This is a genomic window from Kiloniellales bacterium (assembly GCA_030066685.1).
Classification (GTDB): domain Bacteria; phylum Pseudomonadota; class Alphaproteobacteria; order Kiloniellales; family JAKSBE01; genus JAKSBE01.
In genome coordinates this window covers 1-55,950 of sequence record JASJBF010000007.1, presented here as the reverse complement: position 1 = coordinate 55,950, position 55,950 = coordinate 1, and the positions used below count along the sequence as shown (strand labels likewise).

Genomic DNA, 55,950 nt, shown 5'->3' with positions numbered 1-55,950 from the left:
ATGCCCCGGCCGCCGGGGATCGCTACGCCTTTCAGAAAGCGGAGATCGACGCATGCGAAAGCCAGACCTTCTCCCTGCTCCGGCACTGCGGTCTGGAGATCGAGCAGGATCCGGGCAAGACACAGGTGGTGACGCCGAGCGACTTTCACCGGCTCTTCCCGGGGACCGGCGGCGCGCTCTACGGCCGGGCGTCGCACGGCTGGCGGGCGGCGCTTCAGCGGCCGGGCTGCCGGACGGCGATCCCCGGGCTTTACCTGGCCGGCGGCAGCGTTCATCCGGGGCCGGGGGTGCCGATGGCGACCCTCTCCGGCCTTATGGCGGCGGAGAGCTTGGCCGCGGACCGCGCTTCGACGCGGCGGTTCCATCCGGTGGCTATGTCTGGTGGTACCTAGACGCCTTCAGCGACGACGGCCGCTACGGCCTGACCATCATCCTCTTTATCGGCAGCGTATTCTCGCCCTACTACGCGCTGGCGCGGCGGCGGGGCGGCGGCGATCCGCGCGACCACGTCGCGGTCAATGTCGCGCTCTACGGCCGCTCCCACCGGCGCTGGGCCATGACCGAGCGCGCGCGGCCCGCCCTGGAAACGGCGCCCGACGCCCTGGCCATCGGGCCGAGCCTCGCCCGCTGGGAGAACGACGGCCTGATCATCGACCTGGACGAGGTCGCCGTCCCGCTGCCGCGGCGCATCAAGGGGCGGGTCCGCCTCTCCCCCAAGAACGTCACCGAGCGCTGCTTCGAGCTCGATCCGGCGCGTCGCCACCGCTGGTGGCCGATCGCGCCCATGGCGCGGGTGGACGTGGCCCTGGAACAGCCGGGCCTTAGCTGGACGGGCGACGGCTACCTGGACAGCAACGAGGGCGGCGAGCCCCTGGAGGCGGGCTTCTCCCGCTGGAGCTGGTCGCGCGCGCATCTTTCCGACGGCAGCGCGGCGCTGCTCTACGATCCGGTTTTCAGGGACGGCCGCGAAGGCCCGCTCGCGCTTCGCGTCGACCGCAGCGGCAAGATCGAAGACTTCGAGGTGCCGCCGCGCGTCAGGCTGCCCGGCACCCTCTGGGGCCTGGGACGCGAGACCCGCGCCGATCCAAGCGGGGGCGCCGAGGTGATCAAGACTCTGGAGGACACGCCTTTCTATTCCCGGTCGATGCTGTCGCTGGACCTGATCGAGCCGGCGGTCCTCGCCATGCACGAGGGCCTGTCGCTGGACCGCTTCGACAAGCGGCTGGTGCAGATGATGTTACCCTTCCGGATGCCGCGGCGCGGCGGCTGACTTAGCGCACTTCCCGATCAGACGCGTTCGCGTCTAGTCGGGAGTAGTGCGCTCATGCGTTGGAATTAGAGCATTACACCCGGCCAGATGGATCGCGAAGCGATTCCATCTGATCGGATAATGCCCTGACCCCCGCCTTGGCGGCAGTCGGACTTCAGACGGCACCTTCGTGCCCGCGGGCCGGCGCGTTCAGGCGCCAGATCGCATGGTTCAAGCGCCAGGCGAAGCTGACCCAGAGCAGGTAAGGCAGCAGCAGCCCCGCGGCCAGGGCCGAGACCGGATAGAAGACCAGCATGGTCAGCAGGATCGAGATCCAGAGGGCGCTCATGTCGGCCAGGGCGAGGCCCGGCTGGCGAAGCCCGAAGAAGCAGTAGGACCAGAGGGCGTTGAAGACCAGCTGGACCCCGTAGATCAGCATGGCGATCAGAACCTGATCCGCCGGCGCGCTGCGCCAGACGATCCAGCCCGACAGCGCGATCATCGCGTAGAGAACCATCCAGACCGGCCCGAAGAGCCAGTTTGGCGGCCGCCAGCTCGGCTTGCGCAGGTCGCTGTACCAAGGGCCGGCCCGAAAGATCGCGCCGCTCGAGGCGGCGAGCAGACTGGCTAGGACGAAGACGACGAGGGAGAGATCCGGGGCGGCCATGGCTCAGGCGGTGCTGCCGCTGGCATCGCCCAGGTAGTCGCGCTCGCGCAGCCTTTGAAAGAGGTCGATGACCCACTCGGTGCGCGACTCGATCTCCGGGTCCTGCGAGCTTCCACGATAGGCGGCCTGCTCGGTCACCGCATCGACGAGGAATCGCGTTGCCGCAAGTCCGGGCGCGCTCGAGCGCTCGCTGATCAGGGTCGATTCGGCGACGGCATAAAGCAGGACGGCAAACTTCCGGCGCGGTGACACGACCGCGCGCGCCGTGACGGAGTCGTAGCCTCGGGCCACGACGGCGTTGCCAATCTCGGCATAGAGGCGGCGCGCCGCGTTGATGGCGGGACGGCAAGAGAGGGGCAGATCGGCGATCCCGACCAGCGAGCGCCGATACAGCGTGTCCGCGTGCTCCAGGAGCAGCCTGATGACGGAACCCAGCTCGGGGCTCATGACCGGCTCGGCGAGGAAGCGCGCCGGGTCGATACCGGCCTCCAGGAGCCAGTTGCGGGGCAGGTAGAGGCGGCCGGCGCGGGCGTCCTCCCCGACGTCCCGCGCGATGTTGGTCAGCTGCATCGCAACGCCCAGATCGCAGGCCCGGGCCAGGGTGCCGGGCGCCCGGCGGCCCATGAGGCAGGTCATGATGGCGCCGACCGCGCTGGCGACCCGCGCCGCGTAGGCGTGAAGCTCCTCGATGCCGTCGTAGCTTCGGCCCTGGTCGTCCCACTCCAGCCCCTCGAGCAGGGCGTCGAACAGGGTGCGCGGCAGGTCATAGAAGGCAACGACATCCGCCAGCGCGCGGTCCGAGGCCTGGTTCCAAGGCCGGCCATCGTAGATGGCGTCCAGGCGCCGCTTCAGCCGGGCGATCGGCGCCGCGCCGCCGACCCGCAGGTCGACGTCGTCATCGGCCAGCCGGCAGAAGCCATAGATCGCGTAGGCGGGGTCGCGCAGGTCCGCGGGCAGCAGAAGGGAGGCCGCGAAGAAGCTTCGCGAGCCCTGCCGGATCAGCTTCCGGCAGGTGCGCCGGTCCTCCAGGTTGGCATAGCGCCACTCAGACCAGCTCAGCCGCATGGGGCACCACCTTGTCCAAGACACGTGCGGAAGCGATCACGCCCGGGATCCCGGCGCCCGGATGCGTGCTGGCGCCGACCATGTAGAGGCCGGCGATTTCCTCGCTGCTGTTGTGCGGCCGGAACCAGGCGCTCTGCCAGAGCAGCGGTTCCGGGCCGAATCCGGCGCCGAGGTAGGAGTTGTAGCGCGACTCGAAGTCCTTCGGGGTCATGACCCGGGAGGAGACGACCGAGTCGCGCAGCCCCGGCATGACCGTCTCTTCCAGGCGCTCCGCGATCGCCTGCCGGTAGGCTTCAGCGCCGGCTTCCCAGTCGAAGTCGGCCTCCAGGTGCGGGACCGGCGAGAGGGCGTAGAAGGTGTCGCAGCCCGGCGGCGCCAGGGCCGGGTCCGTCGCGGTCGGCCGGTGCAGGTAGATGCTGAAGTCCTCGGCCACGATCTTTCGCTTGAAGATGTCCCGCAGCAGGCCCCGGTAGCGGGGCCCGAGGACCATGCTGTGGTGCTTGATCGCGGGGAAGCGCCGGTTGGTGCCGAAGTACCAGACGAAGAGGCCCATCGAATAGTGGGTCCGCCGGACCTTGCGCGGTGTCCAGCGCCGGCGGCCCTTGGCCGGCAGGAGCTTGTTGTAGGTCCAGGCGGCGTCGGCGTTGGAGACCACGACGTCGGCGTCGATGCGCGTGCCGTCGGTCAGCTCTACACCCTTCGCCCGTCCGTCCGCCACGAGGATCCGCCGGACCTCGGCGTTGCAGCGCAGGCTGTTGCCCTGGTTGCGGATCAGGCCGACCAGCCCTTTGACCACCTCGCCGGTCCCACCCATCGCGAAGTGCACGCCCCAGGCCCGCTCCATGTGATTGATCAGACAGTACATCGCCGTCACGGCGTAGGGGTTGCCGCCGATCAGCAGCGGATGAAGGCTGATCGCGATGCGGAGCCGGGGATCGCGGATATAGCGCGAGACCAGGCCGTAGACCGTGCGGTATCCGCCGAGCTGGAGGATCTTGGGCACCGCCTTCAGCATGGTGCCGAAGGAATGGAAGGGCACGTCGGCAAGCACGTCGAAGCCGTAGTCGTAGATCTTCTTGCTCCGGTGCATGAAGCGCTCGAAGCGCGGCACGTCGTCCGGCGAGAACTTGCGGATCTGCGCGCGCATCGCCTCGGGATCGCCGCTGTAGGTGAAGACCGACCCGTCGTCGAAGCGGATGTCGTAGAAGGGCGAAAGCGACTTGAGCTCGATGTCGTCGTGGAGGTTCCGGCCGCAGAGCGCCCAGAGCTCCTCGAGCAGCCAGGGCGCGGTGATGATCGTGGGGCCCGAGTCGAAGGTGAAGCCGTCCTGCCGGAACACGTAGGCGCGCCCGCCGGGGGCGTCGAGCTTCTCGAGGACCGTGACCCGGTAGCCCCGCGCCCCGAGCCGGACCGCGGCCGCGAGTCCGCCGAAGCCGCTGCCGATCACCACGGCATGCGCGCGGCGAGGGTCACCGGTTTCGGAAGGTCGCGGTCGGTCCAGATGCGTCAACATGTTTTGACATTAAAGCCTGTAAAGCAAATTTTCGCAACGCCGCTTTACAGACGGACCCGAGTCAGTCGTCGGACAGGAGGTCGAGGGCCCTGGCCGCGTCGAGGATCGTTCCGGCGACCGTCTCCGGCGCTTCCTCGTGGGCGAGGTGCCCGAGCCCGGGCAGCCGCCGAACCTCGGCCTTGGGGACCATACGGCCGACCTTCTCCGCGGTCGCGGGGGGGATCGCGAGGTCGGACTCGCCGACGATCAACAGAAGCTCGGGCGCGAGCCGGCGCAGGTCCCGGTTGAGGGGCTCCAGGTTCCAGTTGGCCATCATCCCGAGCGCGCCGGCGACGTGCGACGGGCTGCGCAGCAGCCGCTGATAAAGTGCGATCCCCGCTTCGTCCAGGTCCGAGCCGGTCTGCCGGATCAAGCGTGCGACGCGCCCGCGGTCGGCGAGGGTTGCGAAGACGCGCGGTGTCAGGGGGTTCAAGAACAGCGCCCGCGCCATCAAGGGGAAGAGGACTCCGGAGGCGCCGCGGAAGGGGAGCCAGGCCCCGTTGATGCTGACGACAAGCTTGGGCGTAATCTTGCCGTCCAGGCACATGCGGGCGGCAATGGGCGCGCCCGCGGAATGGCCGACCACCACGACCGGGTCGAGCTCGAGGCTGCGCAGCAGGCCGGCCAGGGACTCGGCCATGCCGTTCAGCGAAAGCCGGAAGCTGGCCGGCCGGTCCGTGAATCCGTGGCCCGGGAGGTCCGGGGCGATGACCGTGAAGTCTTCCGCCAGGATGGGACTCAGGTCGCGCCAGGAATGGGTGGAGGCCCCGGTGCCGTGGATCAACAGCGCTTGCGGCCCGCGCCCTTCGCGCTGGACGTGCCACTTCAGTCCGGCCGCCGAGACGAAGTCGCTCTGCGCGCGATTGGGCCAGTCGGCGCCGTCCCGCTCCCAGGCCAGCCTGCTGCGCCCGAGCATTGCCTTCAGCGGCTCGGGTCTGCGTGGGCCTGGACCGCGTTGCACAGCGCCGCCGCGTCGGCCTGGGGCAGCGCCATGTAGGTGGCGCGCATCGCCTCGGCGAGCTGGCGGCCGATCGGACGCGGTCGTGGCGAGATGTCCACCAGGAGGCTTGCGAGCCCGCTCGCGGCCAGAGCACGGGCGGCGGTGCGCGCGTCGCCTTCGGCAGCGTCGCGATCCGCCGACCCGTCCCGCGCGATGTTGCCGCGGCCGTCGGTGAGGAACACGGCCACCGGCGACTGCCCCTTGCGCCGCAGCCCGTCGGCCAGGGTTGCGGCCGCGTCGATGGCCGCCGCCAAAGGCGTGCCGCCGCCGGCCGGAAAGCCGGCCAGGCAGCGCTTGACCCGGGCCAGCGAGCGGGTCGGCGGCAGCAGCAGCTCGACGCCGCGGCCCTTGAAGGTCAGAAGGGCGACGCTGTCCCGGCGGATGTAGCAATCCGCGAGGAGCAGCTCCACCGCGCCCTTGGCCTCGGCCAGACGGTGCAGCGCGGCAGAGCCGGAGGCGTCGACGACGAAGATGGTCGTGGTCTCCGGATGATGCTTGTAGCAGGTGATCCGGAAGTCCTCCCGGCGGATCAGGACGCGCGGCGCCATGGCCGGCGGCCGGTCGGCCTGCTCGCGCCGGCGGATCGCCTGCCAGGGCGCCGCCGCCCGCAGGGTCTCGAGCACGTTCAGGCGCTGGCCCAGCTTCGGCGTCCCGCGGCGCGCGCCCACGGGGCGGCCGCGCGTCGTCGTCGCGCGGAGCGGTCCTGCGCGTCCGCTGCCCGACTCCCGGCTGCGCCGGTCCTTGCCGGCCATGAGCTGCGCCAGCAGGTCGCGTGGAATGGCGGCCTTGCTCGCCGCCAGCACGACGTCCTCCAGGGCCTCCGGATTTCGGCCCTCCGCGTCCCGCTCCGGCGACCTTGGGTCCTCCCCGTTGCACTGGTCCCGCGACGCCTCGGGCTCCTGAGCTTCCGCGGGCGGCTCCCCGGCCGGAAGCTGCGTGGCGCGCGGCGCCAGGACCAGGCGCGCCGCCAGGGCCGTGTCGTCCTCGCCGACACGGTCGCGTGCGAAGAGGGCGGCCGAGGCGCGCGCGGCGGTCAGCGCAAAGCGGGGCGCGCGCGCCGAGGCGATACCCAGGGCCAGGCTTGCGGCGCAGAGCGCTTCGACGGCGTCATCACGGGCCTCCACGGCGGGCAGCCGCCGTTGCGCGGCGGCGACGTCGTCGGGCGTGATGGTGTGCAATCCGGGCGGCGGGTCCTCGCCGCCGCCGCGTGGTTCCAGGTGCAGGTGGAAGGCGAGCCGGTCCAGAAGGCAGGACGGCGGCGCTTCGTCCTCGGCGAGGCCCTCGTCGAGCAGGATGACGCCGAAGGCGCTCGGATGCCGCGCGGCAAGCCCGTCGCGCTCCAAGACGATGGCCCGCGCATCCATCACGGCCGCGAGCTTTCCCGCCAAGGCGGCAGGGGTCCGCTCGGCCATGGGAATCGTCAGGACCCCGCCGTCGCAGTCGGCGAGCAGGCCCCGCTGACCCATCGGGCGTCCGCTCCGCAGGGTCGCGGCAAGGTCCAACCCGCCGAGCAGACGGTCGTCGCTGATGTGCAGGGGCAACCGCGGTCGGGGCACGTCCTGCGGCAGCAGGCCATGGAACCGAGCCAGCCAGGCCTCGCGCTGCTCGCCGGGGCGGGACCGCAGGGACACGCCGCCCAGCGCCAGCGGCGCCGTTGCTGCCAGGGCCGCGGCCAGGATCGCGTCGGCGGGCAGGGAGTTCGGCTGCCGTCGGGTCTTCATCGCGACCCAAAAACCTCCTCGATCGCGCGCTCGACCCGGACACTGGAGCCGGCATCGTCGAGCGGGTCGCGGCGCAGCCGGTGCCTGAGGGCGAGGGGGGCGACCTGTTGCAGATGACGGCGGGCGACGGGCTTCCGGCCCTCCAGGGCCGCAGCGGCGCGCGCGGCGCGGATCAGCGTCAGTTCGCCGCGCAGCCCGTCGGTCCCCAGGGCGAGGCAAAGCTCGGCACCCTGCTCGTAGACCGCGTCCGGGACCTCGACCTCGCCGAGCCGCTTGCGCGCCGCGCCGATCCGCCGACGCAGTTTGTCGTCCTCCGCCTGCCACCGGGTGCCGAAGGCCTCCGGATCGCGTTCGAAGGAGTCCCGGCGCCGCACCACCTCGACCCGCGTGGCGACGTCGCCGGGGGTCTGGACGTCGACCGAGAGGCCGAAGCGGTCCAGGAGTTGCGGGCGCAGCTCGCCTTCTTCGGGATTGCCGCTGCCAATCAGCACGAAGCGGGCCGGATGCCGTACGCTCAAGCCCTCGCGCTCGACCAGGTTCTCGCCCGAGGCGGCGACGTCGAGCAGCAGGTCGACCAAGTGGTCCTCCAGCAGGTTGACCTCGTCGATGTAGAGGAAGCCGCGGTTGGCCCGGGCGAGCAGGCCCGGCTCAAAGGCCTTCTCTCCGACGGTCAGGGCGCGTTCGAGGTCCAGCGCCCCGACCACCCGGTCTTCGGTGGCCCCGAGCGGCAGGTCGATCACCGGCACCGGCACCAGATGGCTCTTGGGCGCGGCTTTTCCCGTCTTGTCATCGCAGTGGTCGCAGAGCCCCGCGGTGGTCTCGGGCGCGCAGCCATAGGGACAACCGACGATCGCCCGCATCTTCGGCAGCAGGGCGGCGAGGCCGCGGATCGCGGTTGACTTGCCGGTTCCGCGGTCGCCGAAGATCAGAACCCCGCCGATCGAAGGATCGACCGCGACGATCAAGAGGGCGAGCTTGATCTGGTTCTGGCCGACGATAGCGGAAAAGGGAAAGGCTCTTTGCACGCACTCTGTCCTAAGGCTGGCGAAGTCTAGCAGGACAGCCGGTTCTGCCGAGGCCCGGCATCACCGAGACCCGCGGCGCCGTCTGCAGTGCCTTGCGGCCGATCCCGTTCATCGCAGCGAAGACCACCCTTCCGGTGCAAGCAATATGGCGTGACAGCGGCGCCAGTGTCGAGTTTAATTGACAGCCAAAGTGTATAGCGCTTTTTCCGAGCGGTAGGAACATGAAAGCGGTGTCTCTCTCCTTCTTCCGCTTCGAAGGGTCCGGGAACAAGCTGTGGGCCTTCTCCCAGATGCTCTTCGCCCGCCGACCCCTGCGCGCGATCCCGGGCATCGGCTTCCACAAGCTGCTGGGCAGCGGGACGCGCGAGGGCTTTCACCCTTTTCCCAATTTCTCGGTCTACGCGATCCTGGCCACCTGGCCGTCGTTGGCGGAAGGCCAGGCCCGCGTGGCGGAGAGCGCAGTCTATCGACGCTATCGCGCCCACGCGGCCGAAGACTGGACGGTTTTCCTCGGGGCGACCCAATGCCGCGGCCAATGGGACCGCGCGGCGCCCTTCACCCTTTCGTCCGAGCCCGGCCTTTCGGAGGATAGCGCGATCGCCGTGCTGACGCGCGCCTCGGTCAAGCCGCAGCACGCCTTGGCCTTCTGGCGGCGTGTGCCGAACATCAGCGCGGCCATCCGCGCGCAGCCGCAGCTGCTCTTCAAGATCGGCCTGGGCGAAGTCCCCTGGCTGCATCAGGTCACCTTCTCCATCTGGTCGGACCGCCGCGCCATGGAAGCTTTCGCCTACCGTGGCTTTCACGCAGAGGCGATCGCCCGCGTCCGGGAGGGCGGCTGGTTCAGCGAGGAGCTCTTCGCGCGCTTCCGCGTGCTGCATGCGGCGGGCCGCTGGGAGGGGGGCCAGCCGCTTTCGACCGCCTCCGTGGTCGCCTGCGCAGACGAGGCTGGCGTCAATGCCGCTTGACCGGACGACGGCCGGGCCGGAAGGGCTCTATCGGCCGCCGGCGCCGGTCCCGACCACGCCGGTCCGGGCCCTGCTGAAGGGCATCCTCAGCAGCCAGCGCGACCTGCTCAGCCTGATGCCGGACGAGGCCTACCGGGTTTTGCTGACCGAGGTCGGGCGGACCCGCCGCAAGATCGTCCTGGTCAACGATCCGACCCTGGTGCGCCAGATTCTGACCGGAGAGGCCGAGAGCTTTCCCAAAAACGACCTCATGGTGGGCGCCCTGCAGCCCCTGGTCGGGGACAGCATCTTCGTGTCGAGCGGCGAGACCTGGCGGCGCCAACGGCGGATGATCGAGGCGGCCTTCTCCCACATGCAGGTGAGCCGGGCCTTTAGAGGGATGGCGGCGGCCGTCGCCGACTTCGAGCGCCGCCTGGACACCCTGGCCGAGTGCCGCGAAGCCGTCTCCCTGGAGACGGCGATGAGCCACCTAACGGCGGACATCATCTACCGGACCATCTTTTCGGTGTCCCTGGAAAGCCAAGCGGCGCGTGAGATCTTCAAGGCGTTCGCGCGGTTTCAGGACTCGGTCGCCAACGTTCAGATCCTGCGGCTCTGGCTCGGCCGGCCCTGGGCGGCCGTCAAGCAGCCTCGTTCGGTGGTTCAGGCCTCGATGCTGATCCGCCGGCATTTAGGCAGCTTGATCGATGCGCGGCTCGACACCGCGGACCGGCCGCTCAACGATATCGCCGGCGAGGTCATCGCGGCGCGGGATCCGGAGACCGGCGAGGGATTTTCGCGCGAAGAGCTGATCGACCAGATCGGCGTCTTCTTTCTGGCCGGACACGAGACCACGGCTGGGGCGCTGGCCTGGGCCTTCTTCATCCTGTCGCAGAGGCCCGAGGCCGCCGCACGGATCCGGGCCGAGGTCGAGTCGGTCTGCGCGCAGGGTCCGATCGGCTTCGAGGCGACCAAGAGGCTCACCTTCGTGCGCAACGTCTTTCGCGAAACCTTGCGGCTCTATCCGCCGCTCGCCTTCATCCCGCGGGTCGCGCTCGAGCCGGGGCGAATCGGCGCCCTCGCGGTGCCGCGCGGCGCCATGATCATGATCTCGCCCTGGATCATGCATCGCCACAGGGCGCTGTGGCGGAATCCGGAGCATTTCGATCCCGACCGCTTCCTGCCGGAGCGGGAGCAGGAGTGGACCCAGAGCGCCTATCTGCCCTTCGGGGCAGGTCGCCGGCTTTGCGTCGGCGCTGCCTTTGCGACGGTGGAAAGCACCCTGATCCTCGCCCGCCTGATCCGACGATACGAGGTCGAGGCCGTGGATCCGCGGTCAGTGCGGCCGGTCACCCGGCTGACGACGCGCTCGGCGCAGGGAATTCGGGTGCGCTTCCGGCGGCGCTGATGCGGCTCACTCGATCAGGCCGGGCGGAAGGCCGCGCCGCCTGGGCTGGCCTCTCGCCGGGCGGCGCGCAGCTTCAGGAGGAACTGGGCCGCGTTGATCACGTAGGCCGCGTAAGCCGCGAGCGCGAGCAGCATTTGCCCCTGGGCGTCGAGAATCTGGGTTGCCAGAACGATCAAGTAGGCCGTGTGTAGAGCGATCACCAGCATGCTGACCACGTCTTCCCAGAAAAACGCGGGCGCGAAGAGATACTGGCCGAAAACGGCACGCTCCCAGATCGCTCCGGTGATCATGATCGTGTAGAGCGCAACTGTCTTGACGACGATAGAAGCGGTCGCGGCCTCGAAGCCGAGACCCGTTGCCAGGAATCGGAGCACGAGGACGAGGCTGATCAGGAAGATGCCGAACTGGAGCGGCGCCAGAACCCCTTGAACCAGAGTCCAGGGCGACTGGTCCCGCCGGCGTCTCTGTTCGGGCGTATAGAGGATATGGTCGCGCCGCCGGGACAAGGGCTCGCGCCGAAGCGTGCTGCTTCCGGCAAGCGTCGACCAGGGGCAAACGTCGAAGCGCGCGATGCATCTGTCGACGGTTCCGCTGAGGTCTGGGATAAGGATCATGGAAACTATCCCTCCGTTCAGGTTCTGCCCGGCACCGCTGTCTTCGGGCCTCTTCGCCCCGAGGCTCGACGGAGCCCGATGTCGGCCCCTTTCTCTTGAAGCGGGGAAGGAGGCCGTCCGGTCGTTTAGAGTCTATTCGGACCCCCTCCGATTGTCAATCCAATCATACATTATCTTCGACCAACAATATTGACACTATCTAGCTTACTTGACACATTGATGACGGTGTCCTATTCAACGAACATGTCCGACGTGGTTAATGGGTTATCGGGCATTTCGGCCTCGCAACGAGGCTGCCTGCCCTGGCCGTGTACCGCTTCAAAGGGCTGGGCGATCTCGTGAAGCGCATTCTCAGGAAGGAAGAATGCAGGCCATGGTTGCGATAGGGGAATGGGGAAAGGACAACACAAGAAGAACAAAAAATAGTATCTGAGGGAGGCTCAGATGGCAGGCCTACGGCAATTACTAAATGCCGATGAGTACTTGCAGGAATATGATCTTTTTGGGTCTTGTGTAGACGAAGAAGAAGAGAGTAGCCCCCGAGAAAAAGAGTCGTCGTCAGGATCCGGTTTGGCCGCGCTCGCGACCACAATCGAGACAGAAATCGTTCCTCGGCTGATGTTGGCCCATCGGGCTGATTTGAAGCGCATCGAGCCTGCGCGTCGGGAAGCCGCCGAGCCAAGCCGCGACGACGTTCTCGAATTCGCCTCGATCATTATCAAGAACGACACCGCTAGCGCGCGGGGATTCATCGACGACCTGCGTGGACGCGGCGTGTCGCTCGAGTCGATTTTCCTGGGCCTGATGGCGCCCGCCGCGCGCCACCTTGGTGATCTCTGGGTGGACGACCGCTGCGACTTCATGACGGTCACTCTTGGGTTGTCGCGTATGCAGCAGCTTCTGCGCGGCTTGAGCCCGGCGACGGAAAGTGGGCGTGTCGCGGTCGATCAGGACAAGCGGGCCCTCCTGGTCACTTTTCCCGGCGAGCAGCACACCTTCGGGATGTACATGGTCGCGGAGTTCTTCCGCCGCGACGGTTGGGATGTCTGGGGCGGGGTGCCGGACGGCGATGAGGCGATCTTCGAGCTCTTGGTTGATGATTGGTTCGATGTGATTGGGGTGTCGGTGAGCCTCGGATCCAGCCTCCTGCGATTGGAAGGACTGATCCGGCGGATTCGAGAGTGTTCCCGCAACCAGCAGATCGCTGTTCTACTTGGCGGACGCGCAGTGGTTGAGCGGCCGGGGTCGGCGCAGGACTACGGCGCGGATGCGATTGCGAGTGATGGACGGAAGGCCGTTTCGCGAGCACAGGAGATGCTCTGGAGTTCCAACAGGCGCCTTTGCTGAGACTGGTGCTGTCTGGGCGTGGGAGACCGTTGGCAACCCCGGCAGGCGCTGATATGTAAGTCAGCGACAACGCCGGAATGTGACAGCAGCGATGGACGATTTAGTTTCCGATAGCGAGCTCAGCCGATTCAGGTCTCCGGAGGTTCCGTTCGGGCAGCTCGACGCGGGCACCATGGCAGCCGTCGTCGCCGCGGCCACCGATATCGCCCTGGTCATTGGGGCCGACGGGGTGATCCGCGACCTGGCCTGCGGCAATACCAGTCTGCTGTCGCATGGGGTCGACGACTGGTCTGGCCAAATGTGGCTTGATACGGTCACGGTGGAAAGCCGGCCCAAGGTCGAGGCTCTGCTCGGCGATGCGGTGCAGGGCGAGCCGCCGCGCTGGCGCCAAGTCAACCACCCGGTCGCGGACGGGCCGGACCTGCCGATCAGCTATCTCGCCGTGCCGGTCGGAAAGGATGGCCTAGTGCTGGCCTTGGGTCGGGAACTGCGGAGCTTTGCCGCCCTGCAGCAGCAACTCGTACACGCACAACAAGGCTTGGAGCGCGACTACATGCGTTTACGACACACCGAAACACGCTACCGGGTGCTGTTCCAGATGGCATCCGAAGCGATCCTGATCGTCGATGCTTCGACCCGCAAGGTCGTCGATGCCAACCCGGCGGCGATCCAGCTCCTTGGCGCGACGGCCGGTCAGCTCATCGGGCAGAAGTTCCCCGAGGACATCGACGGCCAGGATCGCGAGCTGATCGTGGCGCTCTTTTCAGGGGTTCGAAAATCAAGCCAGGCGGCCAGCGAGAGCGCCAAGATCCGATTGAACGACCTGCAGCTTCGGGTCTCGGCCTCGTTGTTCCGCCAGGGCAACAACGCGCATTTCCTGGTCCGGCTCTCCGCCCTGCAGGACGCCGACCAGGGTGCCGCCGCGGTCCCGAAGGCCCGCTCCCGGCTCCTCGACGTCATCGAGACCATGCCCGACGGTTTCGTCGCCACCGACGACCAGGGACGAATCCTCGCGGCCAACTCGGCCTTCCTCGATCTGGCGCAGCTGGCGACCGAAGAGCAGGCCCTGGGTCAGTCGATCGGCCGCTGGCTGGGCCGATCGGACATCGACCTGGGCGTCCTGACGTCGAACCTGCGCGAGCACGGTGTGGTCCGGCTCTTCGGGACCACGATCCAGGGCGACTTGGGATCCAAGGAAGAGGTCGAGGTCTCCGGCGTCTCGGTGATGAACGACGACGAGCCCTGCTACGGCTTCGCGATCCGCGGCGTCGGCAGCCGCCGCTTCAAGGAGGAGCCGACCAGCCGCGGCCTGCCGAAGTCGGTGGAGCAGCTGACCGAGTTGGTCGGACATGTTTCGCTGAAGGACCTGGTCCGCGAGACCACGGATATGATCGAACGCATGTCGATCGAGGCGGCCCTGGAACTGACCGGCGACAACCGCGCCTCGGCGGCCGAGCTCCTGGGCCTCAGCCGGCAGAGCCTCTATGCGAAGCTGCACCGCTATGGGCTTGGTGACCTGCAGTCCGAACACGGCGGCGAGCGCCAGAACTAGCGCGTTAGCCTACCATTTCCAGCCAGACGCCACGGCATTTGATCGGGACGCGCGGCTCGACACGCCGCGACCGGCGCGGCATGACTGCACCCCAGAGTTGCGAGCGGGGCCGGCGGGCCCTGCGGCAGTCTCCAAAAAGGAGTGAGCGGCCAGAGGTTCCTGGTCTACAGCGCTCCTTGGTATGAGCCTACGCTTGGCCGTGGTGCCGTTTCCGCCCCGACGGGCCCGGCCGACTGTTAAATAGAATTGACGATATTATGTGTCAATTCTATCATACAGTATGACGCGACCGGCCCTGACATCCGTCGTCCAGCTTCTCAAGCCAATCACTTGGTTCGCGCCCATGTGGGCCTACGCTTGCGGCGTCATCTCGGCCGGCCTGCCAACGGAGGGCCGCTGGAGCCTGCTGGTGGCCGGTGTCCTGCTTGCCGGGCCCCTGGTCTGCGGCACCAGCCAGGCCGTCAACGACTGGTTCGACCGCCACGTCGACGCGATCAACGAGCCGGAGCGTCCGATCCCCTCGGGGCGGGTGCCGGGGCGCTGGGGCCTCTTTATCGCGATCGGCTGGACTCTCCTGTCTTTGACTGTCGCGACCGCCCTCGGTCCCTGGGGCTTCGCCGCGGCGGTGGTCGGCCTGGCCCTGGCCTGGGCCTACAGCGCGCCGCCCTTTCGGCTCAAGCGGAACGGCTGGCTCGGCAACACGGCGGTCGCGGTCTGCTACGAGGGACTCCCCTGGTTCACCGGGGCCGCCGTCATGGCCGCCGCGCTGCCCGATTGGCGGGTCCTGGTCCTGGCCGGCCTCTACAGCTTCGGCGCCCACGGGATCATGACCTTGAACGACTTCAAGTCGGTCGACGGCGACCGGCGCACCGGGGTCCATTCCCTGCCGGTCCAGCTCGGGGTCGAAAGGGCGGCCCGCCTGGCCTGCTGGTTCATGGCCGCGCCGCAGGTCGCGGTGGTCCTGCTGCTCTTCGCTTGGGGCCACGCCCTCCATGCCGCCGGCGTGGCCGGGCTGCTGCTTGCACAGATCTTCCTCATGGAACGGCTCCTGAAGGCGCCGAAGCAACGGGCGCCCTGGTACAACGCCACCGGCACCACCCTCTATGTCCTGGGCATGCTGGTCAGCGCCCTGGCCCTGCTGGGAGCGAAGGGATGACCCACGCGGCGCTCTCCTGGGCCGGGATCCTGCGCCTTGGCCTGGTGCAGAGCGCCCTCGGCGCGATCGTCGTTCTGACCACCTCGACCATGAACCGGGTCATGGTGGTGGAGCTCGCACTGCCGGCCATGCTGCCGGGTGCGCTGGTCGCCTTCCACTACGCCGTGCAGGTGCTCCGGCCACGCTGGGGCTACGGCTCCGATGTCGGTGGCCGGCGTACGCCCTGGATCATCGGCGGGATGGCGGTCCTGGCGCTGGGCGGCGGCCTGGCGGCGGTCGCGACCGCCTTGATGGGCACGCGGCCGGCGGCGGGCATCGCCCTCGCCGTCATCGCCTTTGCCCTGATCGGCGGCGGGGTCGGGGCGGCCGGGACGTCCCTGCTGGTGCTTCTGGCCAAGCTGGTCGCGCCCGGCCGGCGCGCGGCCGCGGCGACCCTCGTCTGGCTGATGATGATCGCCGGCATGATGGTCACGGCGACCGCCGCGGGGATGCTCCTCGATCCCTTCTCCCTAAGCCGCCTGGTCGCGGTCACGGGCCTGGTCGCAGGTCTGGCCTTTTGCCTGACCCTGGTTTCGGTCAGGGGAATCGAAGGCGCGGCCGCATCATCGAGCCGACATACGCCCGCGCCGCGGCTCGCGGCCAAGCCGAGCTTTCGCGAGGCCCTGGCGCAGGTCTGGTCGGAGCCTCAGGCGCGGCGCTTCACGATCTTCATCTTCGTCTCGATGCTGGCCTACAGCGCCCAGGACCTGATCCTCGAGCCCTTTGCCGGCGCGGTCTTCGGCATGACCCCGGGCGAATCGACCCGGCTCGCCGGAGTCCAGCACGGCGGCGTGCTGCTCGGCATGATCCTGGTCGCGGTCGCGGGCACCACCTACGGCCGGCGACGGCCCGGGTCTCTGCGCATCTGGGCCGTCGTCGGCTGCCTGGCCTCGGCCGCCGCGCTGACGGTGATCGCGGCGGGTGGCTTCGCCGGCCCCGGCTTCCCGCTCGTCCTGGCCGTCTTCGCGCTCGGTGTCGCCAACGGTGCCTTCGCGGTGGCCGCGATCGCCTCGATGATGGGCCTGGTCGGCACCGGCCGGGAATCCCGCGAGGGGACCCGCATGGGACTTTGGGGCGCCGCACAGGCCCTCGCCTTCGGCCTCGGCGGCTTCGCCGGGACCCTGGCCATCGATGTGACGCGCGCGCTCTTGGAGTCGCCGCCTCTGGCCTACGCGGTCGTGTTCGGCGCGGAGGCCCTTCTGTTTGTCGTGGCGGCCTTCCTGGCCGCAGGCGTGAGCCTGCCGAAGGCCAAGAACCTGGATGCCCCGGCGCCGCTCTTGGCCCAGGGCTGAGCCGCGCAGGCCGGCGTAAGAAAGGAGCGGTTGGAAAATGCGGACCTTCGATGCGGTTGTTGTCGGCGGCGGCCCTGCGGGGGCGACGGCCGCCACGGATCTCGCGCGGGCCGGCCATGAGGTGCTCCTGCTCGACCGCGCTGGGCGCATCAAGCCCTGCGGCGGCGCCATACCGCCGCGCCTGATCCGCGACTTCGACATCCCGGACTCCCTGCTGGTCGCCCGGGCGCGCTCGGCCCGGATGATCTCGCCAAGGGACCGGCGGGTCGACATGCCGATCGACGGCGGCTTCGTCGGCATGGTCGATCGCGAGGTCTTCGACGAGTACCTGCGCGAGCGGGCCGCCAAGGCCGGCGCCGAGCGCTGTGCGGGAACCTTCGACACCATCGAGCGGAACGAGGCCTTGGGGACCGTCGTCGCCTTCCGGCCGGGCCCGGGGCGCGGGAAGGGTGACCTGGTGCGGGTCCGCGCCCGCGTCGTGATCGGCGCCGACGGCGCCCGGTCGGCGGTGGCGCGGCAATCGGTGCCGGGCGCCGAGCGGATGCCCTGCGTCTTCGCCTATCACGAGGTCATCCGCTCGCCTTCGGCCGGGACCGCCGACTTCGACGGCCGGCGCTGCGATGTCTACTACCAGGGCCAATTGTCTCCGGACTTCTATGCCTGGGTGTTCCCGCACGGCGAGACCACCAGCGTCGGCGTCGGCTCGGCCAACAAAGGCTTCTCGCTCCGCGGCGCCGTGGGCGACCTGCGTGCGGCCTCTGGCCTCGACGGCAGCGAGACCCTTCGCCGGGAAGGCGCGCCGATCCCGCTGCGACCGCTCAAGCGATGGGACAACGGCCGTGATGTGATCCTGGCCGGCGACGCCGCCGGGGTCGTCGCGCCGGCGTCGGGCGAGGGCATCTACTATGCCATGGCCGGCGGGCGCCTCGCCGCCGAGGCAGTGGAGGAATTCCTCGCCTGCGGCGACGTCCGCGCGCTCGCCAAGGCACGCAAGCGCTTCATGAAATCGCACGGCCGGGTGTTCTGGATCCTTGGGATGATGCAGAAGGTCTGGTACGCCAACGACCGGCGCCGGGAACGCTTCGTCAGCATCTGCCGCGATCCGGACGTCCAGCGGCTGACCTGGGAGGCCTACATGAACAAGGAGCTGGTGCGCGCCAAGCCGATCGCACACGTGCGTATTTTCTTCAAGGATCTCGCACACCTCTGCGGCCTCGTCACGCCTTGATGGCCGGCACTGGAAGGTCGCCCCCAGCTCAAATGCCGTCCCACGCCTTGAGCCCGAGCTTCTCGGGGGAAGGACTTGGAGGTGCTTTCAGCGTCGCCTGGAGCAGCCTGCGTTCAATCGAACGCAGATGAGCTGCTCTATCTATATGAAGTAGATCAAACTGCGCTCAATTGATTCCAATTGAGCGCAGTTTGATTAGGGGATTATCCGATCAGATGGAATCGCTTCGCGATCCACCTGGCCGGATGTAATGCCCTAACTTCAGAGCGATAGCGCACTACTCCCGGCCAGACGCGAACGCGTCTGATCGGGAAGTGCGCTAGATGGATCGGCCGGGGCGAGTCTCGGCGCGCAGAGGTCGGCCTCTTCCGGGCAGGCGCCAGCCCGCGCGCGACCGGAACCTCTTCGTCGTAGTGGAAGCCGTCCATGGGCAGGACCGCGCAGCTGCCCGGGGCCTCCCGGTTCAGCTCTTCTTCGGCCTTCGCCGCCAGGCTCGACTTCCCAGACGCCGACGGCCCGGCGATGGCGGCGATGTGCGAAGGTCGGCCGGAAGCCTAGCCAGGAGGCCTTGCAAGTGTCGGATGAAGGCGCCTGGCGTCAGCTCGAGCCGGCTCATCCCCTGCGGCCTCCCGCTGCCGTCCCGCTGCACGCCATTACAGAAGCCCGAACTGACCGGCCATGCTGCGCAGGACGGGCAGGCCCTCCCACATAACCTGGCCGGCGCTGTCGGCGACCGGGCGCCATGGTACGGCGGCTGGCTCCCGGGCCTGCGCTCCGTTTCGCCCGCGCGCCGGATCCGCTTTGACGACGCGTTCTCGTCTCTGGCCCTTTCATAGCCTCGAGGGCGAAAGCGCCGACGACTTGGAGCCAGGTCCATGCCCAATTCCCCTGCCAGCAGAAAGATCTCCCCCGGCAGGAACCCGGGCTTGGCTTCCCCCCTCGCTGCGTGCAAGCCGAAGCTCCGGAAATGGCTGCCGGTCCTTTCGTGGCGTCCAGGAGCCGCGGCGTCTGAGCGCAATCGCTCCGCCGCCCCAACATCTCCGCTTCGGGTGACGGAGCGGGGCGACGGCATCACGATCGCCTGCCGGTGCGGCTGCTTCTTCTTTTCCTTTCGGAGCATTGCCGTCGCCCGCCGTGGACGGTTCCGCTGCCTGATCTGCGACACCGAGAGGCCGATCGCCGATCTGATTCACGCCGACGGGAGGCCCCGCGCGAGGGGGCCCGGAACCGCCGGCCACGACGTCCCGGGTTGATCGCGCAGAAAAGCCGAGTTCGCCCGGGGATGGATCTCGGCCCGCTGGCGTATCACCGAGGACGCGGAAGGCCTGGGAGGGGCCTTTCCACCGGAAGGCGGGCCCCTTGGCCTGGGCTTCCAACGGAGCAGGAGAGGGGCGCGAAAAGTCGGTTTCCGGCGGATCCGCAGGACCAGGCCAAGACGGTGACGTCGCGCCCGACATCAGGGAGGTCACGCTATGCGAAGAGCGCCACGATTGGCGGTAGCGGCGCTGTCGTTCTTTTCCGCCTCGGTCCTGGCCCTTCCGTCCTTCGGCGTTGAGGCTCCGAACCTCATCGTCGTCGGCGAGGACGCGGACCAGGACTCGCTCCCGCGCCACAGCCGGGTCGTCAAGGCGGTCCTGGAGCAACTCGGGCAGCAACTCCACGACGCCGGCTTCGCGGTCTACGACGAGACCGCGGTGACCCTCGGCGACTTCGCGCAAGGGCGAAGCCGGCGCACGGATGCCGAGGTCATCGACATCGCCCGCGCCGTGCAGGCGCCGCCCATGGATGTGGCGGCGATTTTCACGGTCTACGCTCGGGCCGAGCGGCTCACCTACACGACGAAGATCACCGCCCGGATCGCCGGACGCTTGGTCGATGTCCGCAGCGGACGCCGCCTCGGCGGCGCCGAGGTCAAGTCGGCGGAGGCCCTGCGGGCGCCTGCGGACTGCGACGAGGCCTGCGTCTTCGAGGTCGTCGGCCGCGACGCCCGCCGGCTGTCTCGCGACCTGGGCGTTCTGCTCGCGGATCAGCTGGCCCCGAGCCTCGGTCGCGCAAGCGCGGAGGACGGGAATGGAGGCGGGGGAGCCGAGGGCTTTTCGACGGCCTACAGCCTGGTCTTCGACGGATTCTCGCCGGCGGAGGTCTCGGAGATCGAGGAGTATCTGGTCGTCTTCTCGGGCTATCGGCATCTCCGGCCGGTCCAGAGCAGCCGCCAGGTTCACAGCTACTGGTACGAGACCCGGAGCCCGAAGAGCCGCCTGAACCGGAACCTTGGCAAGATGCTGCTGCACCTGGGCATCGAGGGCGACGTCCTCTTCGCAGGCAACAGCTTCACGATCGCAAAGCGGTCGAAACGGGAGAACGCCGGAGGCTCATGGGATGGTTGGTGAGAGAAAGGTCGGGCTCCAGAGCCTAGGCGGGTGCTTCAAGCTGGGCCTTGGATTGCTATTGCTCCTGGGCCTCGGCCCCTGGCCGAGCCGGGACGCGGCGGCCGAGCCGTCCTCTGGCGGGGACCGGAAGATCTTCGAGGCCTTCGCGGCCGAGCTTCTCGAGCAGATCGACGAGGCCGACGGTGTGGTTGCGGAAGGACGGGGGACGGGGATCGCAATCTGGCCCTTTTCGGACAAGACCGCCCCCCTCCCGGCCGAAGTCGCCAACGAATACAACGCCAGGCTTCTCGCCGCTCTGGTCCGGCGGTCGGGCAACCGCCATCGCTTCGTCGCGCGCGAGACGCTCGGCGCCCTGGTCGACGAGGTGCGCGAGATCCACGGCGACGAGGACGAATTGGATGCCGCCCTCTCGGCGCTGCTGAGGACCGCGCAGGCCCAGATCCTCATCGTCGGAAAGCTGCGCCTCGCGGGCGACGCTTCGGCGGTCGCCTCCTATCGCGCGGTCAGGGTCGAGGACGGCACCATTGTCGCCGCGACCGCGCCCCGGAGGGTCTCCCTGCCGCCGGTCTCCCATTTCGCCTCCACGACGGAAGCGGGGCCGACCAAGCCGAGGCCGTCGCCGGGGGCAGGGGCACCCCTGCCGGACCCACGGGTGATCGAAGGCCTGCAGCGGGACCTGCGGTCTCTCGGTTACGACCCGGGCCCGATCGACGGCCGCTTGGGGCCGCGGACGCTGGCTGCGATCCGCGCGTATCAGGCCGAGACCGGGATCGGCGTCGACGGCCGGGTCACTGCGGACCTGGTTGACGGCCTGCGGCGCAGCGCGGAGGCAAAAGTCGTGACGCCCCCGCCGGCCGTCGAGACGCCGGTCCTCGGGCGAAGGGTGGTGGGCTACGACCCCCGCCGGCCCTATTGCCGCGAGTATCAGCGGGCGGTGTGGATCGGCGGGAGAAAGTCCGAGGTCTACGGCACGGCCTGCCTCCAGCCGGACGGCTCCTGGCAGATCGTCGACTAGATCAAACTGCGCTCAATATGGCTCGATTGAGCGCCGATAACTCGATCTAATTCATACAGATAGAGCAGCTCATTTGCGCTCGGATGAACGCAGGCTGCCCCAGGCACGGCTCCCCGACAGCCCTCAGGACCAGGATCGGCCGCTCGGCGCGGCCGATTCCGGCCTTGGCCCTTCCATAGATCCGCTATGCGACGAACGGCACTGCTGTAGGGAGGCGGATCGGTCTCGACATGGATGACGGCTCACAAGGCAACGCGATGACCGAGATCGCCCTGGCGCTGGCCATGGGCTTCTTTAGTCTACTGGTCCTGGCGATGGTCTCCATGGGTGCCGGCGAGTTCGCCAGCGACTCCAAGCTCACCATCGTTCTCGCTCCCTCGAGCTCGCAGGACAGCGGCCAGGGCGCGACCGCCCTCGACCCGGACAGCCTCGTGGTCGTCTATCACCGCGGTCGCTTCTTCGATGCCGGCCTTGCGCCGCTCGACCCCGGGTCGATCGACGGCGGCAAACGCGTGATCCTCGCCTTTGCGCCGAACGTTCCCGTGTCCGAGGCGATGGAGGCCCGCAGTCGGATCTCGGCCGGAGACCTCCTGGTCTCGACGCTCGACGCGGACTGGCAGGCGGCCCTGGCGCGGGCCGAAGGCAGCGAAGGAGCGGCCCCATGACCGCTGTCAGGTCGGCAGTCGCCTGGGGGCTTGCCGCCGCGATCGGCTTGGCCGGGCTGGGTGACCCCGCGGCGGCCGCAACCCGCGCGGAGGTCAAGCGGATCGTTGTCGAGGAAGCACTGCGGGCCGGGTTCCCGCCCTCCCTGGCCATGGCCGTGGCCAAGGCCGAGTCCGATTTTCGCGACGATGCGCAAGACTCCGAGGGTGCGCGGGGGGTCATGCAGGTCCCGCCGGGAATCGCCGAGAAGGACTACGGCGTGGACCCCGAGCGGCTCTGGGAGCCCCGGCTCAACGTCCAACTCGGCATCGACCGCCTGCAAAACCTTATCCGACGCTACGACGGCCGCTGGGAAGCCGCGCTGTCCCACTACGGCGGCGGCTCCGGCGGGGACAACCCCGGGACATCCGCCTTCGTGAACGAGGTGCTGCGACTGCAGCGCCAGTACCGAGCCGAGGCGCGGTCCTGGGCGGGCGAGCTGAGGGCCGGCAACGGGCGGCTGGCCTCGATCGTGGCGCCCTATCGCCGTGAAGGCAAGGCTTGGACGGCTTCGAGCGCCGTCTCTCCACGGCGCGAAGAGCCGGGGACGATGGACGACTTCGAGAAGGCGATCGAGGTGCGCCGCCGGGCTGCGCGGCAGCATCTCGACGATTTCGCGCCGCTGGTGCGGCGGAACGACAGTTGAGCGCAGGGGAGCGAGATCTCATGCCTGGAACCGTGATCAGCCGAAGGAAGGCCCTCGAACTTTCGATGCTCGTCCTCGCCCTGGGCGGCTGCTCGGGCCCTGCGCTCGGCCACAAGCCCGCCGACCGGGCCGAAGAAAAGCGTCGGGTCAGGACCCTGGTGGTGCGGGAGGCCCGCAGCCTGGGCGTGTCGGTCTCGCTCGCCCTGGCCGTGGCGCACGCCGAATCGAACTTCAATCCGCGGGCGCGGAGCCCCAAGGGCGCCCGGGGCGTCATGCAGATCATGCCGAGAACGGCGATGGGCGAGTACGGCATCCGGGCCGAGCAGCTCTGGGACCCGCGGATCAACGTGCGCCTTGGGCTGCATTTCCTGAAACGCCTGCTGAAACGCTATCGGGGACGAACCGACCTGGCGCTCTCGTACTACAACGGAGGCTCCGCGGTCGGTGACCTGCCGAACGCAAGGGTCATCCCCGCGACCTCTCGCTACGTGGCACGGGTGCTGCGGCTGCAGGAGCTCTACAGCGCGCAGTTGGCGAAGGAGACGATCTGATATGTCCTCGGTGGGGGCTGAGGGGATGCTGCTGGAGGCGGGCAAGAGCCCGGAGCTCGACGCCGCCTTCCGGATCGTCGCCGAAGCCGAGTGCGCGGGTGCCGCCAAGTTCTCGCCAGGGGTCAGCCGCAAGCTGGCGCGGATCATCGTCTGCCGCTGCTATGCGCCCGCCGTGCTGGAGCTTTGCCATCTGGTGGGCGTCGCCAAGGCCTGCAGCACGCGGCGGAGTTCCTACGAAGGCCTGTTCTGGGACAGCGGCCCGGCACGCGCCGCGGGTTTCCGGGGCTTCATCGGCGCGCGTCTGCGCAACGGCGGCGAGGGGCAGCCGCGGATCTCGGCCAGCGACAGCGGTGTCGAGATCGTCTATGCCGACGGCAGCTTTGGCGTCGCCTTTGCCCGCATGCCGCTGCTCTCCGCCCTGATGGAGTTCCTGGTCACGGTGCTCGGCTACCGGGCGCTCGACGACGCCTTGCAGGTCATGCTGGAGCAGGGCCCGACGGCGGCCGCCGTTTCCGACACCGCAAAGCACCTGTCCCGCGCCCTCTACGGCTTCCTGAACGCGCACCTGCCCAGCGCCCAGACCCAGCGCAACTTCAATCGACTGACCGACTACCTGGTCCGCCGCCACGACGGCGACTTCGACGAGACGGCCATCGACGACGAGGCGATCCTGGGCTTCTGGCTGGCGGAATCGGCTGCCGAGACGCCGGATTTCCGGACCTTCCTGTCCGTGTTCCGGAGCTTCGTACGCCTGCGCCAGGCCTTGATCCTGGCCCGCGACCGGCAGGCGCTTGCGCATCCGCGGGCGATCGGCCCGGACCGGGAAGCCGGGGAGATCGATCCCGCGGAGCTGCAGATCGCGGTCGAAGCCCTTGCCGAAACCGAGGACTGCCTGACGCGGCTGCGCGAGACGGCGGCCCGGCGGATCAAGTTCCTTACCAAGACCGAGGCCGCCGAGCTGGAAGGGCTGGTCGAGCATGGCTCGGTCAGTCGCACCCTGGCGCTGTCCCTGCTGCGCAGCGAGGTCTTCGGCGCGGTCCAGACCCGGATCTCCCAGGCCCTGCGGCGCCGGACCCCGGTCGAGGCCCTTCGGGGAGTCATCGATGGCTCGCCGGCGATGGACTACGAAAGCCGGCGAGTCCGCCTGGCCGAGCTTCGCCGCCATGTCGAGCGCGTTCTGCTCGCCACCGTTCACGTCCTGCTGCGCGCGCGCCGCTGGGAGGCCCTGACGATCGCGGTCGCCTTGCGGCCCGACATCGACCTGCGTCCCTTCCGTGGCCGCTTGCTCTGCGCGGGTGAGCACCGAAACGTCGTGGCGCTGACCGTCGGCAAGCCCTGGGAAAGGCTGCTCCCGGGTTTGGAAGATCCTTCGATCGCCGGACCGGCGATGGCGTCCCTGATGCAGGACGCCAGGCAGGCCTTCAAGAGCCTCGCCAGGCAGGGCTTCCGGGAAGACGAGGCCCGCGACCCCGAGGTCGTGGAAGGCTTCGTCGCTGCGATCGAGCCGCTGCTCGAGCTCGAGCGCGAACTCTCCGCCTTCGGCGATCACCTCTCCAGGGTGAGGCTTCCCCAGACCGACTGGCAAAGCCAGTTCGAGGCGGACCGGCAGACCTTCCGCAGTCAGTTTCTCATCATCTACGGTGTCCGAAATGACCAACACCTGGAGACGCTTCACGCGAGACCAACAAGACGCGGCGCGACAGGCCTTCGAAGCGCTCTCGGCGCTTGACGGCCTGCTGGCCGGCGCCGAAGGGCGGGATGCCGGGGAGCGCTCCGCCGGCTTCTCGGATCTCTACGCCTACGTGACCGATCCCCGGCGCCCCATGAGCGAAGCGCTGGAGCGGGCCTTGTCGGCGCGCCCGGGCCTGGCGCGTGACATGGAGCGGCTGCTGCGCAAACGCGCGCGCCATCACGCGCCGCGGCTCGCCGCGGCCAGCAGCGGCCTCGAGTCGAGCCGCCGCGGGGCCGGTTTCACGATCAGCCTGCGCCCGTCCCGCGCCGAGCCCGCGCAGGTCTACGTGGTCATCGACGTTCTCGACCTCACCTCAGGGCCGCCGCGCACCCTCTTCGTCTCCCAGCCGGACGACCGCCTGGTCAAACATGCGCTGCCCGACGCCGATGGCGGGACCATTCAGCTTCTGGCCGACGCCGAGTCGGACCTGGTCCGGGCGCTGAGCCATCCCGAAAGCGAGGTCTTTCTGTCGTGACCAAGGTCAGAGTCTACATCGCGACGACCGAGGGCCCCGCCGAGGTCCAGCGCATCACCGCCGAGGACCCGAACGTCAAGTCGGTGATCTGCCTCGACTGCAAGGCCGTTGCGCTGCCGATCAGCCCGGGATACGACGCCTTCGTCCGCAAGCCCACCGGCCTACTGGAGGCGGCCTTCGGGCACCCGGCCTACCGCCTCGACCTCTCGCTGCCGATCTCGGCGGGGCTGAGCTGGCAACTCGGCGTCCTCGTCGCGCATGCGCTCTTCGCGGCCGGGCGGCTCGCTGAGAGGAACCAGAGCGCAGACCGGGTGATCTGGCTGACCGGCGAGGTTGACCGGGATCGTGAGGTGCTCGCCGTCTCCCATATCGGCGAGAAGCTCCGGAGCTCCTCGGCGCTGTTCCGCGACCTCGAGGACTCGGGCACGCCGGTGACGCTCTTCCTGCCCGGGGACAATGGAAAAGACCTGGAGCCATCGGCCGCCGGCCGGGATCCCGACGTCCTGCCCGTCGGCTCGGCGGACGAGGTGCTGCGGCATCTCGGCTTGCCGCCGCTCCGCGGCGCCGGCGGGCGCGCCGCCTCGCTGGCGGCGTCCCGCGATACCGGGGAGGAACGGGCTCTCGCCTGGTCGCTGGTCGGCTTCGGCCTGGCGAGCGCGCTCCTGATGGCCGCCGGCTGGGGCAGCCAGGTCCTGGCGCCGGCCGACGCCGGGATGCGGCAGGACCGGAGCCTGCCGAGCCGGGCGGGTCTATCGCTCGCCGCGGTGGAGCTGCGCGCGCTCGAGGGGGACAGCTGCGCCGCCGTGACCTTCGGCGCGGCCGACCCGCAGATCGTCGAGACCGCGCTCTCGCCCGGCGAGCGCGTCGGGACCCGTGCCGGCGCGCGGCTCTGCCGGCTCCAGTACAAGATCACAAACGGGGCGGCACCGGCCCGGGTCTGGGTCCTCGGGGCGCGGGCCGGCAAGACGGCGCCGCGCCTGCACACCCGGACCCTGACCCGGGCCCACGAACTCGAGGGGGCGGAGAGCCTGTCGATCGACGTCCGACTGCCGCGCCACCTGGAGACCGAGCTCTTCCATCGCCTCGCGGTGATCACCAGTCTCGAGGCGGAGGAGCGCGCCGCCGAGCGGCTCGAGAACATCTCGGGGGCGCTCGGCCCGTCGCGCAGCGTGGAAGAGTGGGAAGCCCTTCTGCGGGACCTGAGGCAATCCGGGCTGAAGGTCATCGACGCGACCCACGTCCTTTCGCCCTGAAGCGGCATTTCGGGTCACCTCGGCCGCGCCGATCCGCGACCGGAAAAAATCTCCCAGGCCCTTCCATAGCCCTTGCAGGCAAACACAAGAAGGGACCGGGCGATGAAGCGCCATCTCCGACATCAGACCGTTCTTCGAGGCCTGCGCGCGCCGATCTTGGCGGCGGCGACCCTGGCCGTTCTGGGCGCCTGCAGCATGACCCCGTCGCTGCCGGATTTCGACAGCATCACCTTCCGCGAGGACCGCTACCAGGACATCTCGGCGATGCGGGGCTTTCAGTCCTGCCGCGACGAGGCTCTCGACCTCGACGGCCAGGCCCGCACCAGCGGCGACTCCGCGCGCTACCTGGCCAGCGCCCGCCTTCTCGAGCGCTGCGGCGCCGACCTCGGGGCGGAGGCGTCGACGGTCTCGGCCGACGAACGCATGCGGGCCGTCGCCCTGACGGTCCAGAACTATCTCAAGGGCGGCGATGCCGGCGCGGCACGCAGGAACCTGGAGCGCTTCAAGCAGGCCTTCCCCGACAAGGACCTCTACTACCCCGACGGCTCGTCCTTCCGGGAGACCATGGAAGTACTCCTCGGCCAGAGGGATCCCACCGACTTCGGCCAGTACGCGACGCTCAACGTGAGCTCGACGCTCAAGGACGAGATGCGCCGCGTCGAGTACTGGAAGCACAACTGACGCTCCCCCCGAAGCGAGGACGCAAGCGATGACCCGAATGCTCCCGAAGACCCGCGGCAGATCGACCCTGCTTCACCTCACCGTGACGGTCGTGCTGACCCTGGCGCTGCTGGCGGGGCTGTCCCAGTCCCTGGCGAGCACGGAGCCGGACGCGGCCGTCTGGAACCCCGTGGCCAGCGAGCGGCTCATCAAGCTGCCCGGGTCCTACCTCAAGAAGGCCGTCGACAACGACTTCGCAGGCTCGCGGCTGGCCGCGTCCCTGCGGGACACGGAAAACCTAATGGACCTGAAGGCCCAGACCCTGACCGACCTGCAGCTCGCGATCGAGGCCGCTGAGGGCGACCTCAAGACCGAATTGAGCCACCAGTTCCTCGCCGAGAAGCGGGACTACCTCGAGCTCGTCGGCCGGCATCAGGACCTGCGGCGCCAGCAGGCGACGACCAAAATGCGCCTCTTCGAAAGGTTGCTCGGCAAGCTCAGCCGGGAAGAGGCGGCGATGACGCCGGAGCGGCAGGCGCTGGTCGAGACCCAGGAGCAGGCCCAGCGCCGGCTGCAGCGCTCGATCTCCAAGGTCGATCTCAAGCTCTTCAGCACCCCGATGACGGGGCAGAGCAAATACGCCCGCGAGCACGCCAAGAACGTGGTCGCGATCGAACGCCTCCTGGCCGCGATCAAGACCCACCCCATGAGCGCCGATTCCCAGCTCAACGGGCGGCCGGTGACGAAGCAGGAGTACCTTCGCCAGCTCGTCGGTGAGACCCAGTCCGAGATCGCCATCATCGATCAGGAGGAGACCATCCTCGGCTACATGGCCAAGCTGGTGTCCCTTGACGCGCTGGCGCTGTCCGACCTCTTGACCGGTGGCGGCGAGACGGAGCCCGAGGGTGAAGCCGAGGCCGTCGGCATCACCGCGGCGGTCGAGTTCTTCGTGCCCTGATTGCCCTTTGGAAAGGAAGGAAAGATGACTCTCCGACCTATATCGTTCGCGATTGTCCTGCTCGGCCTGATGTCGTCCACCGGCGTGGCCCAGGCCGGAACGGTCGAGAACTTGGAACGCGAGCGGGCCCTGGCCCTCAAGACCTCGCTCTCGCCGGACATGAGCCCCTCGGAACGGGAAAACAGCATGGAGGTTTCCCGGGCCCGCTTGGTCGACCTGGAACGCATGGTGATGCGGGACGATAGCCTCAAGGGCCGGAACACGCCGGCGGTGCGGACCGCCTTTCAGAACTACGACCTGACCTTCCTGGTCCATGCCTCGATCGAGAAGAACCGGACCCTGATCGACCATTGGCTGGAGCAGGTCGGAGTCACCACCAACTCGCTGATGAGCGCCCGGGTCGGGAGGCGGTGACGTGCGCCGGGCGACAGGGCTGATCGACACCGCCTCCCAGACCGCGAGCTTCATGCTCGGCGGGCTGGTGATCGCCGCGGCGCTGGTCGTGATGGCGACCTCGACCAGCCTCGACGACATCACGAGCTGGGCCTGGGATGTGCTCGGCCTGACCTTCGCCGGAGTCCTGGCCAGCCTGGTCTTCGCGGCCCTGTTCTGCTGGGTCAAGGTCTGCCAGGCCAAGCGGGCCGGCACCGCACTTCAGCCCTGGCTCACCGCCGGGGTCCAGTCGGCGAACGGCATCGCCACCCTGGCGCTGACCTATACCCTGCTCGGCATCAGCCTCGGCATCGGCAGCCTGGCCGGTCAGGAGCTCACGCCTGAGACCATCCAGGTCGTGATCAGAGGTCTGACCGAGAACTTCAGCATGGCCTTCATGACCACCGTCGTCGGCCTGCCGACCTCGGCCTTCCTGCGCAGCCTGCTGCTGATCGCGGGCACGCGGAGCGAGCCGACCTCGGCCGGTCGCGAAGCCGAAGCATCGCGTCGTGAGGAGATCGCATCATGAAATTCCTGCTCTTCAACGCCGCCGTGATCGCCGCCCTGATCTACCTCTTCGGGGCGGATCGGAGCGATCTGGACGCCGCCTCCGGCCATCTCCGCGCCTCGGCCGAGCGACTCGGGGAGGTCGCGCGGGACAAGGTCGACGCGGCATTGGACGGGCCGCCCGGGACTCCTTCCCTCGATGGTGATCCGGCTCACGGCTATGCCGACGACCCCGGCACCCCGCCCGCGGAGGTTCGGGCGCCGGAACCTTTGCTTGAAGACACGGCTCAAGAGACGATGGCTGCAGCGAAGGCCGAAAGCGCCGAGCCGGCGCCCGAGGCGAGGCTTCCGGCCTCGACCGCGGAAAAGGCCGGTACCGCATCCGCAGAGTCCCCCGAAGAATTCCCGGAGAAGGCGACGACGGACTCCCTGCCGGCGCTCCGCGACCCCGCCGTCGCGAAGCGTCGTGCGGAGGTCCTCGGCGGTGTCGCCCCGGCCGAGGGGACGGCTTCCGTCGCCCTGGCCGAGGGCGAGCGGCTGATGAGCCCGGAACAGCGGGTCCGCGAGCTGCACGCCCTGGCCGAGGAGATGGAGCTGCTCTTCGTCGACAAGATGGCACGCTAGGACATGAAGAAGCGCCATCTTGCGACCAAGGCCTCGAACAGCCTCTCCGCTGGCCTGCTCGTCATTGCGATCTTGGCGGCCGCCGCCAACCATCGCCAGTCAGAGCTGAAACCTGAGCACCGGGAGCCCCCGGTGCCGCAGCCCGCCGCAGAGCCCGAGGGCTCAAAGGACCGGCCGATCGCGGTACCGAGCGTCGTCTTGCCGCCGCCGCCGGACTTGGCGGTCGCCCCGGAAAGCGGAGAAGCGGCCGCGCCACGGCCGGAGGCAGCGCGGGCCAGCGAGCCGCAAGCCAGGCCGCAACGGCTCGTCAAGGCCCTCGAGGCCGAAGCGCGCAAGGCGACCGCCGCCGCCGCGAAAAAGGAGGTCACGGCGCTTCGGCCCCGGCCGAGAGCCGAGGCGCAGGAGGTCCCGCTGCCGAGCTCTCCGCCGTCGGAGGCTGCGGCGCCACCTCGAGAAGAAGCGGTCAGCCAGGAGCCGGTCGAGGTCTTCGAACGGCAGCCGCGCGAGGACCTCGCCGTGGTGGCGCCGGGCGAGGTCGCCGTGACCGACGGGCGCCGGCTGCTGCGTCTGCTGGAACACGGCTCGGGGCCCTTGGTCGAGCTGGCCTGGCCCGCCCAGCGCTCGGAGCGCGCCCGGCTCTATCGGCGGCTGAGCGCCTGCTACGGGATGCAGGTGGCGCTCCTCGACCGGGACGACCGGATCTTCCTCGCCCGGGGCGAAGCGGGCACGCCCTGGGACATCAACCGCGATCGCTACAGCGGCTTCATCCGGCGGCCCTCCGGCAGTCTTTCCGACGAGGAGCGGGCCGCCGCAGCCCGGATCCGCAGCCACCACAGTGGGCTTTCCCAGGCCCATCCGGTACGGCTCTTCCCGCGCCAGGTCGACGCGTTGCTGCTCGGCGGACTGCGGCAGCTGGTCGGCGAAGGCTATGGCGGCCTTCGGTCGATTCGCGCGCGCTACCGCCTGGCCGGCCGGCGACTCTTCCTCGAGGAGATCTCCGCGGACGGCCGGCGGCTGGCCGGCCGGGTCGATCTCTCCCGGGCCGCCGACTCGGCCTGCCGATAAGCTCGAGGCTTCGGCGACCCAGGCCGCCTGCCCGCACCGGCAGGATCCGGTGCTTCCGAGCGGCGACGTCCGCTGCGGCGTCCTTGCCGCCGTCGACCACGCCGACGAAGAGCAGGCGCCGACGATCGGCCAGGCTCAGACCAGCCTTACCCCCTCAGCCAAATTGCGCTAAGTATAGGAAAAAGGGGGGCTGAATGGCTTTCGAGACCATTGCAAGACTCGGCAACGAGGTTCCAAAGGCAGGGGCGCTCCTTGGCGGGACGCTTGTCGGGCTGGTGCTCGGCCTGTCCGGATGCACGAGCCTCCCCAAGAACACCGGCATGCCGTTGCAGTTCGAGTCCGCCCAACGGCCAGACGAAGCGAGTAAGTTCCCAAACTGGCCCTACCCGCCGGACGTCATAGAGACTCGACTATTGGAGACGCTCAAGTCTGGCGACTTCAAGGTCGTAGCCGATGAGCGCACTGCCTACGGCACCTCGGGCGCGCGTTCGGTCGAGATCGGTTTCGCCGATGACTCGGGCGCCACGATCGACATCAGCTTCAAATGGAAGGAGATGCCGCGCGGAACCCTGGATGAGTACAACGACAGCCCGCGCCGGCAGTTCGCAGCCTACGAGCTGCAGAAGCTCTTCCTGGATCCGGAAGACTACGTGGTGCCGACGAGTCTGGCCTACTGTGCCCCACTTTCGACGTACCGGCGCGATACCGTTGTGCCGAAGCGACCGACCTTGCCGGGCTCGGTCTGCGTTCTGGGCTTTCTCAATATCTGGCTCAAGGACGTGACGGTCAGCGACGACTACTACGACGAGGCGCGCTTCGTGTCGGACCCGACCTACGCCTACTACCTGGCCAACTTCAACCTCTTCACCTACCTCAGCGATTTCGCCGACGCCAAAGAGAGCAACTTCCTGATTTCGAAGGAGCCGGACCGGCGCCAGATCTTCTCCGTCGACAACGACATCACCTTCAACTCCTTCATCAGCAATCCCTTCCTGCACGATTGGAAAAGGATCTTTGTGCCGGCCCTGCGCCGGGACTCGATCGAGCGCCTGCGCAGCCTGCGCCGGGAGGATCTCGATCGCCTCGGCGTCCTCCTTCAGCTGGAAAAGGACAGGCGCGGCGTCTTCGTCTCGGTGACGCCCGGCGAGAACCTTTCCCCGAACGACGCCGTGCGGATCACCGGCGGGGTGGTTCAGCTCGGCCTGGCCCGGTTCGAGATCGACGCCGTCTGGCGGCGCATGCAGGATCTGCTCGCGCGGGTCGATGCCGGCGAGATCGCGCTCTTCTAGCGTCGGTCAGCTCCAATGACCACGAACAACCCCTTCAAGGCAATTTTCACCGTCAAGCGCTCGGAGCTGCCCTTTGCGCTCCTGATGTTCACCTATTTCTTTCTGGTCATCACCAGCTTCTGGATCCTCAAGCCGATCAAGAAGTCGCTCTTCATTGAGTTTTACGACGAAGGCGGCTTCGATCTGCTGGGCTTGCTGCTGACGGCATCTCAGGCTGAGTTGCTCGCCAAGCAGTTGAACATGATCGTAGCCTTTGTGGCTGTTGTGGTGTTCTCCTGGCTGGCCAACAGCTACCGCAGGCAGCAGCTCACCTTCATCTTCACCGGCTTCATCCTGGCGAGCTACGTCGCCTACACGTTGGTGATCAATGAGCCGGGCGATCTCACGGTCTGGAGCTTCTACCTCTTCGGCGATCTCTTCTCGACCCTGATGGTGGCGACGTTCTTCGCATTTCTGAACGACAGCGTGACGCCCGATGCCGCCAAGCGCCTCTACGGCCTGGTCGGGCTCGGCGGGGTGACCGGCGGGGTTGTCGGGTCAATGGTCGTGGCGCGCTTCATCGGCAGCGTTGACAACGTGGGCTGGCTCTGGATCACATTCGGCGTCGGCCTGGCAATCCTGCTGGTGGCCTTTGCCGCCGGCCGATTGGTGGCGCGCTTGGAGGCGACCGAGCTTCGGCCGGAGCCGGAACCGCACCCAACGGCCGCGAACCCCGGACTGAACAAGGGCGGCAACCCGGCGCTTGAGGGCGCCAAGCTGGTCTTCCGCTCTCCCTATCTTCTCGCAATTGTCGCGATCGTCGGGATCTATGAAATCGTCTCGACCATCCTCGACTTCCAATTCACCAGCACCGTCGCGCACTACCTGCAAGGCCCGGCGATCGGTGCCCAGTTCGCGACCGTCTTCGCAATCACCAACAGCGTCGCATTTCTGGTCCAGCTTTTTCTGACCAGCCTGATTATGACTCGTCTCGGCGTGGGGATCGCGCTGCTGGTCCTGCCGATTGCCATCCTGGGCGGCTCGGCCGGCTTCATGGTCATTCCGATTCTCTGGATGGGCAGCTTGCTGAACACCGCCGACAACGGCTTCAGCTACTCGATTAACCAATCGGCCAAGGAATCCCTCTACGTTCCGACGACCAAGGACGAGAAATACAAGGCCAAGGCCTTCATCGACATGTTCCTCCAGCGCTTCGCCAAGGCTCTCGCGGTTTGGATCAGCCTGGGCGTCACCGCGGTCTTTACGGACTTCGAAACGATCCGCTGGCTGAGCGCCATCACCGTGCCGTTGATCCTGGTCTGGATCTTCGCCGCACGCTATGCCGGCCGCCGCTTTGCCGAGATGACCCAGCCGGCCGGCAGGTCCTAATCGACCCAGTGGAGGACGTCGCGAATGACGCTCCAGCGCGGCCCTCTCGCCTCGGAACCGCGGCCCAGGATCCAGTGGTCGAAGAGCTCTTGAACCGTACCATTCGTCTGCTGCAGCTCGATCCAGTGGTTGAGCAAGCGCTCGAAACGCGGGTCCGGCCCGGCGAAGGGAAAGGCCGCCGGCAGTCTCTGAGGTCGAGGAAACGGATTGACCACCGCGTAGAATGGCTGGATCAGAGTCCAGGCCGAGCCTCCCTCCGCGCTGGTCAAGAGCGCGTCCAGATCCCTCCTCTGACCTTCGAAGAACTCGGTCTCGGACTCCAGCTCGACGACTTTGGCTTTCGGGAAGCGCTCGAGGATCTGATGGGCGAAGACGTTGCCCGCCCCGACGCCGAGAGTGAAGGCGCCGCGACTTCGAATGGTCTCGAGGTCCGAGAAATCTGCCTTGACACGCTCGGGCACGACGAGCGCCAGCGTGTACTCCATGACGGGTTTACTCAGGGAATGCTTGAGCGATTGCCGCGTGGTCGCCGGGAGTGCAGAGGTGGCGAGGTCGAAGTGGTCCGCCGCCAGTTGCTCGGCAAGGGTCGAGGCGGAAAAGGGCACGAAGTCGATGCGGACTTCGAGATCGCTGGCCAGGCGATGCGCCATGTCGATGTCGAGCCCCACGAGATCGCCCTTGGAATTGTAGAAGGCGAAGGGAAGGTCGCCCGCATTGACGCCTATGCGAATGACGCCCTGCTCGCGGATTCGATCGATCCTCGATTGACCCGGCAGGAGAGGAACAGGGTTGGGCGCCGCGGTTTCCAGAATCCGGGCCTGCGCCATCGGCTGCATGAGATGCATGCTCAAGACGACCTCAGCCTTGCTGTCGGTGCCATCCGGGCCGCTGGTCAGGATTGCGCGCGTCCCGAAGATCATGGAACTGCTGATGACGGCCGTGAGGATCATCAGCGCGAAAAGCTTCGTTTTCCTGACTCGGATCAGACCGGTGATCGCGCAGGTGGTCAGGGTCGTGAAGGCCAGGAGGTGCATGGCGCCGACCAGGTCGCTCAGACCGCCGGCGAAAACGCTGGACAGCAGGAAGAGCTGGAAGATGTCCGCCGGCAGTTCCTGCATGTGAAGGAGAAAGGGAATCGTCGTCACGACCTTGCCGAATGAAAGGACCAAGCCCGTGCCGATGATGGCGGGATAGTCCGCCAGGACCATGGGGCTGCCATAGAACCAGGCGGCAAAGGGAATGAAAACGAGCGTCAGCACCTTGCCGAGATGCGGGAAGGGGTAGGCGAGGGGAATCACGAATTCCGGGCGCATCTCGGGTTCAACGCCTTCCTTGCGGTACTTCTCGATCAGCTCGCGCACGCCCTCCGCCAGCATCGGGATGATCACGAAAAGGCTCTGGACCACGAAGACGGTGACCAGTGCATTCTTCGAGACGCCCAGGATGTCCCTGTAGGTGAAGGGCGTGAAGGCGGCGATCAGCATCGGCAGGACCACGAAGGTCAGAAGGACGGCACTGAAGCCGAAGGTCAGCAGATAGGCCTGAAGGCGGCCGACCTCCTCAAAGCTCAAGGTTCCCGCGGCTGTGGCCGCGATCGCGAAGATCCCGATCGGGCTCAGGGCGACGACGAAGCCGTTGACCCGGATCAAGGTCGCGAGGATGACATCGAAGTGCTCGAGCAAAGCCTCCTTGCTCCTGACCGTGATCAGCGCGATGCCGAACAGCAGGCAGAAGATCACCACCGCCGGGGCGATGTTGTTCGCCAGGGAATGGAAGGGATTGCTCGGGACGAAGAGCCGGATGAAGTCGACCGCCTCCGGCTGTTCGATCAGATGGGTGCTGAAGAAGGCGCCCGTCACTCGGGACGGCAGCGAAAAGGATATGAAGAAGACCGTGAGCGCGCCGATGGCCCAGAGGGCGGCCAGCACGGAGATCGAAACCAGGGCCAAGCGCTTGCCCTGGGTCGCCGAAAGGCGCCCGATGCTGGCGATCAGCGAGAAGACGATATAGGGCAGGACCGTCATCTGCAGCAGGCCCACGTAGACCTCGCCGACGTTCCTCAGCGCTCCGGCATAGTCGCCGAGGAAAAGCCCGCAAAGCACCCCGCCGAGCAGTGCGATCAGGATCATCTGGAATCGACTCGGCCTGCGTCCCGGCCGGGACTCCGTCGCGCTGCCCGCGCCCTGATCGGCCCTGTCGGTCACGGTGACACTTGCCCGTGGTTCCCCGGTTCACGCCGCTTCGCCGGCCAGGTGCGCTGGGATCTCTGCTGCGCCATCGCCCGAGTCGGCAACTCATTGCCGCTAACAGATGGCCTGAATTCGAGCGCGATCGTCAAGCCGCACACCGCAACGGCGCTCTCGGGATGGCCCCGGCAGCTTGACTTTCGTCATGGCCCGGCAGGGCGCTTTCTGGCCCGCTCGGAGCCGAAGGATCTCGGCAGCCCCGGAGACGGCCGGATTGCTGCCGGTCCGCCCGGACCAGAGACGCGAGCCTTCGGCGAAGATGCAGAGCGATGTCGGGCGCTATGACGGTGCAGTCCTCTTTGCCGAGGGCTTCCGTCCCTTCTTCCTGGCGGCGGCGCTGCATGCCGTCCTGGCGCTGCCGCTGTGGCTGCTGATCTTCTCGGGCCGTGTCGATCTAGGCCTGACGATTGCCCCGTCGCACTGGCACGCGCACGAGATGCTCTTCGGCTATCTCGCCGCGGTCCTGGCGGGCTTTCTGCTGACCGCCGTGCCCAACTGGACCGGCCGCCTGCCGATCTCCGGGCGGCCTTTGGCCGGCCTCTTCGCGCTGTGGCTGCTCGGCCGCCTGGCGCAGGCGCCCGGCCTCGCCCTCGGGCCGGTCGCGCCGCTGCTCGACGTTCTCTTCCTCGTCGTTCTGGCGGCGGTGGTCTGGCGCGAGATCTGGGCCGGGCGCAACCTGCGCAACCTGCCGATTTGCCTGCTGGTGACCTGTTTCGCCGCCGCGAACATTGGCTTCCACCTCCTCGCCGCGGAAGGCGACCCGGCGGGTTTCCTGCGCGGCGGGGTCGGGATCGCCGCCCTGCTCATCGCCCTGGTCGGCGGCCGCGTGGTCCCGAGCTTCACCCGCAACTGGCTGGCGAAGCGCGGCGAGGCGAAGCTGCCGCGGCCCTTCGGCCGCTTCGACCAGGCCAGCCTGGCGGTGACCGCGCTCGCCCTGCTGGCCTGGGTTCCGGACCCCGAGGGACGGCCCGCCGGCCTGCTCCTGATCGCAGCGGGCCTGCTCCAACTGCTGCGGCTGTTGCGCTGGCGCGGTTGGCGCAGCCTGGCCGAGCCGCTGGTGCTGGTCCTCCACCTCGGCTTCGCCTGGCTGCCGGTGGGGCTGGCCCTGCTGGGCCTGGCCGCGCTTCGCCCCGAGGCGGTCTCTGGGAGCGCCGGCCTTCACGCCCTGACCGCCGGCGCCGTCGGCCTCATGACCCTGGCGATCATGACCCGCGCCACGCTCGGCCACACCGGCCGGCCGCTGACCGCCGGCCCGGGGACCCAGGTGATCTACGCCCTGGTCCTGATCGCCGCGGTCCTGCGCGTCGCGGCGCCCTGGCTGCCGCTCGACCAGACGGCGGTGGTGATTTCCTCGGGCCTGCTCTGGTCCGGCGGCTTCCTGGGCTTCGTGCTGGTCTACGGGCCGATGCTGCTACGTCGTCGCCGGCCGGGGGCCGCCGAGGACGCTTGATTGAAGTCAAGGCCCGCCGGCCCGGACCGACGTAGCCCTGTCGCAAGGACGGGTCACCCTTGGAGGCCGAGGCCAATGAGATTCAAGCGGGTTCTCTTCGTCACGTTGCTGATCGGCGCCGTTCTCCTGGGCGAATGGCTGTGGCTGACGGCGGGTCGGGACCGGTCCGCCCCCGAGGTCGCCTCCGTCGCCCCGGCCCAGGCGGTGATTCCGGGCGGCGGCTTTTCGCTCATTGACCATCAGGGCCAGCCCAGCAGCGAGACGGCTTTCCCCGGCAAACACCTCGTGCTGGTCTTCGGCTACACCTTCTGTCCCGACGTCTGCCCGACCACCTTGGCGTCGCTGGCCTCGGCCCTCGACCTCCTGGGGGAGCGGGCGGCGGCGCTGCAGCCGCTCTTCGTGACCATCGATCCCGAGCGCGACACGCCCGAAGTCCTTGCCGACTACGTCGCGGCCTTCCATCCCCGGCTCGTCGGATTGACCGGCAGTCCCGAGCAGATCCGCAAGGTGGCGCGGGACTACCGGGTCTACTACGCCAAGGTGGGCACGGACGAGGCGGACTACCTGGTCGATCACAGCGCCTACATCTACCTGATCGGTCCCGATGGCCGGACCTTGACCTATCTGAAGCACGACGAGAGCCCGGAGATCCTGGCGGCCAAGCTCGGCGGCTTCCTCGACCCGCAGACCTCGGATGGTGGCGAAACCGTTTCGGCGGCGGAGAACGCCGGGGGCTGATCGAGGCCCGCGGAGATGGAGCTGCTCGCCCTCGCTGCCGTCGCGGTGGTGCTCTACTTCTTCTCCGACTGGACGCTGCGGCGCCTGGAGACCATGGCGGGGCGGCGCTTCGAGCAGCGCAGCGTGGTCTTCTTCGCCATCCTGCTGGTGTCCCTGCTGGTCAGCTTCTCCGTGATCCGGACTCTCGCAGGCGGATAGCCGGATCCGCAGCGCCTGCGGACCTTGATGAAAGTCAAGGACGCGCGCAGGGCGTCGAACACTATTGGGCACGATGGAGTCGGAGGCGGCCTGTAAAGACCTCCGGCCGCGCGAAACGCTCGCCTCAAGGGGAACGCTCATGTCGACATCAGATTCGGACTCCGGTCAGACCCAGCCAGAGGCGGAGGGCGCGGCGCCAAGCGGCCGCGTTCCGGCCATGCAGCGCCTCTTGGACAACCCCTTCCTCTTGCTGTTCCTCGGCGTCGTGATGCCGACGGTCTTCTATCTGATCTGGGGAATCATGGAAGTGATCCAGATTCCCATCGCGGAATAGCGGGAGCGGACAGCCATGGCGATTCAACCTGTCAAGGGCAACTGGTGGTCCGAGCCCCTGCACCGCATGGAGATCATCTGGATCTCCATCGCCTTCCTCTGGGGCCTGGTGATGTTCTTCGCGATGATCTACTGGCACCTGGAGGGCGAGCAGAACCTCTCCAACGAGGCCTACCGGATCACGCCCGACGCCTTCGCCGAGAAGACCGAGGCGATGGTCGAGCGGTACCAGGTCGGCGAGGAGGGCGACACCGGCGTGCCCGTGGTCCATCCACCGCCGGGCAGCGACGTCTACATGATCTCCCGGCTTTGGGAGTGGTGGCCGGTCCTCGAGCTCGAGAAGGATCAGAGCTACCGCCTGCACCTCTCCTCGATGGACTGGCAGCACGGCTTCTCCCTGCAGCCGACCAACATCAACCTCCAGGTCCATCCGGACTACGAGATGGTGCTGACCATCACGCCGAACGAGGCGGGGGACTTCTTCGTCGTGTGCAACGAGTTCTGCGGCGTCGGCCATCACACCATGGTCGGCAAGATCCGCGTCGTCGATAAGCAATAGAGGCAGTCATGACCGCAGGCGTAATGGATGGGGCTCTGGCACGGCCAGAGGAGAAATACCGGATCTGTGGCGACACCGGCTTGCACGTCTATGCCAAGGCGGAAACCCTGATCAAGGCCAACGCCGTAGCTGCCGTCGTCTTCCTCGCGGTCGGCGGGCTCTTCGGACTGCTGGTGGCCCTGACCCGCTGGCCGGCGGTGCACATCCTGCCGGCCGAGTGGTTCTACGCGATCCTGACCGCGCACGGCGCGGCGGTCCTGCTGTTCTGGATCATCTTCTTCGAGATCGCGATCCTCTACTTCGCCTCGGCGGTCCTGCTCAACTGCCGCCTGGCCGCGCCGCGCTTCGCCTGGCTCGGCTTCCTGCTGATGATCGCCGGCTCCCTGCTGGCGACGGTCGCCGTGCTGCAGGGCGAATCCAGCGTCATGTTCACCTCCTACGTGCCGATGCAGGCGGCGCCGCACTTCTACCTCGGCCTGATCCTCTTCGCGGTCGGAGCCCTGCTCGGCTGCATGGTCTTCTTCGGCACCCTGGTCATCGCCAAGGAGGAGAAGACCTACGAGGGCTCGGTGCCGCTGGTCACCTTTGGGGCAATCACGGCGGCGATCATTGCGGTCTTCACCATCGCCTCGGGCGCGATCATCCTGATCCCGACCTTTCTCTGGTCGGTCGGCTACATCACCCACATCGACTCGGTGATGTACAAGCTGGTCTGGTGGGGCATGGGCCACTCTTCGCAGCAGATCAACGTCTCGGCCCACGTCGCCGTGTGGTACGCCATCGCGGCCCTGGTGCTCGGCGCCAAGCCGCTGTCGGAGAAGGTCAGCCGCACGGCTTTCCTGCTCTACATCCTTTTCCTGCAGCTGGCCTGCGCCCACCACATGCTGGCCGAGCCGGGCCTGAGCTCGGAATGGAAGGTCTTCAACACCAGCTACGCGCTCTATCTCGCGGTGCTGGGCAGCATGATCCACGGCATGAGCCTGCCCGGCGCGATCGAGGCGGCGCAGCGCCGGCGCGGCTTCAACAAGGGCGTCTTCGGCTGGCTGCGCCAGGCGCCCTGGGGCAACCCGGCCTTCTCGGGCCTGTTCATCTCGCTGGTCTTGTTCGGCTTCCTGGGCGGCATCTCGGGCGTCGTGCTCGGCACCGAGCAGATCAACCTCCTGATGCACAACACGCTATACGTGCCCGGGCACTTCCACGCCACAGTGGTCGCGGGCACGACCCTGGCCTTCATGGCGATTACATATCTGGTGGTGCCGCTGATCTTCCGGCGCGAGCTGATCATGCCCGCGCTCGCCAGGTGGCAGCCCTACGTCTTCGGCATCGGGGTCGCGGGCATTTCGCTCTTCATGATGGGCGCTGGGACCCTGGGCGTGTCGCGCCGGCACTGGGACATCACCTTCGGCGACTCGATCTTCACCTTCGACTATCCGGGCACGGCCTTCCTGATGATGGGGCTGAACGGCATCTTCGCCGTCCTGGCAACCGTCGGCGGCGCCATGTACGTGATCGTCGTGGTCGGCTCGATCCTCTTCGGCAAGGTTCGCGACGAGGCCGCGATCAAGGCAAATCCCATCGTCGCCCCCGGCGGCGCGGTCTCGACCTACGGCAGCGAGGGCACCCTGAAGCTGCCCGGCACCATCGTCCTGGTCTCGGTCTTCTTCCTGGCCTTCGTTCTCTACTACTTCATCAACTGGAAGTTCCTGTCAGAGGTCTGGCCGCTGAGCTGAGCCGCCGGCGATCTGGAGACGGGTGAATGGCAGACACCATCGGGCAGCTCTGGTCGGTCTTCAAGCTCCGCATCGGCCTGGCGATCATGCTCTGCGCGCTCGGCGGCCTGGCGGTCACCCCGGGGCCGGCGGTCGAGGGCTGGAAGGTCGCGGTCCTGGCCCTGGCCGTCCTGATGTCGGCGGCGAGCGCCGGCGCCTTCAACCAGTACGTCGAGCGCGATCTCGACGCCCGCATGGCACGGACCCGCCGGCGCCCCTTCGTGACCGGCGCCTTGAAGCCCGGCCCGCTCTGGCTGGTCGCGATCCTCGGCATCCTGGTCCTCGCCGTGGCCATGGCGGCCTGGGCTTTCAACGCGGCGGTCGCGATCCACGTCTTCCTCGGCGCCTTCACCTACGGCGTGGTCTACACCATCTGGCTCAAGAACCGGACCTGGACGAACATCGTCTTCGGCGGGCTGGCCGGCAGCTTCGCGGTCCTGGCCGGGGCCTCGGCCGTAGACCCGAGCCTTTCGGCCGCGCCGATCGTGCTGGCCGTGGTTCTCTTCCTTTGGACCCCGCCGCACTTCTGGAGCCTGGCCACCGCCCTGCACAAGGACTACGCCGCAGCCGGCGTGCCCATGCTGCCGGTGGTGGTCGGCGACGCCCTGGCGGCCTGGGTCATCCTCGGCCATACCCTGGCCCTGGTCATCCTGTCGCTGCTGCCGGCCGCGCTCGGCATGGGCTGGATCTACCTTCTGGGCGCGGCCGCTGGCGGCGCCTACTTCGTTCAGAAGTCGGTGCAGCTGGTCTTGGACCCCGGCCCCAGGGCGGCGATGGCCAACTTCTTCGCCTCGCTGGTCCAGCTCGGCCTCCTGCTCTTCGCCGCGATCGCCGATCGCCTGATCCTGGGATAGGGCCGGCCATGCGCGCCCGGGCCATGCACGCTCTGGCCAGGCAAGCCCGCGTGTGCGCCCTGGCTTCGCTCTGGATCCTCGCGGGCCCGGCCGAGGCGGCGCCGGATCCCGCCGTCGCCTTCGACCCGGAGGCGGCGATCGCCTACAGCCAAGCGGCCATCGGTCGCGACCTGGGCGACTACGACTTCCTCGACACCCGGCGCCGGCCGGTCCAGCTGGCCGCCTATCGGGGCAAGCCCCTGGTCGTGAACCTGGTCTTCACCGCCTGCGCCGAGTCCTGCCCGATCGTCGTCCAGACCCTGCAGGACGCGGTGGCGGTGGCGCGGGACAGCCTCGGCGCAGACAGCTTCTCGGTGGTGACCATCGGCTTCGACACCCGCGGCGACACGCCGGCGCGGATGCGCGCCTTCGCGCACGGCCAGGGCGTGGACCTGGCGAACTGGGCCTTCCTCAGCGGCGACGCCGAAACCCTCGAGCGCCTGGTCGAGAACCTGGGCTTCATCTACTTCCCCTCGCCGCGCGGCTTCGATCACCTGGCGCAGACCACGATCATCGATGCCGAGGGCCGCATCTACCGGCAGGTCTACGGCGCGACCTTCAAGGCCCCGGCGCTGGTGGAGCCGCTGATGGAGCTGGTCTTCGGGCGGCGGGCCGAGGCCGGCGCGGTCACCAACTTGGTGAACCGGATCCGCCTGTTCTGCACCTACTACGACCCGAACAGCCAGCGCTACCGCTTCGACTATTCCATCTTCATTGCCTTCACCGTCGGGGCCGCCAGCCTGCTCGGCATGGCGGTCCTGCTGCTGCGTGCCTGGTGGCGCAGCCGGTCAACGACCCCCTCCGGCCTCCCGGAGTCCCGGTCTTGAGCTTCCTTCAGGGCTGGATGAGGGCGGGCTTCCAGACCGTCGAAGGCTGGCTGGACGGCCTCTTCGGTCCACGGTGGAACCCGCTCTATCAGCTCGGCGCCCTCGGCTTTTTCTATTTCTGGGTGGTCGCGGTCAGCGGCATCTACCTCTACATCTTCTTCGACACCGGCACCACAGAGGCCTACGACTCCATCGCCTACCTCACCAGCGAGCAGTGGTACCTTGGCGGCGTGATGCGCAGCCTGCACCGCTACGCCTCTGACGGCATGGTGCTGATGATGGTCGTTCACATGCTGCGGGAGTTCGCCCTCGGCCGCTATCGCGGTCCCCGCTGGTTCACCTGGGTGACCGGGGTGCCGGTCCTCGCGCTGGTCTTCATCGCCGGGATCTCGGGCTACTGGCTGGTCTGGGACCAGCTCGCCCAGTACATCGCCATCGCCACCACCGAATGGCTGGACTGGCTGGCGATCTTCGGCGAGCCGATCGCGCGCAATTTCCTGACGCCGGCCTCGCTGGACGACCGTTTCTTCACCCTGATGACCTTCATCCACATCGTGGTTCCGCTGCTTCTGCTCCTGGTCCTCTGGATCCATCTGCAGAGGGTCACCAAGCCGCAGATCAATCCGGGGCGCGGCCTCGCCATCGGCACCTTCGTCATGCTGCTGGCGCTCGCCTTCGTGAAGCCGGCGGTGAGCCACGGCCCCGCGGACCTGTCGACGGTGCCCTCGGTGCTCAAGCTCGATTGGTACTACCTGGTCGCCTATCCCCTGATGGACATCTTCTCCAAGGGTGCGGTCTGGGTCTTTCTCGGGGTCCTGGGGCTGATGCTGGTGATGCTGCCCTGGCTGCCGCCGCTGCGCCGCACGGCCGAAGTCGCGGCCGTGGTCGACCTGGCGAACTGCAACGGCTGCGCGCGCTGCGCCGATGACTGTCCCTATAACGCCATACAGATGCGGCCGCGCAGCGACGGCCTGCCGTTCGAGCAGGAGGCCGTCGTCGACGCCGATCTCTGCGTCGCCTGCGGCATCTGCGCTGGCGCCTGCCCGACCAGCACGCCCTTCCGTCGGGCCAGCGCTCTGGTCCCGGGCATCGACCTGCCGCAGCGCAGCCTGCGCGCCCTGCGCGACCGGGTCGAGGCCGCCGCGGCGTCGACTTCGGGGCAGCGCCTGGTCCTGGTCTTCGGCTGCGACCACGCCGTCGCGGTGGAGCGGCTCCGGCGGGCCGAGATTGCGGCGGTCTCGCTGCCCTGCACGGCGGCTCTGCCGCCCTCCTTCATCGACTACGTGCTGAGCCGGGATCTCGCCGGCGGAGTCGTCATCACCGGCTGTCGCGACGGCGAGTGTCACAACCGTTTCGGCATCGAGTGGATGGCGGCGCGTCTGGCCGGCACCCGCGACCCCTACCTGCGCCGCCGGGTCCCGCGCGAGCGCCTCTCGGTCTGCTGGGCCGGCAGCGGCGACCGCCGTCGCCTGGAGCGCGCGATCGAGGACTTCCAGGCCGCGCTGGCCGACCTGCCGGCGCCGGCAAAGCCGAGTCCCGGGCCGCCTTCCGGCCCGCCGCTCGGGCCGAATGCCGGACGCCAGGGCGAGAAGATCGATGCCTAGGCTGCTGCGATACCTCGGCCAGGCGCTGGTCTATGGCCTGATCGCGGTGCTGCTCGGGTTCTTTGCCGACAGCCCGGTTTACGAGCGTTTTCCCGAAGACCAGGGCCAGCTGACCTTGAACATCGCCCACAGCGGCGAGCGTCTTGGCGCGTGCCGGCGCCTGACCGCCGAGGAGATCGCCGCGCTGCCGCCGTCGCAGCGCAAGCCGATGATCTGCGAGGATCGCGGCCGCCAAGCGGTCGTGGTCGAGATCGAGCTCGACGGCGCGCTGCTGGTCGGCGAGGCGGTCCCGCCGAGCGGACTCTTCGGCGACGGACCCTCCCAGCTCTACGCGAACTTCGTCGTGCCCAGCGGCCGGCACAGCCTGGTCGCCCGCCTGCGCGACAGCGACCGCGCAGAGGGCTTCGACTACAGCCGCGAGGAGACCGTCGACATCGCGCCGCGCCGGCGCCTGGTCATCGAGTTCCGGGCCGAGGCGGGCGGCTTTCTTTTCACCGAGGCGGCGGCAGGCCCGGAGCCGCGGAGGCTGGCCGACGCCGATCCGTCCGCGGACGGAGGCCGGCGATGACCCTGGTCGAATGGCGCGACGAGTTCCGCACCGGGATCGCCTCGGTCGATCACGAGCACGAAGCCCTGATCGCCTTGTTGAACGATCTCCACGGTCGGCTCCAGGGCGGGGCGGACGAAGAAGCGGTCGCGGATTTCCTTGGCCAGATCCACGCCCAGATCTCTGCGCACTTCGCCCTGGAGGAAAAGATCATGCGCGAACGCGGCTACGACCAGTACGCTGAGCACAAGGCGGACCACGAGGCGCTGCTCGACGGCATCCGAGACATCATGGACAATCAAGCGCGCGGTGCCTACGCCGACTACGACGAGGTCCTGTCAGAGCACCTGCAGAGCTGGTTCACCCAGCATTTCAAGACCAAGGACGCGCGCCTGCATCGGATGTTGGGATAGCGCTACTGGGCGCGGCTCCAGGCGAGGGCCCGGTCCTCCTCGACGTAGTTGCGCAGCGCTTCCACGTCGCGGATCGCGGCTTGATTGTGAGAGACGCTCACGCCCTGTTCCCGCAGCCTGGCGAAGGACCGCGACAGGCTCTCCGGCTTCATGCCCAGGCGCCCCGCGATCAAGGACTTGTCGTAGGGCAGGGTGATGGTGCAGGCGCCGGTCTCGACCGGGCAGAGGTCGACCAGGAACTCGGCCAGGCGCTGGGCGCCGGTGTGTGCCTTCAGCTGCTCGATCTGGCTGACAAGGCCGTGCAGGTGCATGAAGGAGGCCGCCAGCACCGCCAGGCAGAGCTCCGGCCGGTTCCGCATGCGCGACAGGATGGCCTGCGACGGAACCGACAGCAGCTGACAGCTTGTCACCGCCTCCGCGGTGACCGGATAGGGCACGCCCGAGAAGACCGCGGCCTCGGCGAAGCTGCGGCCCTGGGTGAAGACGCCGACCACGGCCTCGGTCCCGTTCGGGGTCATGCGGAAGAGCTTCACCCAGCCTTCGATTACGATGAAGATGTAGTCGGCCGCGTCGCCCTGGAGGAAGATCGTCTCGCCCCGGTCGAAGTGCCTGGTCACGGCGGTCTGCAGAAGCTCTTCCGCCAGATCCTTCGGGAGGCTCTTGAGTATCAGGGTCTCTCGGGCGATCTCAGCCACCGCGGGCTTGCCGTACATGACGAACTCCCGGCTCGTGTCTTCTTGTTGGTTCTTGGCAGTCTCACCATTATGCCGGAAGCGCCAGCATTCTCATTGATCGAGATCAATTTCCGCTGAGTTGGCGCCCCTGGTCGGTTCCTCCGGCCGCGGCGGCGGCCTGGCTCGCCCGCGCGCGGCGCTGCGCCCGCGCCACCAGCGGGGGACAGGTCGTCGCGTCGTAGTAGAGCGTCTGGCAGTTCAGGCAGTGGATGCATTCGTTGGGGTTGATCTGGCCCAGCGGGTGGATGGCCTGCACCGGGCAGCGGCTGGCGCAGATCCGGCATTCCCGGCCGCACTGGACCTTGCGCTTCAGCCATTCGAACATGCGCAGGCGGGCGGGGATCGCCAGCGCGGCCCCCAGGGGACAGAGATAGCGGCAGAAGAATCGCTGCACGAAAAGCCCTGCGACGAGCAGCCCCAGGGCGTAGAGCAAATAGGGCCAATCGCGCAGGAACTTGAGCGTGATGGCCGTCTTGAAGGGCTCGACCTCGGCGAAGCGGAAGGCCAGGGTCACTGAATGCAGGGAGATTGCGAAGAGCCCCAGGAAGAGAATGTACTTGATCGGCCAGAGCCGCTCGTGCAGGGCGAAGGGGATCGAAAGCTGCGGGATGCGCAGCCGCTGCGCCGCCATGTTCAGCAGCTCCTGCAGGGCACCGAAGGGACAGAGCCAGCCGCAGAAGACGCCGCGGCCCCAGAACAGAAGGCCGATGGCGACGAAGCCCCAGAGTAGGAAGATCAGCGGGTCGAGCAGGAAGAGCTCCCACTGGAAGCCGGTCAAGAGCGCCTGGACGAAGGTCAGGACATTGACCACGGAGAGCTGCGCCCCCGCGATCCAGCCGAGCCAAACCAGCGTGACGACGAGGAAGGCGATGCGCACTCTGCGATAAACCCGGTAGCGCCGCGCGAGGGAGTCCTGGAACACCAGGATCGACGCCAGGGCCAGCAGCAGCAGCGTCAGTGCGGCGACCTCGAAAGCGCGCTCCCGCCAGATCTCCTGCCACAAGGTGGGTTGCGGCGGGACGGCCTCGGCCTCCTCGATGCCGCCGAGGAAAAGCCAGGCCGGCGGCCGATAGCGCAGAGGGAAGGTTCCCGTGACCAACCCGCCAGAGGCGCCTTCCCGGCTCACCAGGAGCACCAGCTCCCAGGGCCGAGCCGGGTCGAAGCCGCTGGCCGCCGGCAGCTCGAAGACGCCGATTTCGCGCAATGCCGGGGCGCCCGCGGCACGGAGCTCCTCGACGTTGCTGTAGGAGTCGCGGGTCAACTTGATCGTGCGGGCGTCCTGGCGCAGTTCGATGCGCTCGAAGACGCCGCTGCGGCGGTAGCCGGTGCCCTTGAAGGAGTAGAGCCCCTCTGCCGCGATCAGAAGCAGGTTGTCCTCGGCGCCCATCTCGGCGAGCAGCGACTCGTAGCTCCGCCGGCCGAGCAGGTTCTGGCCGACGCTCGGCGTCGTCGCCAGGCCGGCGAGCAGCGTGATAAAGGTCTGCTCGGCCTCGGCGCCGCTCGGCGGAGTCTCGCCGAGGACCGCTGCGGCCTCGCCGCGGGCGACGTCGCGCCGGACCAGCGCGCCGCGCTCTATCAGTTCGCCCCAGGTCGCGGGAGCGAAGCTGCCGCGGTCGAGCTGCGGTCCGGCGCCGGCACCGCCGAGCAGTCCGCGGGCCGCGGCGACGGCCCGGCCGCTGCGCAGGATCGCGTCCTTGATCACGGCACTGGAAACCGTCGCCCCGGCCACGACCTCGGGCAGGGAGGGGTCCTCCGTTTCGGTCGTGAGCCTGCCCGTTGCGAGGTCCAGACCTGCGAAGCCGGCGACGTAGGACTCCAGGTCCTCCGGGGTGACGCCGATGACCAGGATTGGCTCCTGATGAGCGACCAGCCGTGCGCCGGCGACCCGGGCCTCCAGGTCGATCGCCAGCCAGACGTCGACCGGCTTGCCCGAGTAGCCGACCGAGGCGATCGCCGCCTGGCTCGAGACCAGGTAGCCGAGTAGCCGGCCGTCGCGGCTCACCTCGGCGGCGGGCGGATTTCCTTCGAAGGCGCTCAGGCTGAGCGAAGGCTCCGGCACCGCGAAGAGATCGGCGGCGAGGCCGGTATCGGCGCGCGCCCAAGACGGCAGCAGCAGCGCCGCGAGAACGGCTGCGGCCAGGCGCGACAAGAGCGAGGAAAGCGGCATTTATCGACACTAGACCGGCCCAGGGGACGGGCCTTGACCAAGATCAACTGCCATACCGCAGCCATAATTGATCGAAGTCAAGGCGAAGCATCGTGCGGCGCTGCATCTTGACGCTGCTCCATGTGTCCTGGGAGAGAGACCATGACTTTTTGCACTGCCCAGCCGAAGGCGGCGCTCCTGCCGTCGCTCGCGTTATCCATCGTCCTGTCGCTCGGCCTGACGCTTCCGGCCGCAGCGCAGTCGCCAAAGCCCGCCGATGTCGAAAAGCACAAGACCACACCAGGCGGCAAATACGAGCCGAGCCTGGACGTCCTGAAGGAAGGCGAGCTGGAAGCGCCCGGCGCCAAGGAAGGCGTGCCTTCGATGACTCAGGAAGAGTTCAACCGCGCCAACCAGATCTACTTCGAGCGCTGCGCTGGCTGCCACGGTGTGCTGCGCAAGGGCGCGACCGGCACGGCCCTGACCACCGACCTCACGCGTGAGAACGGCTACGACTACCTCCGAGATTTCATCACCTACGGTTCTCCGGGCGGGATGCCGAACTGGGGCACCTCGGGCGACCTCAACGAGAAAGACATCGATCTCATGGCTCGTTATCTGCTGAACGAGCCGACGGCGCCGCCGGAGTTCGGCATGGCCGAGATGAAGGAGACCTGGAAGGTCCTCATCCCGGTCGAGGAGCGGCCGACCAAGAAGATGAACGACTACGACATCGAGAACCTGTTCTCGGTGACGCTGCGCGACACCGGCGAAGTTGCTCTGATCACGGGCGACTCCAAGGAGATCGTGGCGGTGATCCCGACCGGCTACGCGGTCCACATCTCCCGGCTCTCGGCTTCCGGCCGCTACCTTTTCGTCATCGGCCGCGATGCCAAGGTCAATCTGATCGACCTCTGGATGGAGGAGCCCCAGACGGTGGCCGAGCTCAAGATCGGCTCGGAGGCGCGCTCGGTCGAAACTTCCAAGATGGAGGGCTGGGAGGACAAGTACGCCATCGCCGGGTCCTACTGGCCACCGCAGTACGTGATCATGGACGGCGCCACCCTTGAGCCACTCAAGATCATGTCCACCCGGGGCATGGTCTATGACACGCAGGAGTACCATCCGGAGCCGCGGGTCGCGGCCATCGTCGCCTCGCACTACCGGCCCGAGTTCATCGTCAACGTCAAGGAAACCGGGCAGATCCTGCTGGTCGACTATCAGGACATCAAGAACCTGAAGGTCACGGCGATCGAGGCCGAGCGCTTTCTGCACGACGGTGGCTTCGACTCCACCGGCCGCTACTTCCTGGTCGCGGCCAATGCCCGAGACAAGGTCGCCATCGTCGACACCAAGGAAGGCCGCCTGGTGGATGTGATCGAGTCCGGCGGCATCAAGCCGCACCCGGGCCGCGGCGCCAACATCGTGCACCCGACCTTCGGGCCGGTCTGGGTGACCAGCCACCTGGGCGACGAGACCATCTCCCTGATCGGCACCGATCCGGAGAAGAACAAGGAGCACGCCTGGAAGGTGGTGCAGACTCTCGAGGGACAGGGCGGCGGATCGCTCTTCGTCAAGACCCATCCGGAGTCCAAGCACCTCTACGTCGACACGCCGCTCAATCCCGAGGCCGAGATCGCCTCTTCGGTCGCGGTCTTCAAGATCGCCGACCTGACCAAGGAGGAGCCGGAGTACACCGTACTGCCAATCGGCGAATGGTCGGGCATCAGCGAAGGCGTGCGCCGGGTGGTCCAGGGCGAGTTCAACCAGGCCGGCGACGAGATCTGGTTCTCGGTCTGGAACGCGGTGGACCAGGAATCGGCCATCGTGGTCGTGGACGACAAGACCCTGAAGATGAAGCATGTCATCAAGGACCCGCGGCTCAAGACGCCGACCGGGAAGTTCAACGTCTACAACACGCGCAAGGACGTCTACTGAGCGTGCTGTGGTGTCCACGGGCGGCGGGTCTCGACCGGCCGCCCGTACCGCTTCCAGGCTTCCAAGGGAGGCACTGATGCAGGATGTTGGACGGGTCTTTTTGGTCGGCGCCGGGCCGGGCGATCCGGAGCTTCTGACCGTCAAGGCGCTGCGTTGCCTGGAAGGCGCCGAGGTCGTCGTCTACGACCGGCTGGTCTCCGACGAGATCCTGGCGCTGGCGCCGGCCGGGGCGGCCAGGATCTACGTCGGCAAGCAACCGGGGCACCATCCGGTGCCGCAGGGCGAGATCAACGCCCTGCTGATCCGCCTCGCGGAAAGCGGCCGTCGCGTGGTCCGGCTCAAGGGCGGCGACCCCTTCGTCTTCGGGCGCGGCAGCGAGGAGGCGGCGGCCCTTTCGCAGCGCGGCGTCGCCTGCGAGGTCATTCCCGGAATCACCTCAGCCCAAGGTTGCGCGGCCCGGGCCGGGGTGCCCTTGACACACCGCGGCCTCGCGACCGGCGTGCGCTACCTGACGGGACACTGCCGCGAGGACCAGGACCTCGAGCTCGACTGGGACGGTCTGGCAGATCCCGAGACGACCCTCGTCGTCTACATGGGCCGCGCGCACATCGAACAGATCGCCGAAGAGCTCATGGCGCGGGGCCTGCCGGCCGAGACCCCGGCGCTTGCGGTCAACAACGGGACGACCCCTCGGGAACGCCGGTTGCTGACCAGCCTGGCGGCCCTGCCGGCCGCGGTGCGGGCGGCGGACTTCGAGGGTCCGGTCCTGTTCATCATCGGCAAGGTGGCGGCTCTGGGCGCCACCTTGGGAGAGGCGGAAGATGGCGAAGAGCCTCGCGTGGCTTCCGGCGCTTAGCGCCGTCGCGCTCGCCGCCTGGGGCGTCGCCGCCGGCACGGCCGGAAAGCCTACGCCCGAGCGGCAGGCGGCCCTGTCCTATCTGGTGCGGCAGGATTGCGGCTCCTGCCACGGCATGACCCTGAAGGGCGGGCTCGGCCGCCCGCTGCTGCCGGAGGCCCTGGCCGGGGCCGAGGCCGAAGCCCTGGCCGAGGTCATCCTCGACGGGATTCCCGGCACGCCGATGCCGCCCTGGCGCGGCCAGCTCAGCGAGGCGGAAGCCCTCTGGATCGCCCGGGCCCTGAAGCGAGGAACCATCGAATGATGCGGGTCGCGACCCTGATTTCCGTCTTTCTCCTGGCGTCGGCACCGCTGGGCGGCCTCGGTGCGGAGGAGCTGCGCGGGACCGGCGACCTCGGCATCGTGGTCGAGCGCGCTGGCGGCTCGGTGCAGATCGTCGATACCAGCGCGCGGCGGGTGCTCGGCCGGGTCGAGGGCCTGGGCGACCTCTCGCACGCCTCGGCGGTCTTCTCCCCCGACCAGCGCTATGCCTTCGTCTTCGGCCGCGACGGCGGCCTGACCAAGATCGACCTGCTGACCCGGCGCATCGCCAAGCGCATCGTCCAGGCCGGCAACTCGATCGGCGGGGCGATCTCCGACGACGGCCGGCTGGTCGCGGTCTCCAACTACGAGCCCGGCGGCGTCCGGGTCTTCGACGCCACGACCCTGGAGCCGGTCGCCGACATCCCGGCCGACTACGGCGCCACAGGCCAAGGGACGGGCGGCGCCCGCTCCAAGACCGTGGGCCTGGTCGACGCGCCGGGCCGGCGCTTCGTCTTCACGCTCTACGATGGCGGCGAGATCTGGGTCGCCGACTTCTCCGGCGGGGCGACGCCCCGGGTCACGAAATACAAGGACATCGGCGAGCTGCCCTACGACGCCCTGATCACCGGCGACGGCCGGCACTATATTGCCGGTCTCTTCGGCGAGGATGGCCTGGCGCATCTGGACCTCTGGGCGGCGCCGCCGAAGGTCGAGCGGATCCTCGACGGCTATGGCCGGGGCGAGGAGAAGCTTCCGGTCTACAAGATGCCGCACCTGGAAGGCTGGGCGCGGGCCGGCGACCGCTTCATCCTGCCGGCGGTCGGACGCCACGAGCTGCTGGCGGTCGACGCCGGGAGCTTCCGCGAGCTCGGCCGGATCCCGGTTCACGGCCAGCCGATCTTCGCGGTGGCCCGGCCCGACGGCCGCCAGGTCTGGGTCAACTTCGCCCATCCCCGGAACGACACCGTGCAGGTCGTCGACGTGCCGAGCCTGGAGGTGATCCACGCCTTCGAGCCGGGCCCGGCCGTCCTGCACCTGGAGTTCACGCCGCGCGGCCACGAGGTCTGGATCTCGGTCCGCGACGCCGACAAGGTCGAGGTCTACGACACCCGCAGCTTCGAGAAGCTGGCGGAGCTGCCGGTGGCCAAGCCGAGCGGCATCTTCTTCACCGCTCGCGCGACGCGGTTGGGCCTATGATCGAGACGTTGACTCCGCTCGAACTGGCGCTGCTCGACCGCTGGCAGCGGGACTTCCCGCTGGAGCCGCGGCCCTTTGCGGTCCTGGCGACGGCACACGACACCGACGAAGCGGCCGTGCTGGAGCGGCTCGCCGACTTCCGACGGCGGGGCCTGATCTCGCGGGTCGGCGCCGTGGTGCGGCCCAACACGGCCGGCGCCAGCACCCTGGCCGCCATGGCCGTGCCGCCGGCGCGCCTGGAGGCGGTGGCCGCGCGGGTCGACGCCGAGCCCGCGGTCAACCACAACTACGAGCGCGAGCACGAGATCAATCTCTGGTTCGTCGTCGCCGCGCCCGACCGCGCGGCGGTGACGGCGGCCCTGGCGCGCATCGCCCGGGACAGCGGCCTCGAGGTGCTCGACCTGCCCCTGGAGCGGGCCTACCACATCGACCTGGGTTTTGGCCTGGACAGCGGCGGCGAGTCCCCACGCCGGGGCAAGGCTGGCAGCGCGGCGCCGGCGTTCGTACCCGACGCCGCGGACCGGCGGTTGCTCTCGGCCATTGAGGATGGCCTGCCCCTAGTGCCGCGTCCTTTCGCCGCCGTGGCCCACCGTCTCGAATGGAGCGAGGCCGAGGTGATCGACCGCCTGCGCCGGCTCTGCGCCGGCGGCGTCATCTCCCGCTTCGGCCTGGTGGTCCGGCACCGCAGCCTCGGCTACCGGGCCAACGCCATGGCGGTCTGGGACGTCGCGGACGAAGATGTCGACCGGGTCGCGGCCGTCTTCGCCGGCCAGCCCTTCGTCACGCTCTGCTACCGCCGGCCGCGGCGCCGGCCGCGCTGGCCTTACAACCTCTTCTGCATGATCCACGGCCGGGACCGGATCACGGTCGAAGGCCAGATCGGCCAACTGAACGACACCGCGGGGACACGAGCGCTGCCGCAGGCCGTGCTTTTCAGCCGCCGCTGCTTCAAGCAGCGCGGCGCCCGCTTCTCCGGCGCGGCCAAGGAGGCGGCGGCATGAGCGTAGCGCTCGACTCCCTGGACCGGCGGATCGTCAATGGCCTGCAAGGCGGCTTCCCCGTCTGCGAGCGGCCCTATGCCGAGGCGGCGGCGGCACTCGGGATCGAGGAGGAGGAGCTGATCGCGCGCCTCGGCCGGCTGGTCGAGACCGGCGCGTTGAGCCGCTTCGCACCCCTGTTCAATGCCGAGCGCCTGGGCGGCGCGGTCTGCCTCTGCGGCATGGCCGTGCCCGCGGCGCGCTTCGACACCGTCGCTGAACAGGTCAACGCCCATCCCGAGGTCGCCCACAACTATGCCCGCGACCACGCCCTCAACATGTGGTTCGTCCTGGCTAGCGAGCATCCGGAGCGCATCGAAGAGGTCGCGAAAGCGATCGAGGCCGAGACCGGCCTGAGCGTCTACAGCATGCCCAAGCTCGACGAGTTCTTCATCGGTCTCAAGGTGGAGGTTTAGCCGTGCTCGACGACCTGGACCGCCGGATCATCGCCGCCACGCAAGGCGGCCTGCCGCTGGTGCCGCGCCCCTACCACGCCCTGGCCGAGGCCCTGGGCGTCTCGGCGGAGAAGGTGATGGACCGCCTGCGCCGGATGCAGGCGCGGGGCGTGGTGCGCCGGATCGGCGCGGTGCCCAACCACTATGCCCTGGGCTGGACCGCGAACGGCATGAGCGTCTGGGACGTCGAGGATGCCCGGGTCGCAGAGCTGGGTCCACAGGTCGGGGCCCTGGATTTCGTCAGCCACTGCTACCGCCGGCCGCGGCACCTGCCGCTCTGGCCCTACAACCTCTTCGCCATGGTCCACGGCCGCAGCCGCGAGGAGGTCGAGGACAAGGTGGCGCGCATCTCGGCTCTGCTCGGCCCGGCCGCGTCGGCCCACGAAGTGCTCTACAGCACCCGGATCCTGAAGAAGACCGGCCTGCGGATCGCGGCCTGAGGAGAAAAAGATGTTCCGGCTCAGCCAGTTCATGCAGGAGATCGTGGCGCCGACCCCCTTGGGGCCGAAGCGCAATCCGCCGGGGCCGGTGGTGATCTGGAACCTGATCCGCCGCTGCAACTTGCTGTGCAAGCACTGCTATTCGATCTCCGGCGACGTCGATTTCCCGGGCGAGCTTTCGACCGAGGAGGTCTTCGCCGTGATGGATGACCTCAAGGCCTTCCGCGTCCCGGTGCTGATCCTCTCCGGCGGCGAGCCGCTGCTGCGTCCGGACATCTTCGAGATCTCCCGGCGGGCCAAGGACCTCGGCTTCTACGTCGGCCTCTCGTCCAACGGGACCCTGATCGACGAGAGCAACATCGAGCGAATTCAGGACATAGGCTACGACTACGTCGGCATTTCGCTCGACGGCCTGGGCGAGACTCACGACCGCTTCCGCGGCCGCGACGGCGCCTTCGCCGACTCCCTGGCCGCCGTGCGGCTTTGCCGCGACCGGGGCATCAAGGTCGGCCTGCGCTTCACCATGACCCTGGACAACGCGCACCAGCTGCCGGCCCTGCTCGACCTCGCCGAGGCCGAGGGCGTCGACAAGTTCTACCTCTCGCACCTGGTCTACGCCGGCCGCGGCAACAAGAACCGGGGCGACGACGCCCGCTGGCAGGTGACGCGCGACGCCATGGACCTGCTCTTCGAGCGGGCCTGGGCCGACGCCGACGCCGGGCGCCACAAGGAGTACGTCACGGGCAACAACGACGCCGACGGTGTCTACCTGCTGTTCTGGGTCCGGCGGCGTTTTCCGGAGCTGGCGGAGCACATCGGTGCCAAGCTGGCCCAGTGGGGCGGCAACGCCTCGGGCGTCAACGTCGCCAACATCGACAACCTGGGCAACGTCCACCCGGACACCTTCTGGTGGCACTACAGCCTGGGCAACGTGAAGGCGCGGCGCTTCTCGGAGATCTGGACCGACCTCTCCGATCCGATCCTGGCCGGCCTCAAGCAGCGGCCGCGCCGGGTCAAGGGCCGCTGCGGCGCCTGCCGCCACTTCGACATCTGCGGCGGCAACACCCGGGTCCGCGCCCTGCAGCTGACCGGCGATCCCTGGGCCGAGGACCCGGCCTGCTACCTGACCGACGCTGAGATCGGAGTCGAGGACGGCGGCGAGCGCCTGACCGTGACACCCTACAGGGGACGCAAGCATGAAGCGGCTCGCCTGCGCGCTTAGCCTCCTCCTGCCCCTGCTGGGCTGGACCGCGCCGCCCGCGGCGGCAGAGGCGGGCGATGCGCTCTACGCCACGCATTGCGCGTCCTGCCACGGCGCCGACCGCCTGGGCGGCACCGGACCGGCGCTGCTGCCCGAGAACCTGCGCCGGCTGAAGCGGGCCAAGGCGGCCAAAGTTGTGGCCGAAGGCCGGGCCGCCACCCAGATGCCCGGCTTCGCCGAGACCTTGAGCGGGGCGGAGATCGAGGCGCTGGTCGCGCTGATCTACACGCCGCTGCGCGAGCTGCCGACCTGGGGCGTCGCTGAGATCGAGGCCAGTCGGACCTTCGAGGAGGCGCGTCCCTCGGTCGATAAGCCGGTCTTCGAAGCCGACCCGCTGAACCTCTTCGTGGTGGTCGAGACCGGCGACCACCACGCGACCATCCTGGACGGTGACCGCTTCGAGCCGCTGCACCGCTTCCCCACCCGCTACGCCCTACACGGCGGGCCCAAGTTCACGCCGGACGGCCGCTACGTCTTCTT

At 68.3% G+C, this 55,950-nt stretch carries 54 protein-coding genes and 1 pseudogene (1 of these 55 only partly in view); 45 read left to right on the top strand and 10 right to left on the bottom strand.

Translation table 11 applies throughout. The features are described 5' to 3' along the window. Positions 1 to 392 carry the final stretch of a phytoene desaturase family protein gene (gene crtI / locus QNJ30_06740; GenBank protein ID MDJ0943141.1) on the top strand. The gene continues 1,141 nt to the left of window position 1, outside the view, so the window shows 392 of its 1,533 coding nt (coding positions 1,142–1,533); the start codon falls outside the window, past its left edge; the stop codon is at positions 390 to 392. A 164-nt stretch (positions 393 to 556) separates the two neighbouring features. Beyond that, complete coding sequence (locus QNJ30_06735) at positions 557 to 1,270, top strand: carotenoid 1,2-hydratase (GenBank protein ID MDJ0943140.1); 714 nt, start codon at positions 557 to 559, stop codon at positions 1,268 to 1,270. Between the two features lie 154 nt (positions 1,271 to 1,424). Here the strand turns inward: QNJ30_06735 and QNJ30_06730 are convergent, their stop codons facing one another. The 6 genes from QNJ30_06730 to bchI all read right to left on the bottom strand — a co-directional run bounded on the left by QNJ30_06730 (position 1,425) and on the right by bchI (position 8,279). Further along, positions 1,425 to 1,916, bottom strand: coding sequence for a TspO/MBR family protein (locus tag QNJ30_06730; GenBank protein MDJ0943139.1), 492 nt, complete (start codon positions 1,914 to 1,916; stop codon positions 1,425 to 1,427). 3 nt (positions 1,917 to 1,919) lie between these two features. Beyond that, on the bottom strand, positions 1,920 to 2,981 hold the full coding sequence (locus tag QNJ30_06725) for a phytoene/squalene synthase family protein (GenBank protein MDJ0943138.1): 1,062 nt from the start codon (positions 2,979 to 2,981) through the stop codon (positions 1,920 to 1,922). After that, the gene (locus QNJ30_06720) at positions 2,962 to 4,494 is read right to left on the bottom strand and encodes a phytoene desaturase (GenBank protein MDJ0943137.1); all 1,533 of its coding nucleotides are present in this window, start codon (positions 4,492 to 4,494) and stop codon (positions 2,962 to 2,964) included. The genes QNJ30_06725 and QNJ30_06720 overlap by 20 nt, the downstream gene beginning before the upstream one ends. Before the next feature lie 61 nt (positions 4,495 to 4,555). Then, positions 4,556 to 5,449 (bottom strand): alpha/beta fold hydrolase, encoded by an 894-nt coding sequence (locus QNJ30_06715; GenBank protein MDJ0943136.1) that lies wholly within the window; start codon positions 5,447 to 5,449, stop codon positions 4,556 to 4,558. A 5-nt stretch (positions 5,450 to 5,454) separates the two neighbouring features. Beyond that, entirely contained in the window at positions 5,455 to 7,254 is a 1,800-nt protein-coding gene (locus QNJ30_06710) for a magnesium chelatase subunit D (GenBank protein MDJ0943135.1), read from the bottom strand. Continuing rightward, entirely contained in the window at positions 7,251 to 8,279 is a 1,029-nt protein-coding gene (gene bchI, locus QNJ30_06705) for a magnesium chelatase ATPase subunit I (GenBank protein MDJ0943134.1), read from the bottom strand. Before bchI ends, QNJ30_06710 begins: the two co-directional genes overlap by 4 nt. Positions 8,280 to 8,500: 221 nt before the next feature. On the opposite strand from bchI, the gene QNJ30_06700 reads away from it, so the two are divergent. Next, complete coding sequence (locus QNJ30_06700) at positions 8,501 to 9,244, top strand: spheroidene monooxygenase (protein ID MDJ0943133.1); 744 nt, start codon at positions 8,501 to 8,503, stop codon at positions 9,242 to 9,244. Beyond that, on the top strand, positions 9,234 to 10,631 hold the full coding sequence (locus QNJ30_06695) for a cytochrome P450 (GenBank protein MDJ0943132.1): 1,398 nt from the start codon (positions 9,234 to 9,236) through the stop codon (positions 10,629 to 10,631). The genes QNJ30_06700 and QNJ30_06695 overlap by 11 nt, the downstream gene beginning before the upstream one ends. Before the next feature lie 14 nt (positions 10,632 to 10,645). On the opposite strand, the gene bchF is transcribed toward QNJ30_06695, so the two are convergent. Then, entirely contained in the window at positions 10,646 to 11,245 is a 600-nt protein-coding gene (bchF, locus tag QNJ30_06690; protein ID MDJ0943131.1) for a 2-vinyl bacteriochlorophyllide hydratase, read from the bottom strand. Positions 11,246 to 11,689: 444 nt separating this feature from the next. Between bchF and QNJ30_06685 the strand changes: the two genes are divergently transcribed. The 21 genes and pseudogenes from QNJ30_06685 to QNJ30_06585 all read left to right on the top strand — a co-directional run bounded on the left by QNJ30_06685 (position 11,690) and on the right by QNJ30_06585 (position 33,526). Continuing rightward, entirely contained in the window at positions 11,690 to 12,592 is a 903-nt protein-coding gene (locus QNJ30_06685) for a cobalamin B12-binding domain-containing protein (protein MDJ0943130.1), read from the top strand. A gap of 172 nt (positions 12,593 to 12,764) precedes the next feature. Then, complete coding sequence (gene ppsR, locus QNJ30_06680; GenBank protein MDJ0943129.1) at positions 12,765 to 14,144, top strand: transcriptional regulator PpsR; 1,380 nt, start codon at positions 12,765 to 12,767, stop codon at positions 14,142 to 14,144. Between the two features lie 280 nt (positions 14,145 to 14,424). Beyond that, positions 14,425 to 15,300: a chlorophyll synthase ChlG gene (gene chlG / locus QNJ30_06675; protein MDJ0943128.1), complete on the top strand. Its 876-nt coding sequence runs from the start codon at positions 14,425 to 14,427 to the stop codon at positions 15,298 to 15,300. Next, a complete protein-coding gene (locus QNJ30_06670) occupies positions 15,297 to 16,631 on the top strand; it encodes a BCD family MFS transporter (GenBank protein MDJ0943127.1) in 1,335 nt (444 codons plus the stop codon). The genes chlG and QNJ30_06670 overlap by 4 nt, the downstream gene beginning before the upstream one ends. Before the next feature lie 37 nt (positions 16,632 to 16,668). Next, positions 16,669 to 17,859: a geranylgeranyl diphosphate reductase gene (locus QNJ30_06665; GenBank protein ID MDJ0943126.1), complete on the top strand. Its 1,191-nt coding sequence runs from the start codon at positions 16,669 to 16,671 to the stop codon at positions 17,857 to 17,859. Between the two features lie 1,490 nt (positions 17,860 to 19,349). Next, entirely contained in the window at positions 19,350 to 20,249 is a 900-nt protein-coding gene (locus QNJ30_06660; protein ID MDJ0943125.1) for a hypothetical protein, read from the top strand. Next, a pseudogene (locus QNJ30_06655) lies at positions 20,239 to 21,036 on the top strand (peptidoglycan-binding domain-containing protein). The gene QNJ30_06660 and the pseudogene QNJ30_06655 overlap by 11 nt, the downstream one beginning before the upstream one ends. A gap of 458 nt (positions 21,037 to 21,494) precedes the next feature. Next, positions 21,495 to 21,929, top strand: a complete 435-nt coding sequence (locus QNJ30_06650; GenBank protein MDJ0943124.1) for a hypothetical protein — start codon at positions 21,495 to 21,497, stop codon at positions 21,927 to 21,929. Beyond that, positions 21,926 to 22,612: a transglycosylase SLT domain-containing protein gene (locus QNJ30_06645; protein ID MDJ0943123.1), complete on the top strand. Its 687-nt coding sequence runs from the start codon at positions 21,926 to 21,928 to the stop codon at positions 22,610 to 22,612. Before QNJ30_06650 ends, QNJ30_06645 begins: the two co-directional genes overlap by 4 nt. A 20-nt stretch (positions 22,613 to 22,632) precedes the next feature. Beyond that, the gene (locus QNJ30_06640; protein ID MDJ0943122.1) at positions 22,633 to 23,163 is read left to right on the top strand and encodes a lytic transglycosylase domain-containing protein; all 531 of its coding nucleotides are present in this window, start codon (positions 22,633 to 22,635) and stop codon (positions 23,161 to 23,163) included. A 1-nt stretch (position 23,164) separates the two neighbouring features. After that, the gene (locus tag QNJ30_06635; protein ID MDJ0943121.1) at positions 23,165 to 24,892 is read left to right on the top strand and encodes a hypothetical protein; all 1,728 of its coding nucleotides are present in this window, start codon (positions 23,165 to 23,167) and stop codon (positions 24,890 to 24,892) included. Next, complete coding sequence (locus QNJ30_06630; protein ID MDJ0943120.1) at positions 24,813 to 25,370, top strand: hypothetical protein; 558 nt, start codon at positions 24,813 to 24,815, stop codon at positions 25,368 to 25,370. Before QNJ30_06635 ends, QNJ30_06630 begins: the two co-directional genes overlap by 80 nt. Then, complete coding sequence (locus QNJ30_06625; protein ID MDJ0943119.1) at positions 25,367 to 26,623, top strand: hypothetical protein; 1,257 nt, start codon at positions 25,367 to 25,369, stop codon at positions 26,621 to 26,623. Before QNJ30_06630 ends, QNJ30_06625 begins: the two co-directional genes overlap by 4 nt. Positions 26,624 to 26,725: 102 nt before the next feature. Beyond that, on the top strand, positions 26,726 to 27,304 hold the full coding sequence (locus QNJ30_06620) for a hypothetical protein (GenBank protein ID MDJ0943118.1): 579 nt from the start codon (positions 26,726 to 26,728) through the stop codon (positions 27,302 to 27,304). A 28-nt stretch (positions 27,305 to 27,332) separates the two neighbouring features. Next, positions 27,333 to 28,241, top strand: coding sequence for a hypothetical protein (locus QNJ30_06615; protein ID MDJ0943117.1), 909 nt, complete (start codon positions 27,333 to 27,335; stop codon positions 28,239 to 28,241). Between the two features lie 24 nt (positions 28,242 to 28,265). Then, a complete protein-coding gene (locus QNJ30_06610) occupies positions 28,266 to 28,655 on the top strand; it encodes a hypothetical protein (GenBank protein MDJ0943116.1) in 390 nt (129 codons plus the stop codon). A 1-nt stretch (position 28,656) separates the two neighbouring features. After that, entirely contained in the window at positions 28,657 to 29,202 is a 546-nt protein-coding gene (locus QNJ30_06605) for a hypothetical protein (GenBank protein ID MDJ0943115.1), read from the top strand. Further along, positions 29,199 to 29,804 (top strand): hypothetical protein, encoded by a 606-nt coding sequence (locus tag QNJ30_06600; GenBank protein MDJ0943114.1) that lies wholly within the window; start codon positions 29,199 to 29,201, stop codon positions 29,802 to 29,804. The genes QNJ30_06605 and QNJ30_06600 overlap by 4 nt, the downstream gene beginning before the upstream one ends. 3 nt (positions 29,805 to 29,807) lie before the next feature. Then, positions 29,808 to 30,869 (top strand): hypothetical protein, encoded by a 1,062-nt coding sequence (locus tag QNJ30_06595; GenBank protein ID MDJ0943113.1) that lies wholly within the window; start codon positions 29,808 to 29,810, stop codon positions 30,867 to 30,869. Between the two features lie 194 nt (positions 30,870 to 31,063). After that, positions 31,064 to 32,158: a hypothetical protein gene (locus tag QNJ30_06590; protein MDJ0943112.1), complete on the top strand. Its 1,095-nt coding sequence runs from the start codon at positions 31,064 to 31,066 to the stop codon at positions 32,156 to 32,158. A 15-nt stretch (positions 32,159 to 32,173) separates the two neighbouring features. Next, the gene (locus QNJ30_06585) at positions 32,174 to 33,526 is read left to right on the top strand and encodes an Npt1/Npt2 family nucleotide transporter (GenBank protein ID MDJ0943111.1); all 1,353 of its coding nucleotides are present in this window, start codon (positions 32,174 to 32,176) and stop codon (positions 33,524 to 33,526) included. Here the strand turns inward: QNJ30_06585 and QNJ30_06580 are convergent. Then, on the bottom strand, positions 33,523 to 35,655 hold the full coding sequence (locus QNJ30_06580; GenBank protein MDJ0943110.1) for a cation:dicarboxylase symporter family transporter: 2,133 nt from the start codon (positions 35,653 to 35,655) through the stop codon (positions 33,523 to 33,525). The two genes, QNJ30_06585 and QNJ30_06580, sit on opposite strands and share 4 nt — an antisense overlap. Before the next feature lie 376 nt (positions 35,656 to 36,031). Between QNJ30_06580 and QNJ30_06575 the strand changes: the two genes are divergently transcribed. From QNJ30_06575 to QNJ30_06525, 11 genes are all read left to right on the top strand, one after another. Further along, positions 36,032 to 37,222, top strand: a complete 1,191-nt coding sequence (locus tag QNJ30_06575; protein ID MDJ0943109.1) for an NnrS family protein — start codon at positions 36,032 to 36,034, stop codon at positions 37,220 to 37,222. A 75-nt stretch (positions 37,223 to 37,297) separates the two neighbouring features. Further along, entirely contained in the window at positions 37,298 to 37,960 is a 663-nt protein-coding gene (locus QNJ30_06570) for an SCO family protein (GenBank protein MDJ0943108.1), read from the top strand. Positions 37,961 to 37,975: 15 nt separating this feature from the next. Continuing rightward, positions 37,976 to 38,158 carry a hypothetical protein gene (locus tag QNJ30_06565; protein MDJ0943107.1) on the top strand — a complete coding sequence of 61 codons (183 nt, stop codon included), beginning with the start codon at positions 37,976 to 37,978 and terminating at the stop codon, positions 38,156 to 38,158. Between the two features lie 139 nt (positions 38,159 to 38,297). Beyond that, positions 38,298 to 38,492, top strand: coding sequence for a hypothetical protein (locus QNJ30_06560; protein MDJ0943106.1), 195 nt, complete (start codon positions 38,298 to 38,300; stop codon positions 38,490 to 38,492). 15 nt (positions 38,493 to 38,507) lie between these two features. Then, the gene (locus tag QNJ30_06555; GenBank protein MDJ0943105.1) at positions 38,508 to 39,050 is read left to right on the top strand and encodes a cytochrome C oxidase subunit II; all 543 of its coding nucleotides are present in this window, start codon (positions 38,508 to 38,510) and stop codon (positions 39,048 to 39,050) included. An 8-nt stretch (positions 39,051 to 39,058) separates the two neighbouring features. Then, positions 39,059 to 40,780 carry a cbb3-type cytochrome c oxidase subunit I gene (locus QNJ30_06550; protein ID MDJ0943104.1) on the top strand — a complete coding sequence of 574 codons (1,722 nt, stop codon included), beginning with the start codon at positions 39,059 to 39,061 and terminating at the stop codon, positions 40,778 to 40,780. Positions 40,781 to 40,806: 26 nt separating this feature from the next. Continuing rightward, complete coding sequence (cyoE, locus tag QNJ30_06545; GenBank protein MDJ0943103.1) at positions 40,807 to 41,673, top strand: heme o synthase; 867 nt, start codon at positions 40,807 to 40,809, stop codon at positions 41,671 to 41,673. An 8-nt stretch (positions 41,674 to 41,681) separates the two neighbouring features. Continuing rightward, positions 41,682 to 42,539 (top strand): SCO family protein, encoded by an 858-nt coding sequence (locus tag QNJ30_06540; protein MDJ0943102.1) that lies wholly within the window; start codon positions 41,682 to 41,684, stop codon positions 42,537 to 42,539. After that, complete coding sequence (locus QNJ30_06535; GenBank protein MDJ0943101.1) at positions 42,536 to 44,143, top strand: cytochrome b N-terminal domain-containing protein; 1,608 nt, start codon at positions 42,536 to 42,538, stop codon at positions 44,141 to 44,143. The genes QNJ30_06540 and QNJ30_06535 overlap by 4 nt, the downstream gene beginning before the upstream one ends. After that, positions 44,136 to 44,711 (top strand): hypothetical protein, encoded by a 576-nt coding sequence (locus QNJ30_06530; protein ID MDJ0943100.1) that lies wholly within the window; start codon positions 44,136 to 44,138, stop codon positions 44,709 to 44,711. The genes QNJ30_06535 and QNJ30_06530 overlap by 8 nt, the downstream gene beginning before the upstream one ends. Beyond that, positions 44,708 to 45,103 carry a bacteriohemerythrin gene (locus QNJ30_06525; GenBank protein ID MDJ0943099.1) on the top strand — a complete coding sequence of 132 codons (396 nt, stop codon included), beginning with the start codon at positions 44,708 to 44,710 and terminating at the stop codon, positions 45,101 to 45,103. The genes QNJ30_06530 and QNJ30_06525 overlap by 4 nt, the downstream gene beginning before the upstream one ends. A gap of 2 nt (positions 45,104 to 45,105) precedes the next feature. Here QNJ30_06525 and QNJ30_06520 read toward each other — a convergent pair whose 3' ends face one another. Further along, on the bottom strand, positions 45,106 to 45,816 hold the full coding sequence (locus QNJ30_06520; protein ID MDJ0943098.1) for a Crp/Fnr family transcriptional regulator: 711 nt from the start codon (positions 45,814 to 45,816) through the stop codon (positions 45,106 to 45,108). Positions 45,817 to 45,901: 85 nt separating this feature from the next. Then, positions 45,902 to 48,004 (bottom strand): 4Fe-4S binding protein, encoded by a 2,103-nt coding sequence (locus QNJ30_06515; GenBank protein MDJ0943097.1) that lies wholly within the window; start codon positions 48,002 to 48,004, stop codon positions 45,902 to 45,904. A 141-nt stretch (positions 48,005 to 48,145) separates the two neighbouring features. Between QNJ30_06515 and QNJ30_06510 the strand changes: the two genes are divergently transcribed. From QNJ30_06510 to QNJ30_06470, 9 genes are all read left to right on the top strand, one after another. Further along, a complete protein-coding gene (locus tag QNJ30_06510; protein MDJ0943096.1) occupies positions 48,146 to 49,921 on the top strand; it encodes a cytochrome D1 domain-containing protein in 1,776 nt (591 codons plus the stop codon). Positions 49,922 to 49,997: 76 nt separating this feature from the next. Further along, positions 49,998 to 50,777, top strand: a complete 780-nt coding sequence (gene cobA, locus QNJ30_06505) for a uroporphyrinogen-III C-methyltransferase (GenBank protein MDJ0943095.1) — start codon at positions 49,998 to 50,000, stop codon at positions 50,775 to 50,777. Beyond that, positions 50,743 to 51,081, top strand: coding sequence for a cytochrome c (locus tag QNJ30_06500; protein ID MDJ0943094.1), 339 nt, complete (start codon positions 50,743 to 50,745; stop codon positions 51,079 to 51,081). The genes cobA and QNJ30_06500 overlap by 35 nt, the downstream gene beginning before the upstream one ends. Beyond that, complete coding sequence (locus tag QNJ30_06495) at positions 51,078 to 52,277, top strand: cytochrome D1 domain-containing protein (protein MDJ0943093.1); 1,200 nt, start codon at positions 51,078 to 51,080, stop codon at positions 52,275 to 52,277. Before QNJ30_06500 ends, QNJ30_06495 begins: the two co-directional genes overlap by 4 nt. Further along, positions 52,274 to 53,278, top strand: coding sequence for a hypothetical protein (locus QNJ30_06490; GenBank protein ID MDJ0943092.1), 1,005 nt, complete (start codon positions 52,274 to 52,276; stop codon positions 53,276 to 53,278). The genes QNJ30_06495 and QNJ30_06490 overlap by 4 nt, the downstream gene beginning before the upstream one ends. Further along, positions 53,275 to 53,730: an AsnC family transcriptional regulator gene (locus tag QNJ30_06485; protein ID MDJ0943091.1), complete on the top strand. Its 456-nt coding sequence runs from the start codon at positions 53,275 to 53,277 to the stop codon at positions 53,728 to 53,730. The genes QNJ30_06490 and QNJ30_06485 overlap by 4 nt, the downstream gene beginning before the upstream one ends. A 2-nt stretch (positions 53,731 to 53,732) precedes the next feature. After that, complete coding sequence (locus QNJ30_06480; GenBank protein ID MDJ0943090.1) at positions 53,733 to 54,209, top strand: AsnC family transcriptional regulator; 477 nt, start codon at positions 53,733 to 53,735, stop codon at positions 54,207 to 54,209. Positions 54,210 to 54,219: 10 nt separating this feature from the next. Further along, positions 54,220 to 55,431, top strand: a complete 1,212-nt coding sequence (nirJ, locus tag QNJ30_06475) for a heme d1 biosynthesis radical SAM protein NirJ (protein MDJ0943089.1) — start codon at positions 54,220 to 54,222, stop codon at positions 55,429 to 55,431. Beyond that, positions 55,406 to 55,950: cytochrome D1 domain-containing protein (locus QNJ30_06470; protein MDJ0943088.1), on the top strand; the 545-nt coding region annotated here is incomplete at its 3' end. The genes nirJ and QNJ30_06470, both read left to right, overlap by 26 nt.

Bases quoted from the DNA above. Each gene is read 5' to 3' on its own strand.
- QNJ30_06570 (MDJ0943108.1), top strand. From the start codon at position 37,298: ATGAGATTCAAGCGGGTTCTCTTCGTCACGTTGCTGATCGGCGCCGTT.
- ppsR (MDJ0943129.1), top strand. From the start codon at position 12,765: ATGGCAGCCGTCGTCGCCGCGGCCACCGATATCGCCCTGGTCATTGGG.
- QNJ30_06630 (MDJ0943120.1), top strand. From the start codon at position 24,813: ATGACCAACACCTGGAGACGCTTCACGCGAGACCAACAAGACGCGGCG.
- QNJ30_06730 (MDJ0943139.1), bottom strand. From the start codon at position 1,916: ATGGCCGCCCCGGATCTCTCCCTCGTCGTCTTCGTCCTAGCCAGTCTG.
- QNJ30_06695 (MDJ0943132.1), top strand. From the start codon at position 9,234: ATGCCGCTTGACCGGACGACGGCCGGGCCGGAAGGGCTCTATCGGCCG.
- QNJ30_06590 (MDJ0943112.1), top strand. From the start codon at position 31,064: ATGGCTTTCGAGACCATTGCAAGACTCGGCAACGAGGTTCCAAAGGCA.
- QNJ30_06710 (MDJ0943135.1), bottom strand. From the start codon at position 7,254: ATGAAGACCCGACGGCAGCCGAACTCCCTGCCCGCCGACGCGATCCTG.
- QNJ30_06575 (MDJ0943109.1), top strand. From the start codon at position 36,032: ATGCAGAGCGATGTCGGGCGCTATGACGGTGCAGTCCTCTTTGCCGAG.
- chlG (MDJ0943128.1), top strand. From the start codon at position 14,425: ATGACGCGACCGGCCCTGACATCCGTCGTCCAGCTTCTCAAGCCAATC.
- QNJ30_06540 (MDJ0943102.1), top strand. From the start codon at position 41,682: ATGCGCGCCCGGGCCATGCACGCTCTGGCCAGGCAAGCCCGCGTGTGC.
- QNJ30_06530 (MDJ0943100.1), top strand. From the start codon at position 44,136: ATGCCTAGGCTGCTGCGATACCTCGGCCAGGCGCTGGTCTATGGCCTG.
- QNJ30_06585 (MDJ0943111.1), top strand. From the start codon at position 32,174: ATGACCACGAACAACCCCTTCAAGGCAATTTTCACCGTCAAGCGCTCG.
- QNJ30_06620 (MDJ0943118.1), top strand. From the start codon at position 26,726: ATGAAGCGCCATCTCCGACATCAGACCGTTCTTCGAGGCCTGCGCGCG.
- QNJ30_06580 (MDJ0943110.1), bottom strand. From the start codon at position 35,655: ATGATCCTGATCGCACTGCTCGGCGGGGTGCTTTGCGGGCTTTTCCTC.
- QNJ30_06600 (MDJ0943114.1), top strand. From the start codon at position 29,199: ATGAAATTCCTGCTCTTCAACGCCGCCGTGATCGCCGCCCTGATCTAC.
- QNJ30_06495 (MDJ0943093.1), top strand. From the start codon at position 51,078: ATGATGCGGGTCGCGACCCTGATTTCCGTCTTTCTCCTGGCGTCGGCA.
- QNJ30_06650 (MDJ0943124.1), top strand. From the start codon at position 21,495: ATGGATGACGGCTCACAAGGCAACGCGATGACCGAGATCGCCCTGGCG.
- QNJ30_06700 (MDJ0943133.1), top strand. From the start codon at position 8,501: ATGAAAGCGGTGTCTCTCTCCTTCTTCCGCTTCGAAGGGTCCGGGAAC.
- QNJ30_06550 (MDJ0943104.1), top strand. From the start codon at position 39,059: ATGACCGCAGGCGTAATGGATGGGGCTCTGGCACGGCCAGAGGAGAAA.
- QNJ30_06565 (MDJ0943107.1), top strand. From the start codon at position 37,976: ATGGAGCTGCTCGCCCTCGCTGCCGTCGCGGTGGTGCTCTACTTCTTC.
- QNJ30_06520 (MDJ0943098.1), bottom strand. From the start codon at position 45,816: ATGTACGGCAAGCCCGCGGTGGCTGAGATCGCCCGAGAGACCCTGATA.
- QNJ30_06490 (MDJ0943092.1), top strand. From the start codon at position 52,274: ATGATCGAGACGTTGACTCCGCTCGAACTGGCGCTGCTCGACCGCTGG.
- QNJ30_06635 (MDJ0943121.1), top strand. From the start codon at position 23,165: ATGTCCTCGGTGGGGGCTGAGGGGATGCTGCTGGAGGCGGGCAAGAGC.
- QNJ30_06485 (MDJ0943091.1), top strand. From the start codon at position 53,275: ATGAGCGTAGCGCTCGACTCCCTGGACCGGCGGATCGTCAATGGCCTG.
- QNJ30_06665 (MDJ0943126.1), top strand. From the start codon at position 16,669: ATGCGGACCTTCGATGCGGTTGTTGTCGGCGGCGGCCCTGCGGGGGCG.
- QNJ30_06645 (MDJ0943123.1), top strand. From the start codon at position 21,926: ATGACCGCTGTCAGGTCGGCAGTCGCCTGGGGGCTTGCCGCCGCGATC.
- QNJ30_06555 (MDJ0943105.1), top strand. From the start codon at position 38,508: ATGGCGATTCAACCTGTCAAGGGCAACTGGTGGTCCGAGCCCCTGCAC.
- QNJ30_06640 (MDJ0943122.1), top strand. From the start codon at position 22,633: ATGCCTGGAACCGTGATCAGCCGAAGGAAGGCCCTCGAACTTTCGATG.
- QNJ30_06510 (MDJ0943096.1), top strand. From the start codon at position 48,146: ATGACTTTTTGCACTGCCCAGCCGAAGGCGGCGCTCCTGCCGTCGCTC.
- cobA (MDJ0943095.1), top strand. From the start codon at position 49,998: ATGCAGGATGTTGGACGGGTCTTTTTGGTCGGCGCCGGGCCGGGCGAT.
- QNJ30_06685 (MDJ0943130.1), top strand. From the start codon at position 11,690: ATGGCAGGCCTACGGCAATTACTAAATGCCGATGAGTACTTGCAGGAA.
- QNJ30_06560 (MDJ0943106.1), top strand. From the start codon at position 38,298: ATGTCGACATCAGATTCGGACTCCGGTCAGACCCAGCCAGAGGCGGAG.
- QNJ30_06610 (MDJ0943116.1), top strand. From the start codon at position 28,266: ATGACTCTCCGACCTATATCGTTCGCGATTGTCCTGCTCGGCCTGATG.
- QNJ30_06500 (MDJ0943094.1), top strand. From the start codon at position 50,743: ATGGCGAAGAGCCTCGCGTGGCTTCCGGCGCTTAGCGCCGTCGCGCTC.
- QNJ30_06715 (MDJ0943136.1), bottom strand. From the start codon at position 5,449: ATGCTCGGGCGCAGCAGGCTGGCCTGGGAGCGGGACGGCGCCGACTGG.
- QNJ30_06595 (MDJ0943113.1), top strand. From the start codon at position 29,808: ATGAAGAAGCGCCATCTTGCGACCAAGGCCTCGAACAGCCTCTCCGCT.
- QNJ30_06525 (MDJ0943099.1), top strand. From the start codon at position 44,708: ATGACCCTGGTCGAATGGCGCGACGAGTTCCGCACCGGGATCGCCTCG.
- cyoE (MDJ0943103.1), top strand. From the start codon at position 40,807: ATGGCAGACACCATCGGGCAGCTCTGGTCGGTCTTCAAGCTCCGCATC.
- QNJ30_06725 (MDJ0943138.1), bottom strand. From the start codon at position 2,981: ATGCGGCTGAGCTGGTCTGAGTGGCGCTATGCCAACCTGGAGGACCGG.
- QNJ30_06670 (MDJ0943127.1), top strand. From the start codon at position 15,297: ATGACCCACGCGGCGCTCTCCTGGGCCGGGATCCTGCGCCTTGGCCTG.
- QNJ30_06735 (MDJ0943140.1), top strand. From the start codon at position 557: ATGACCGAGCGCGCGCGGCCCGCCCTGGAAACGGCGCCCGACGCCCTG.
- QNJ30_06615 (MDJ0943117.1), top strand. From the start codon at position 27,333: ATGACCCGAATGCTCCCGAAGACCCGCGGCAGATCGACCCTGCTTCAC.
- bchF (MDJ0943131.1), bottom strand. From the start codon at position 11,245: ATGATCCTTATCCCAGACCTCAGCGGAACCGTCGACAGATGCATCGCG.
- QNJ30_06515 (MDJ0943097.1), bottom strand. From the start codon at position 48,004: ATGCCGCTTTCCTCGCTCTTGTCGCGCCTGGCCGCAGCCGTTCTCGCG.
- QNJ30_06720 (MDJ0943137.1), bottom strand. From the start codon at position 4,494: ATGTTGACGCATCTGGACCGACCGCGACCTTCCGAAACCGGTGACCCT.
- nirJ (MDJ0943089.1), top strand. From the start codon at position 54,220: ATGTTCCGGCTCAGCCAGTTCATGCAGGAGATCGTGGCGCCGACCCCC.